Origin of the sequence: Mesorhizobium sp. M0340 (assembly GCF_040321535.1) — a bacterium.
Taxonomy (GTDB): Bacteria; Pseudomonadota; Alphaproteobacteria; order Rhizobiales; family Rhizobiaceae; genus Mesorhizobium.
The window spans coordinates 1-57,671 of sequence record NZ_JAMYRR010000009.1 but is presented as its reverse complement, the minus strand read 5'-3'; the positions used below and the strand labels follow the sequence as shown (position 1 = coordinate 57,671).

Here is a 57,671-nt window from a genome sequence, read left to right as displayed (position 1 = left end):
GACCGCCGTCAGCGATCCCTTGCGGATCGTACCATTGAGGTGGTGGACCGCAGGATGGCTGTTGTAGCCCAGCGTCAGGTCGCGGAAGGTCAGGCACGTTTGGCTCATGTGACGATCCATGGGGCGACGATCGGTGGTGCAGGGGCGGATTCGATATGTGATGTTATTACATTAGTCAACAAGCCAATCGGGCGGAATTGCGGCCGGGCCGTCATGTTGTCTGCTTTGGCTTGGCTCAAGCGGTTCCGCTCGAGCGGCCTTGCCCCCGGCGAACCCGGCCCCTAAACAGGCGCACCGACAAGAGAAAGCCGGACAAAAGAAGGAATATCTAATGAGCATTCGTCGCATCGATGTGGGCCCGCGCATGAGCCAGATCGTCATCCACGGCAACACCGTCTATCTGGCCGGTCAGGTCGGCAAGCCGGGCGGAAACGTCGGTGCCCAGACCAGGGACATTCTGGCGGCGATCGACGAATTGCTGGCCAAGGCCGGCACCGACAAAACCAAGATCCTGCAGGCGATCATCTGGCTGGCCGACATGAGCACCTTTGCCGAGATGAACGCGGAATGGGACAAATGGGTGCCGCAGGGCAACACGCCGGCCCGCGCCACCGGCGAAGCCAAACTTGCCGGACCGGAATATCTGGTCGAGATTATTGTTACCGCGGCGATTTGAGAATGCGGCTCTAACCCTCCCCCTCGAGGGGAGGGTCGGCGAGTAGTCGAAGCGAAGCGGAGACTGCGAGACGGGGTGGGGTCGGCGAGGTTGCTCCGACCCCACCCCGCGTCACAAAATGCCGCCGCGCGGCAATTTGCTCCGCGACCCTCCCCTCAAGGGGGAGGGTTAGGAGCTCACCCCTGCGACGGCGTGAACCGCGCCACCAGCGTGTGGTTCTCTGCCGCATAGGTGAAGCGGACATGGGTGACGGGGTGCTCGGCGCTCCATGTCCGCCGCTCGATCACCAGGCACGGCGCGCCGGTGTCGATGTCGAGCGCCGCCGCGATGTGCTTTTCGGCGGCGACCGCGCGGATGCGATGCTCGGCGGCACTCCACGGCACGCGCCCGATCAGCCACGGACCGGGCGCGGTCTCGAAAAACGCCTCTTCGGCGGCTTCCGGCACGGCAGCCAGGTTGATCAGCCGCTGCTCGTGGGCAAACGGCCGCTTGCCGGCGAAATGCAGGCATTCCAGCGCCAGCACCGGCCCGGCGACGTCGAGTTCCAGCAGGGCTCGGTCGTCGGCGCTGCTGCGCCTTCCGCTTCGCGCCATGCGCTCATAGCGGTAGGGCAGGCCAAGTGCCTCGACCTCGATCCGGATGTCGTGGATTTCGAGAACGGCCGCCTGCGATTGCGGCTGGCGGACAAAGCTGCCCGAACGACGCCGGCGCTCGATCAGCCCGGCCTTGGCCAGTTGCGACAGCGCCTTGTTCACTGTCATGCGTGAACAATTGTATTCGGCCGTCAGTTCATGCTCGAACGGAATGCGGTGGCCGGGCGCCCAGGCACCCGACAGGATCCGTTCGCTGATGTCCGACAGGATGCGCTGGTGCAGCGAAAGAACCTCGCCGCCGTCCGCGCTTCCAGAATCCGCGCTTATTGTCCCGATCATGCTCATGCCGAAAGCGCCGTCATCACTTGGCGGAACCGCTCGGCGATAGCATCGCGCCTGGCATGCATGCCGCCGCTGACCAGTTTCCTGCCATGCACCCAGACGCAGTCGATCTTGGTGCCGTTGGCAAAAATCCAGGCGTCAAGGATTGCATCGCCCGTCTTGCCGGCCAGCGATGGATGCTTGCCGTCGAGCGAGACGAAATCGGCCGGGGCACCTGCTGCGATCTGCGAGGGGCCGGCGCCCAGCGCGGCACTGCCGCCATCGAGCGCTGCGTCGAACAAAGCACGGCCGGTCGAGCCGCCGGCGACGGCCAGCACGTTGCGGGCGCGGTGGGCGAGGCGCTGCGAATATTCGAGCTGCCGCAACTCGTCCGGCAGGCCGATCAGGACGTTTGAATCCGAGCCGATGCCAAAGCGGCCGCCATGCTGCATGAACAAGGACGCGGCAAAGGTGCCGTCGCCGAGATTGGCCTCGGTGATCGGACAAAGGCCGGCAACGGCGCCGCTTTTCGCCATTTGCACCGTCTCTGTGTCGGTCATGTGGGTGGCGTGGATGAGACACCAGCGCCGGTCGACCTTGGCATTGGCAAGCAGCCACTCGACCGGCCGCGCCCCGGACCAGGCAAGGCAGTCCTCGACCTCCTTCATCTGCTCGGCGACGTGGATGTGGATGGGCCCCTCCGGCGCCATCACCGTGATGTTTTCCAGTTCCTCCGGTGTCACGGCACGCAGGCTGTGCGGGGCGACGCCGACAACGCCTTGATTCAAGCTGCGAACGGATTCGCGGCATTTCTCAACAAGCCGCGAGAACTGGTTCACATTGTTGATGAACCGCCGCTGGCCTTCATTTGGCGCAGCGCCGCCGAAAGAGGAATGCGCGTAGAACACCGGCAACAGCGTCAGCCCGATGCCCGTCTCGGACGCTGCGGCAATGATGCGCTCCGCCATCTCGGCGATGTTGGCATAGGGCCGGACGTCGCGGTCGTGGTGTAAATAGTGAAACTCGCCGACGCGCGAGAACCCGGCCTCCAGCATCTCGACATAGAGCTGAGCCGCGACCGCCTCGACCTGGTCCGGCGTCATCGACAGCGCGAAACGGTACATCACCTCGCGCCAGCTCCAGAAACTGTCGGCGGAAGGCCCGCGCAATTCGGCAAGGCCGGCCATGCCGCGCTGGAAGGCGTGGCTGTGCAGGTTCGGCATGCCGGACAAAAGGATGGCATGGCGCTCGTCGCCAGGCAGGAGCGAGGTATTCGCCTCGACCGCGGCGATCCTGCCGTCGGAGATGACGATCCGCACATTGCTGTGCCAGCCGTCGGGCAGAAGTGCCTGTTCCGCGAAGATTGCCGTCACGTTTTTCTCCAAATCCCGGTCTGCCATGCGATGATAGTGCTTGCAGTGCCTTTTGATATGTATATACATAATCGTCACCGATTGAAACGGAAAAGATGATGGCTGCAGAGAGCAAAAGCCGGGCAGGGGAGGTTCGCCTCTGGCGCAATGCGCGCCTCGCGACCATGGTCGAAAACAGCGCCGGGTCAGGCGTCGTCGAGCACGGTGCAATCGCCGTGCGCAATGGCCGGATTGTCTATGCCGGGCCGGAAGCCGACATGCCGGCAGCGCTCCGCGAAAACGCCGAGGCGATCGACTGCGAAGGCCGCTGGATCACGCCTGGCCTGATCGACTGCCACACTCATCTGGTCCACGCAGGCAACCGTGCCAATGAATTCGAGATGCGGCTGGCCGGCGCGACCTATGAAGAGGTTGCCAAGGCCGGCGGCGGCATCGTTTCCTCGGTCAAGGCACTGCGCGCGGCCAGCGAGGACGAGCTGGTCGCCCAGTCGCTGCCGCGCCTCGATGCGCTGATCGCCGAAGGTGTCACCACCGTCGAGATCAAATCCGGCTACGGTCTCGACCTCGAAAACGAGAGGAAGTCGCTGCGCGCCGCCCGACGGCTGGGCGGTGAGCGGCCGGTGACGGTCAGGACCACTTTCCTCGGCGCCCATGCGCTGCCGCCCGAAGCAAAAGGCGACAAGGATGCCTTTATCGATCTTGTCGCCAACGAGATTTTGCCGGCCATCGCTGCCGAGGGCCTGGCCGATGCCGTCGACGGTTTTTGCGAAGGCATTGCATTTTGGCCGGAGCAGATCGCCCGCGTGTTCGATGCTGCGAAGGCGGCGGGCCTGCCGGTCAAGCTCCATGCGGACCAGCTGTCCAATCTGCACGGCGCGGAACTTGCGGCGCGCTATGGTGCGCTGTCGGCCGACCACCTCGAATACACCGACGAGGCCGGTGCGGCGGCGATGGCGAAGGCCGGAACCGTGGCGACCATCCTGCCCGGCGCCTACTACTTCATCCGCGAGACCAAGAAGCCGCCAATCGCCCTGTTTCGCCAGCATGGCGTCAGGATGGCCGTTGCCACCGATAACAATCCCGGCACGTCGCCGCTGACCTCGCTGCTACTGACCATGAACATGGCGGCGACGTTGTTCGGCCTGACGGTCGATGAATGCCTTGCCGGCGTCACGCGCGAGGCTGCCCGCGTGCTCGGGCTGCTTGGACAGACCGGTACGCTGGAGGCCGGAAAATCCGCCGATCTGGCGATCTGGGACGTCGAACGCCCGGCCGAACTCGTCTACCGCATGGGCTTCAACCCGCTGCATGCCCGCATCTGGAGGGGACAATGACCGAACTCAAGCTAAGGCCAGGCAATGCCACGCTGGCCGATTGGCGCGCCATCTATCGCGGCGCCGCACTGAGACTCGACGATGCCTGCCGGCCGAAGATCAAGGCCAGCGCCGAGGCCGTCGCCAGGATCGTTGCCAAAGGCGAGCCGGTCTATGGCATCAACACCGGCTTCGGCAAGCTGGCCAGCGTTCGCATCCCCGCCGCCGACCTGGAAACGCTGCAGCGAAACATCGTACTGTCGCATGCCGCCGGCGTCGGCGAGCCGATGCCCGTCGCAATTTGCCGGCTGATGATGGCGCTGAAGCTGGCCAGCCTGGCACAGGGCGCCTCCGGCGTGCGGCCGCGAACCATCGAACTGCTCGAGGCGATGCTGGCCAACGACGTTATTCCCGTGGTGCCGGCGCAAGGCTCGGTTGGCGCTTCCGGCGACCTTGCGCCGCTGTCGCACATGACCGCGGTGATGATCGGCGTCGGCGAGTGCTTTACCCCGCATGGCCGCTTTCCCGCCAAGGTCGCCTTCGTTTCGCATGGCCTGGAGCCGGTGATGCTGGGCGCCAAGGAAGGCCTGGCGCTGCTCAACGGCACCCAGTTCTCGACCGCGTATGCGCTTGCCGCTTTGTTCGAAGCGGAGGTGCTCTACCAGTCGGCACTGGTCGCCGGCGCGCTGTCCGCCGATGCCGCCAAAGGCTCCGACGCTCCGTTCGATCCACGCATCCATCTGCTCCGGAAACATCGCGGCCAGATCGAGACGGCCGAGGCGTTGCGCAATTTGATGGCCGGCAGCGCCATCCGTGAATCGCACCGCGTCGGCGACGAGCGCGTGCAGGATCCGTACTGCCTGCGCTGCCAGCCGCAGGTGATGGGTGCAGCACTCGACGTGCTCCGCAAGGCTGCGGACACGCTCGCCACCGAGGCCAACGGCGTCACCGACAATCCGCTGATCTTTGCCGAGGACGACTCCGCACTTTCGGGTGGCAATTTCCACGCCGAGCCGGTGGCCTTCGCCGCCGACATGATCGCGCTCGCCGTCTGCGAAATCGGCTCGCTGTCGGAGCGGCGCATCGCCATGCTGGTCGACCCGGCGCTGTCGGGCATGCCGGCCTTTCTCACGCCCAAGCCGGGTTTGAATTCCGGTTTCATGATCCCTCAGGTCACGGCCGCGGCACTGGTTTCTGAAAACAAGCAAAAAGCCTATCCGGCCAGCGTCGATTCGATCCCGACCTCGGCCAACCAGGAAGACCATGTCTCGATGGCGGCGCATGGGGCGCGCCGGCTCATCGGCATGGTCGAGAATGCGACGGCCGTCATCGGCATCGAATTGCTGGCCGCCGCACAGGGCTGCGATTTCCATGCGCCTCTGGCCTCGAGCGCGGCACTGGAGGCGGTGCGCCGGCTGGTCAGGGCAGAGGTGCCGCATCTCGACAACGACCGGCACTTCCACCCGGACATGGAGAAGGCCATCGCCATGGTACGCGGCGGCGCGGCGGTGGAAGCCGCGGGGGCAGTGAAACTGCCGGGCGTGACGTCGTGAAGCCGTCGTCGCTGCGTTACGCCGGCATGGGTCGTGTTCCGTCGCGCCCCCCTCTGTCCTGCCGGACATCTCCCCCTCCACGGGGGAGATTGGCAGGTTCGGGGACTGCGCCCTTTCTGCATCCCACGAGATTGGCGAAAGTAGAGATGATAGCCAATCTCCCCCCAAGAGGGGGAGATGTCCGGCAGGACAGAGGGGGGCGCTGTCCCGCCAACCCCAGCCCGGCAACACCGAAACTTTCAAGGTCAGAAACAAAAAACCCGCCTCGAGGGCGGGTCGTCGGGCCGAATCAGCACCATACGGAAATTAGTAGCATAGCTGCCGGCACAAAGCAAGAACAAAATACGACACGGCCGGCAAAAAGCCAGGTCGGTGCTCAAAGACGGTCGCAGAGTTGCGTTCTGTCACGCGGAGACTTCCGATGACCTCGCCCTCCTGGCTCACCGTCACCCAAGGCACGGCACCCTTGCTGGTTTCGATCCCGCATACCGGCATCGATCTCGCTGGCCTCGACAGCCGGCTAATCTCGCCTTGGCTCGGCCGCCGTGACGCCGACTGGTGGATCGACAAGCTTTATGACTTCGCAGAAGACCTCGGCGCGACCGTTGTGCATACGGCGATTTCGCGCACCGTCATCGACGTCAACCGCGATCCGTCCGGCGCCTCGCTCTATCCCGGCCAGACGACGACTGGGCTCTGTCCGACCGAGACATTTGACGGCGATCCACTCTACCGCAAAGGTGAAGAGCCGGGACCGTCGGAGATCGACGAGCGCCGCGAGAAGTTCTTCGTGCCTTATCATGCCGCGCTGCAGGCCGAGATCGACAGGCTGCACGCTTTGCATGGGAAGATCGTCGTCTATGACTGCCATTCGATCCGTTCGGTGCTGCCGCGCCTATTCGAAGGCAAATTACCGGTCTTCAATCTCGGCACCAACGACGGCAAGAGCGCCGATCCGACGCTGCAGGAGAAAGTCAGGCAGATTCTGGGCGAAACCGGCGAGAGCTTCGTCGTCAATGGCCGCTTCAAGGGCGGCTGGATCACGCGCCATTTCGGCCAGCCGCAAAACGGCGTCCACGCGCTGCAGATGGAGCTGTCCAACCGCGGCTATCTGCGCGAGCCCGAAGGCAAGGGCATGCCCGGCAATTGGCCGGTGCCTTACGATGCCGAATTCGCGGCGCCAATCCGCGTCACGCTGAGAAAGATCCTGGAAACCGCGATCGCCTGGGCCGAGCGCTGACGCGCGGCGCGCTTCATTCGAAAGGGACAATCATGACCGATCCTCGCCACAACATCCGTGAAGTGCGCAGCCCGCGCGGCAGCGAGCTCAACGCCCGCACCTGGCAGACGGAAGCGCCGTTGCGCATGCTGATGAACAATCTCGATCCCGATGTTGCCGAGAACCCCAATGAACTGGTCGTTTATGGCGGCATCGGCCGGGCGGCGCGCACCTGGAACGATTTCGACCGCATCGTTGCCTCGCTGAAGACACTCGGCGACGACGAGACGCTGTTGGTGCAATCGGGCAAGCCGGTCGGCGTGTTCCGCACTCATCCTGACGCCCCGCGCGTGCTGATCGCCAATTCCAACCTGGTGCCGCACTGGGCGACATGGGAGAAATTCAACGAGCTCGATAGAAAGGGCCTGATGATGTACGGCCAGATGACGGCCGGCTCGTGGATCTACATCGGCACGCAAGGCATCGTGCAGGGCACCTATGAGACCTTCGTCGAGGCCGGCCGCCAGCACTATGGCGGCAATCTCAGGGGCAAGTGGATACTGACCGGCGGCCTTGGCGGCATGGGCGGTGCCCAGCCGCTCGCCGCGGTCATGGCCGGCGCCTGCTGCCTGGCCGTCGAATGCGATCCCGACCGCATCGATTTCCGGCTGCGCACCCGCTACGTCGACGAACGCGCCGACACGCTCGACGAGGCTCTGGAAAAGATCGAGCGCTGGACCAAAGCCGGTGAGGCGAAATCGGTCGGCCTCGTCGGCAACACCGCCGACATCCTGCCGGAACTGGTGCGGCGCGGCGTGCGCCCCGACATCGTCACCGACCAGACCTCGGCGCATGACCCGCTCAACGGCTATCTGCCCAAGGGCTGGTCGCTGGCCGAGTGGCGCGAGAAGCGCAGCAGCGACCCGAAGGCCGTCGAAAGAGCTGCCCGCGCGTCGATGCGCGAGCACGTCGAGGCGATGGTGGCGTTCTGGAACGCCGGCGTGCCGACGCTCGATTACGGCAACAACATCCGCCAGGTGGCGAAGGAGGAGGGCTTCGACAATGCTTTTGCCTTCCCAGGTTTCGTGCCGGCCTATATCCGTCCGCTGTTTTGCCGCGGCATCGGCCCGTTCCGCTGGGCAGCGCTTTCCGGCGACCCCGCGGATATCTACAAGACCGACGCCAAAGTGCGCGAACTCACGCCCGGCAACACCCATCTGCACAATTGGCTCGACATGGCGCGCGAGCGCATCGCCTTCCAGGGCCTGCCGGCGCGCATTTGCTGGGTTGGGCTCGGCGATCGCCATCGGCTCGGCCTCGCCTTCAACGAGATGGTCGCCAGGGGCGAACTGAAGGCACCGGTGGTCATCGGCCGCGATCACCTCGATTCCGGCTCGGTTGCCTCGCCGAACCGCGAGACGGAGGCGATGAAGGACGGCTCGGATGCCGTCTCCGACTGGCCGCTGCTCAACGCCCTGCTCAACACCGCGTCCGGCGCCACCTGGGTGTCGCTGCACCATGGCGGCGGCGTCGGCATGGGCTTTTCGCAGCATGCCGGCATGGTCATCGTCGCCGATGGCACGCCCGAGGCGGCCAAGCGCCTGGAGCGGGTTCTGTGGAACGACCCGGCGACCGGCGTCATGCGCCACGCCGATGCCGGCTATGACATCGCGATCGAGTGCGCCAGGGAGAACCAGCTCAACCTGCCCGGCATTTTGGACTGAGCCGCGCCTTGCGCATCCTTCGGGCAGCCGAATACCGGTCGATGCCGTGGAAGAACGGCGGCGGGGTGACGACGGAGATTGTCGTGTCGCCGCCAGGTGCCGGGCTCGACGATTTCGACTGGCGTGTCTCGATGGCGCTGGTCGAGGGCAGCGGCCCGTTCTCCGGCTTCGCTGGCGTCGACCGGACCTTGGCCTTGCTGGAAGGCGAGGGCATGGTCCTCGATATCGCCGGCCGGCCGCCGGTCGAAATCACCAAGGCTTCCGCACCGCTTGCCTTTCCGGGCGACGTGCCGACGCAAGCCACGCTCATCGCCGGTCGGATCACCGACCTCAACGTCATGACCCGCCGCGCCCGGGCGACTCACACGGTCGAGCGCCTGCTGATTTCGGCTCCGACGGAGATCCAGGCCGAAGCCGATGAAACACTTATTCTGTGCGTCGACGGCGAACTCAGCGTGGCCGGCGCGGCGCCCATGCAATTGGGGCCGCTCGATGCGCTGTTGCTCGGGGCGCAAGCGCCGGAACTGCACCTGGACCCCGTCCGGCCGGCCATGCTTTTCGTGATCCGCATCGGCTGCATTGCCGGCAACGATTAACGTCTGTTTCCAAACATGATCGTGACGCCGGCCAAATATCGCGTAAGCTGGTCGCTGCATCACGAAAAAGCCTGAATCTTCCGCCGATCAGAAGCCGAAACGATGCTCATAGTGCTCGCCTGGAAGTTGTCGAGAGACGGCATCTTGTCGTGGTGCGGAAACAAACTTTCGGCCAAGTGTTGCGATGCAACCAATTGCATTTGGACCGGTTTTAGGGACATTGCCGTGGCGGTGACGCCGCACTGCGTCCCCAACACGGAACCTTAGATGAATATCCAGACCAATCTCGCACAGATCGAAAAGACGAGCGCCAGCTTCCCGGCTGTCACCGACGAGCCGATACGCTCCCATTTCCTGCCAGAAGATCGGCTCCGAGCGTTGGGCGCAGCCCTTGCCAATGGCGATGCCAAGGATTTGTTCGGTCTGACGCCTTTCGATTTTCAGGCGCGCATCCGCGACAGCGCCAGGAAGATTCTCGATGTCTACCGTTCCACCAACGCTGCCCAGGCGAGGGGCGAAACGATCACGCCCGCGGCGCAGTGGCTGCTCGACAACAACTACCTGGTCGAGGAGACCATTTTTCAGGTCAAGCGCGACCTGCCGCGCCGCTTCTATCGCCAGTTGCCGACGCTGAAACTGTCGGATGGATCCAGCGTGCCGCGCGCACTGGCGGTCGCGTGGACCTATGTCGCGCATTCCGACAGTTCCGTCTCGTCGGCCATGTTCAAGGCGATCGTCGAAGGCTTCCAGTCCGTCGAGCCGCTGAAGATCGGCGAATTATGGGCGCTGCCGTCGCTGCTGCGCTTCGTCCTGATCGAGAACCTTCGCCGCATCGCGGTCCGCGTCAATCGCACGCGGGAACTGCGCCAGATCGCTAACGAGGTCGCCGACCGTGTGCTGGCGACGGACGACAGCGCCGACCGGCAGTCGATACTTTCCCACTACAGCGCCCACGCGCAGGACACCACCTTCGCCACCCAGTTGCTCTACCGGCTGCGTGACGGCTCGCAAAATGCCGGCAGGGCGCTGGAATGGCTGGAGGGCGAGCTGGAAAGGACCGGCTCCGACGCGGAGGAGATCATCCTCAGCGAGCACCACACGCTGTCCAGCGGCAACGTGACCACCGGCAACATCATCCGCGGCCTGCGCCTGATCAACGACGTCGACTGGACGGTGTGGTTCGAGGGCGTCAGCCGCATCGACACCTTGCTGCGCGAACGCACCGATTTCGCCGCGCTCGATTTCTTTTCGCGCGACCAATACCGGACTGCGATCGAGGAGCTGGCGCGCCGTTCCGATCTCTCCGAATTTCGCGTTGCCGAAAGGGCGATCGAGCTCGCCGGCCATGCTGCCGATGCACCGGGCTCCGAAAGCGGTCCGATCGCTCACACCGACGTCGGCTTCTTTCTGGTCGGCCCGCGCCGGCAGGAGCTCGAGCGGTCGATCGGCTACCGGCCGACCATCGGCAAGACGCTGAACCGGACGTTCCGCAAGACCGGATGGCTGGGCATCGTCGTGCCGGTGTTTGCGCTGACGGTCCTGCTTCTGGTCGTTTCCGGCAATGCGCTTGCCAATCTCGGCCTGTCGGTGCCGTCGATCGTCCTGATGCTGGCCCTGTTCGCGGTGCCGGCCAGCGAAGGCGCGCTCGCATTCTTCAATACCGTCGTCTCGCTGTTTTTGAAACCGACGCGTCTCGTCGGCTATGATTTCAGGCACGGTGTGCCGCCCGAGGCGCGCACGCTGGTGGTGGTGCCGTCGCTGATCGGCTCGCGCGACGATGTCGAGGAGAACATCCGCAACATCGAGGTGCATCACCTCGCCAACACGGCGGGTGAGGTCTATTTCGCGCTGCTTTCCGACTGGCCGGACTCGAAGACCGAGATCGATACGGCGGATGTCGAAATCCTCGAATTCGCACGTGCCGAAATCGCCAGGCTGAACGCCCGCTATCCGTCGGAAGGCGCACCGCGCTTTTATCTGCTGCATCGGCGCCGGCTCTACAACGCGTCGCAAGGCGTCTGGATGGGCTGGGAGCGCAAGCGCGGCAAGCTGCACGAATTGAACCTTCTGCTGCGCGGCGACAGCGACACCACCTTCCTGCCGTTGGAAGTGCCATTGCCGGAGAGCGTCGTCCACGTGATGACGCTGGACGCCGACACCCGCACCACCCGTGACGCCGTCGCCGCGCTGGCCGGCAAGCTTTGCCACCCGCTCAACCGTCCGCATTTCGATGTCGCACGGCGCGAGGTTACTGCAGGTTATTCCATCCTGCAGCCGCGCATCACCGCGTCGCTGACCAGCGGCGACGAGGCATCGTTCTTTCAGCGTGTCTTTTCCGCCAATCGCGGGCTCGATCCATACGTCTTTGCGGTGTCGGACCTCTACCAGGACATCTTCGGCGACGGTTCCTTCACCGGCAAGGGTCTTTACCATGTCGACGCCTTCGAGGCGGCGCTGAAGGGCCGCATCGAGGAAAACACCATCCTCAGCCATGATCTGCTCGAAGGCGCCCTGGCGCGCTCGGCCTTGGTCACCGACGTTGAACTGGTCGAGGACTATCCGACCCGCTATTCGGTCGATGCGTCGCGCCACCATCGCTGGGCACGCGGCGACTGGCAGCTTCTGGGCTTCATCCTCGGCCCGCGTTCAAACGTGCCGGCGCTGTCGCGCTGGAAGATGGTGGACAATCTACGCCGCTCGGTGACGCCGATCTTCTGGGTGATGGCCGCGATCGCCGGCTGGACGCTGCTGCCCTTCACGCAGGCCGCGCAATGGCAGGCGCTGCTGATCCTCACGCTGTTCATGGCGCCCACTTTCGACATCGTCAACGCCATCCTGCCGAAGAGCGGCGATCAGACGCCGCGCGGCCATTTCTCGGCACTGGCACGCGACGTTGCCTTCGGTACCGCCCTGGTGGCTCTGAAGATCGTCCTGATGGCGCACCTTGCGTGGATGATGGGCGACGCAATCATCCGCACGCTTTACCGCCTGTTCGTCAGCCGCCAGAACCTGCTCGAATGGCGCACCGCCTCGCAGGCGCACAAGGGCAGCGACAACGATCTCGGCTCCTACTACAGCATCATGTACGGCGCCGTGATCATCGGCGTCGTCGGCCTCGCCGTCCCGGTGCTGGCCGATTCCACCGGCGCCTTCGTCGCCTTCTTCTTTGCCTTGTTCTGGATCGGCTCGCCCGCCATCGCCTGCTGGATCAGCCGTTCGGCCGAAACCGAGGACCGCCTGCGCATATCGGCCGCCGACATCCACGCGCTGCGCACCGTGGCGCGGCGTACATGGCACTATTTCGAGACCTTCGTGACGGCCGAGCATCACCATCTGCCGCCGGATAATTTCCAGGAAAGCCCGGCCCCCGTGGTGGCGCCCCGCACCTCGCCGACCAACATCGGCGTCTACCTGCTGTCGGTGATTTCGGCACGCGACTTCGGCTGGATCAGCCTCTCCGACGCCGTCAACCGCATCGACGCGACCATGTCGACCATCGAGAGCATGCCGCGCGATCGCGGTCATCTCTTCAACTGGTACGACACCACGACGTTGAAGCCGCTCTATCCGCTTTACATTTCTGCAGTCGACAGCGGCAATCTCGCCGGCCATCTGGTGGCTGTGGCCGCAGCCTGCGCCGAATGGGCCGAAGCGCCGTCGGTGCATGTGCAGGGCGACTTCGAAGGCATCCTCGATACTGTCACCATCCTCGACGAAAGCCTTGAGGAACTGCCCGACGACCGGCGTCAATTGCGGCCCTTGCGCCAGCGGCTCGCCGACCGTCTCGATGGCATGCGGCGGGCGGTCGAATTGATCAAGGCGCAGCCGGAGATGGCGTCGATCCGTACCATCAACCTGGCCGTCCTGGCCGGCGAGATACGCAAGCTCGCGACAGCCATCCACACCGAGGCCGCGTCGACCCAGAGTGACACCATCGCCGATTGGGCGGCCAGGCTCGAAGCCACCTGCGAGGCGCATGTGCACGACGCACACAGCGACGAAAACGCCGTCGCGGCATTGCGGGCCAAGCTTCTGACGTTGCGCGAGCGCACGCGCCGTTTCGCCTTCGAGATGGATTTCTCGTTCCTGATGCGGCCCGAACGCAAGCTCCTGTCGATCGGTTACCGGGTCGAGGAGCATCAGCTCGACGAAAGCTGCTACGATCTTTTGGCCTCTGAGGCGCGGCTGACCAGCCTGTTCGCCATCGCCAAGGGCGATTTGCCGACCGAGCACTGGTTCCGGCTCGGCCGGCCGATCGTCGAGATCGGCTTCCAGGGCGCACTGATGTCCTGGTCCGGCTCGATGTTCGAATATCTGATGCCGCCCCTGGTGATGAAGGAGCCGCAAGGCAGCATTCTCAACCAGACCAGCAAGCTCATCATCAAGCGCCAGATCCAGTATGGCCGTTCGAAGAACGTTCCCTGGGGGATTTCGGAAGCGGCCTACAACGCCCGCGACCGTGAACTGACCTATCAGTACACCAATTTCGGCGTGCCCGGGCTCGGCCTGAAGCGCGGCCTTGGCCAAAATACGGTAATCGCGCCTTACGCGACCGTGCTGGCAGCGCAGTTTACGCCGCATGAATCCGTGCAGAACCTGGCCAGGCTGAGGCGGCTGGGCGCGCTGGGCCGGCACGGCTTTTACGACGCGGTGGATTTCACGCCGCAACGCGTCCCCGAGGGCACCGACCACGCCGTCGTGCTCAACTACATGGCCCACCACTCCGGCATGTCGATTGCCGCAGTTGCCGATGCGATCTTCGAAGGGCGCCTGCGCGACCGCTTCCACAGCGATCCGGTGATCGAGTCGGCCGAATTGCTGCTGCAGGAAAGGGCGCCGCGCGACATCCCGACTGCGACCGTAAGAACCGAGGCCGACGAGCGCTCGAAGGACGAGACCGAGCTGGAAAGCCCGGACACCCGCATCGTGCTCGATCCGCTCAGGGCGCTGCGCTCGACCAGTGTCATGTCCAATGGCCGCTACTCGGTCATGGTCACCGCCACCGGCTCCGGCTACAGCCGCTGGGGCGACCTTGCCGTCACGCGCTGGCAGCCGGATCCGACCGAGGACCGCCTTGGTTCCTATATTTTCCTGCGCGACGCCAGCAACGGCGACTGGTGGTCGGCCACCGCCGAGCCGAAGCGCGCCGCCGGCGAGCGGGCGCAGACGCTGTTTTCTGACGACAAGGCGAGCTTCGTCAAATCGGTTGGATCGCTGCGTTCGGAAGTCGAGTGCATCGTCATCTCGGAAGGCAATGGTGAGGGCCGACGGGTGACGCTCCACAATGATGGCCCCGCCGACCGGCATATCGAAGTAACCTCGTTTGCCGAACTGGTGCTGGGCTCCGAGCCCTCCGATAATGCCCATCCGGCTTTTTCGAAGATGTTCGTGGAAACCGAGATCGCGCCGAACAACGGCGCGATCTTCGCCACCAGGCGCAAGCGCGAAAAGGATGAACCCGACGTCACCATGGTGCACTTCGTCACCGACCCGTCTGGATCGGCGCGCGACGCCGAGGCGGAAACCGACAGGCGCGCCTTCATCGGCCGTGGCCGCACTATCACCGAGGCGGCTGCCTTTGATCCCGGCGCCAAGCTTGGCGGCCATTCCGGCTTCACCCTGGATCCGATCGCATCGCTTCGCCGGCAGGTGCGCGTGCCGGCCAACAAAAAGATTTCGCTGACCTTCTGGACCGTCGTCGGTACCCATCGCGCCGAATTGGATGCCGCCATCGCCCGGCTCGACCATCCCGAAAGCTTCGCCCGCCAGGCGATGCTCGCCTGGACGCGCTCGCAGGTGCAGACCCGGCACCTTGGCCTCAGTCTGTCGGACGCCGCCAATGTGCAGAAGCTGGCGCGCTATCTGATCTATCCCGACCCGTTCCTGCGCCTTCCCGGCGAATCCATCGTCTCCGGGCTCGGCAGGCAGTCCAGCCTGTGGCCGACCAGCATATCTGGCGATTTTCCGATTTTCCTGGTCAGGATCGCCGATGTCGCCGATCTGGAGATCGTCGCCCAGGCGCTTCGCTTCCAGGAATACATGCGCGCCCGCGGCATGATGATCGATTTTGTCGTCGTCAACGAGCAGGCGTCATCCTACGTGCAGGACCTGCAGCGTGCGGTGGAGACGCTGTGCGAAAACAGCCGGTTGCGCGGCAAGGAGCTCGGACCCCGCCAGCACATCTTCGCAGTGCGCCGCGATCTGATGGAGGAAACGACCTACAGGACCTTGCTCGCCGTCGCTCGGGTGGTGCTGCATACGCGCAACGGCACCATCTTCGACCAGATCGAGCGCGCCGAGGCCGCGGCACTGCAGGCGCGGGACGCCGCCCTCCAGCCGGCAGACCTTGCAGCGCTTCGCGAGCCGTCCTTGCCGGTGCCGACGTCGCAAGCATCTGCCGCCCAGGCACTGATCGAGGGCCGCGTCGACGGCAGCGGGCTCGACCAATGGAACGGTTTCGGCGGCTTCGACGGCGACGGACGCCACTACGTCGTGCGTCTTGCCGGCCGGCGCACGACGCCGCAGCCGTGGATCAACGTCATCTCCAACCCATCGTTCGGGTTCCACATTTCGGCTGAAGGCGCTGCCTTCACCTGGAGCCGCAACAGCCGCGACTATCAGTTGACGCCATGGTCGAACGATCCGGTCACCAACCGGCCGGGCGAGGGCATCTATATCTACGATCATGCCAGTGGCAGGGCGTTCTCGCCAATGGCTGCCGTGGTGCGTGATCCGACAATGACCTACGAAACCTGGCACGGGCAGGGTTTTTCGACGTTCCGCTCACAACGCGGGCCGCTGTCGATGGACCTGACCCATGTCGTCGATCCCGTCGATCCGGTGAAGATATCGCGGCTGCGCATCCAGAATTCGGGTTCGGTGCCGATGCGGCTGCGCGTCTACGCCTATGCGGAATGGGTTCTTGGCGGCCATCGCTCGCGCACCGCTGCAAGCATCGTTCCGTCGAGGGATGCCGCAACCGGCGCATTGCTGGCGCAAAATCCCTATGGACTCGATTTCGGCGAGCGAATCGCCTTTCTGGCCGCCGACGGTGCGGTGCATTCCGTCACCGCCGACCGCGGCGAATTCATCGGCAGGCAAGGCACGAGCGAGTTTCCGCATGCGGTGCTGAGCGGCGCCGACCTGTCGGGCCGCGTAGAGGCCGGCGACGATCCCTGCGCGGCCATCGCACGCGACATCGACATCGCTGCCGGTGGCGACGTCACGCTGCTCTGGCTGCTCGGCGACGCGGCCTCGCCCGACGAGGCCAGCGCGCTGGTGCAGACCCATCGTTCCAGGGATTTCGATCAGCGGCTGGCCGACAACGAGCGCACATGGCGCGGCTTTCTGGACACCATCCAGGTCGAGACGCCGGATAAGGCCCTCGACGCCATGGTCAATCACTGGCTGCCCTATCAGAGCCTGGCCTGCCGCATCCGTGCCCGCTCTGCGTTCTATCAGGCGAGCGGTGCCTTCGGCTTCCGCGATCAGTTGCAGGACACCCTGGCCTTGCTGGCGCATGACCCCAAGCTGGCGCGCGATCAGATCCTCAACGCGGCGCGGCGGCAATTTCCCGAAGGCGACGTGCAGCATTGGTGGCTGCCGCGCACCGAGGCCGGCGTCCGCACCATGATCTCTGACGACGTGGTCTGGCTGGCCCACGCTACCGCGCGCTACCTGCTGGTGACCGGTGACACCGCGATCCTGAAGGAGCAACTGCCCTTCATCGAAGGGCAGGCGCTGGGCGAAGGCGAGCACGATGCGTTCTTTATCCCGGAAATCTCGAAGAAGACAGCCTCGCTCTACGACCACTGCGCGCGGGCGCTCGATCTTGCCGTCAAGCGGAGCAGCCCGGCCGGGCTGCCGCTGATCCTCGGCGGCGACTGGAACGACGGCATGAACCGCGTCGGCGAGCACGGCAAGGGCGAGAGCGTATGGCTGGGCTGGTTCCTGCTGAAGACGCTGGGCGAATTTGCCGATGTCGCCAAGGCGGAGCGCGATGTAAAGCGCGTGCAAGCCTGGACGAAGCACGCCGAGGTGCTGAAGCGGGCGCTGGAAAGCACCGCCTGGGATGGCGAGTGGTATCGGCGCGGCAGCTTCGACGACGGCACGCCGCTCGGCTCGCGCAAGTCGGACGAGTGCAAGATCGACTCGATCGCCCAGTCCTGGAGCGTGCTTTCGGGCGAGGGCGACCCGGCGCGGTCGACCACGGCAATGGGGCAGGCGATGAAAGCGCTCGTCGACGACGAGCTCAAGATCGTCAAACTGTTCACTCCGCCCTTCTCGAAGACGGAAAAGGACCCGGGCTACATCAAGAGCTATCCGCCGGGGGTCCGTGAAAACGGCGGCCAATACACGCACGCCGCGACATGGTTCGTTATTGCGCTCGCCGAGATGGGTCGCACCGACGATGCCTACCGCTGCCTTTCGATGCTAAATCCGGTCAACCATGCGCTCGATGAAGCCGCGGCAGAGCGCTACCGCGTGGAACCTTATGTCGTCGCGGCCGATGTTTATTCCGGGCAAGACAAGGGCGGCCGAGGCGGCTGGACCTGGTATACCGGGTCGGCGGGCTGGCTTTATCGCGCTGCGGTCGAGAGCATTCTCGGCATAGAGCGCCGCGGACAGCGCCTCCAGTTCACGCCGAGACTCCCCAGCCATTGGGATGGCTATTCGGCAACCCTGAAGATGCTGGGCGCCGAGATCAAGGTACGCGTCGTCCGCGACAAAAAGGCCCGGGCCATCTCACTTGAAGTGAATGGCACGAAGACCAAATCTTCGTCCTTCGAGCCAAAAGCCGGCGACAATGCCGAGGTGGTCGTTAGAATACCGACCTAGATTCAAGGACTTGGAGCGTCGCTCAGGGTTGCCCAGGGCACGCGCGGGCGCTCCAAGTGCCTCTACCGGTTATATTTGCGTTTGACCTTGCTGAATGCCTGCACACGACTTTAGACGTCGTGCCTGGGGTCTTGCTGATTAAAAATGTGGCAGTGCTTTCCAGCTGCCATGATTTTGCCGCAACGCTGACATTTCACCTTTTATCTCAAACTGTTAGACGATCACGGCAAATTTCGAAGCGTCGTCATCTTTTGTTCGCGGAATGGGAACGGAAGAGGTAGACGAGCATTGTTTTGCGACGCGTCAACCGATACGAGTCAAAAAATGACGCACTGCACCATAAATAATTGGCGGAGTAGCTGAAGTGTCACTTCTGCAAATCTACTGGCGAGCCCTTGGTTATCTCGCTGCCGACAGGAAACGCGTTGCGTTTATCTGCGGGGCGAATGTCGCGCTTGCCATTATCGCCATTCTCGAGCCGATTATGTTCGGCCGGGTGATCGATGCCATTTCGGACCGCGGCTCGGTATTCGCGACACTCGCAATGTGGGCCGGCCTCGGCGCGTTCAATATCATCGCCTTCGTTCTGGTAGCGCGCGGCGCCGACCGCTTTGCCCACCAGCGGCGCAGCGAGGTTCTCTGCCAGTCGTTCGAGCGCGTGATCACCATGCCGCTTGCCTGGCATCATCAGCGCGGCACCTCCAATTCCCTGCACACGCTCCTGCGCGCGGTCGAGACCCTGTTCAGCCTCTGGCTCGAATTCATGCGGCAGCATCTGTCGACCGCGGTTGCGCTGGTTCTGCTGGTGCCCACCGCGCTCAGCATGGATATCCGCATGTCGATGGTGCTGCTGGCGCTTGGCGCGCTCTATGTCGGCATCGGACGGCTGGTGATGCGGCGCACCAAGGAAGGCCAGGCGGCCGTAGAGCGGCACTACCACAAGGTGTTTGCGCATGTGACGGACTCGGTCAGCAACGTCGCCGTCCTGCAGAGCTACAACCGCATCGGCCATGAGACCGAGGCGCTGAAGCGCTACGTCAAGAACCTGCTCGACGCACAGAATCCGGTGCTCGACTGGTGGGCGATGGCCAACGCGCTGCACCGCCTGTCGTCGACGATTTCGATGATGGTGGTGCTCTTGATTGGCGCCTATCTGGTGACGCACGGCCAGTTGCGCATCGGCGACGTCATCGCCTTTACCGGCTTTGCCACACTGCTGATTGCCCGGCTCGACCAGATGTCGGCGTTCGCCAACCAGATTTCCGAGGCGCGCGCCAAGCTCGAGGAATTCTATCATCTCGAGGACTCTGCATCCGACGCCGCCGAGCCCGATGGGCTGCGCGAGCTCGTCAACGTCACGGGGCACGTGCGTTTCGAGAATGTCTGCTTCGAGTTCGGCAACTCGGGGCAGGGCGTCGACGACGCGTCGTTCGAGGTCCAGGCCGGCCAGACGGTCGCCATCGTCGGCCCCACGGGCGCCGGCAAGACGACGCTCATCAACCTTCTGCAGCGCGTCTTTACCCCGTCCAGCGGCCGTATCCTGATCGACGGCATCGACACCCGCACGGTGACCCGCAAGTCGCTGCGCCATTCGATCGCCACCGTGTTCCAGGATGCCGGCTTGCTCAACCGCTCGATCGAGGACAACATCCGCGTCGGCCGTGCGGAGGCGACCTATGACGAGGTCCATGCCGCGGCCAATGCCGCCGCCGCGCAGGATTTCATCCTGTCGAAGAGCGAGGGCTACGACACGGTCGTCGGCGAACGCGGCGGACAGCTGTCCGGTGGCGAGCGCCAGCGCATCGCGATCGCCCGCGCCGTGCTGAAGGACGCGCCCATCCTGGTTCTCGACGAGGCGACCAGCGCGCTCGACGTCGAGACGGAAGACCGTGTCAAGGACGCCATCGACGAGTTGCGGCGCGGCCGCACCACCTTCATCATCGCCCACCGCCTGACCACCGTTCGCGATGCCGATCTGGTCGTGTTCATGGACAAGGGCCGGGTGGTCGAGATGGGCGGGTTCACCGAACTGTCGCTGCGCAACGGTCGCTTCGCCAGCCTGCTGCGCGCCGGCGGCCTGCTCAACGACGAGGAGGTTCGCCGCCTCAGCCGCCCGGTGAACGAAGCCGCCTGAGCAGCGCGCTTGCCTTCTCCCCTTGCGGGAGAAGGTGGCCTCGCGAAGCGAGGTCGGATGAGGGTGCTCCGACTTGGCTCAAATCTTCATCCAAAATCCAGACTTCGGCGCACGGCGATCATTGGCGCTCACTCCGTCCAGCACCCCTCGTCCGGCTCGACGCTACGCGCCGATCCGCCTTCTTGCAAGGAGAGAAGAGAGGACGTACCGCCGCTGTGGTTGCCGCAACTCCGCCGGCGGTCTATGTAAGGCCGCATGAGCGACACGACTTCACGCCCCTCCGGCTGGATGGATATTGCCAACCCGACGCGGTTCGTCGGGCTTGCCCACAAGATCGTGCCGTGGCTAGCGAGCGTCGCCGCCGTCGTCCTCGCTGTCGGTCTCTATATGAGCTTCACGGCGCCTGAGGACTTCCAGCAGGGCATCACCGTTCGCATCATGTATATCCACGTGCCTTTCGCCTGGCTTGCCATGATGTGCTACACGCTGATGGCGGTCTCGGCACTGGGCACGCTGGTCTGGCGCCACCCGCTGGCCGACGTGGCGCTGAAATCGGCGGCACCCATCGGCGCCGTCTTCACCGCCCTTGCGCTGATCACCGGTTCGATCTGGGGCAAGCCGATGTGGGGCACCTGGTGGGTGTGGGACGCGCGGCTGACCTCCGTCTTCATCCTGTTCCTGATGTATCTCGGCATCATCGCGCTGACCCGCGCGCTAGACGATGCCGGGCGCGCCGCCTGGGCAGCGGCCATCATAACCCTGGTAGGCTTCATCAACATCCCGATCATCAAATTCTCGGTCGATTGGTGGAACACGCTGCATCAGCCGGCGTCGGTGTTCCGGCTCGGCGGCCCGACCATCGACCCCAGTTTGTTGTGGCCGTTGCTGGTGATGGCGCTCGGCTTCACAGTATTGTTCTTCGCCCTGCATCTGATGGCGATGCGCACCGAGATCCGGCGCCGCCGGGTCATTTCGATGCGCCGGGTTGCCGCGAGGCAGGCTGAACGGTAGCCAACCGATAGGATCACGCCATACGCCCGCGTGCTGCCACCGGCAGCGTCTCGATCACCTTGTCGCCTTCGATCAGATGCACCTCGTCGAACAGATTGGTGACGACGCAGCAATGGTCGGGTACGACGCGCACGCGCTCGCCGATGCGAAGCTCGGCGCCGCCCGAAAGCGTGACGTTGCCGTGCTCTTCGCTGAGGCTGGTCACTCTTGCGCCTGAAATGCCCAGCAGCTCGCCGAAATCGGCGAGCCCCAGCGTGTCGCTGGAGAGCGCCTTGCTGCCGGCGTCGAGGATGGCGCGTGTCGGCGTTGGACGGCTGACCACCGTCGACAGTACGGTCAGCGCACAATCGTCGAGGCTGCCGACGCCTTTGGCGACCTGGTAGCGGTCGAGATAGATGTAGGTGCCGGGCCGGTATTCGGTAACGACGCTATGCTCGCCGGAACGCCACATATCGGGTGTGCCGCCGCTGGAGATGCGCTCGCAAGCAAGGCCGGCTGCGGCAAGTGCTTGCTGCGCATCGGCGAGCCACGCCTCGGTTTCGGCGGCGCGGCCCGCCCCCGGGTAGGTCATCAGGCCGCCGAAGACGAGCCCCCGGACCTTGTCGATCTCGCTCGCCAGCGCGACTGCCTCGCCGGCCGACTGCACACCGCAGCGGCCCATGCCGGTGTCGCATTCGACCAGCACCGGCAGGCGGTGGCCGGGATCGGTAAAGGTGGCGGCAAGCCCCATCAGCGTGTCCATGCTGTCCGTTGTCACCGACAGCGTTACGCGGCCGTGCAGCGCCTTGAGGCGTTCCAGCTTGGCCCGCCCGAGGATATTGTAGGGCAGAAAGATGTCGGTCAGTCCGGCATCGGCCATGATTTCGGCCTCGCCGATCTTCTGGCAGGTGATGCCGATGGCCCCGGCCGCGACCTGCTTTTTCGCCCAGTAGGGCAGCTTATGGGTCTTGATGTGCGGCCGGAGCTTCAGGCCGTGCCGGTCGGCATGGGCCTGCGCCCGCGCGATGTTGGCTTCTGCGCGGCGGGCGTCGATCAGGATCGCCGGCGTATCGAGGTCGTCTATGCTGCGCATGGAATGTCACCTTTGGGAATTTGTCAGGACTTATGGCCCTGATCGTCGCCGATGTCATGAGGCCAGAATGCGGTTTACGTCGACACCGGATCGGTGTTCGGTTATGCGCTGTAGGCGCCGCCTGAAGAAGGGATCATGATCATGAAACGCTCCGCCATCAACGACATCATCCGCGACGCCGACGCCTTCATCCGTTCGTTCGGCTACATCATGCCGCCCTTCGCCTACTGGACCCCGGAAGAGCTGAAGGCGCACCGGCAGGATTCGGCGGCCATCTTCTCGTCGCGGCTCGGCTGGGACATCACCGATTACGGCCAGGGCAAGTTCGACGAGCTCGGCCTGTTCCTGTTCACCGTTCGCAACGGCCGCTACGAGGACATGAAGAAGGGCATGGGCATGCTCTATGCCGAAAAGATCATGATCTCGCGCAAGGATCAGCTGTCGCCGATGCACCGCCACAACATCAAGGCCGAGGACATCATCAACCGTGGCGGCGGCAAGCTGGTGCTGGAGCTGTTCATGCATGATCGCGATGGCGGCATCGATCAGAAGGCCGAAGTATCGGTGCCTGTCGACGGAACCATGCACAGGCTGCCCGCGGGTGGGCTGCTGAAGCTCGACCCAGGCCAGAGCGTGACGCTGCTGCCGGGCGTCTGGCACGCCTTCTGGGCCGAGGGCAAGGACGTGCTGATCGGCGAGGTCTCTACCGTCAATGACGATCTCACCGACAACGTTTTTCACGAGCCGATCGGCCGCTTCGCGGACATCGACGAGGACACAGCACCGCTGCACCTCTTGGTGTCCGATTACGAGAAGTGGGTGGGCTAGGGCAGGAGGTGGCGCTGGTCGGAAATGCCGAAACCGATAGCTAGGAGTCCCAATTCAGCTGCTGCAAAAATGTCCGAAAACCGATTGTGCTGTCACTGAATTCGCTCGTGCTATGCAGTGAACAAACGATATCCACCGTGGGCGGCGCTTCTATTCTCACTATTATTAAACGCACTCCGTCATCCAGGATCTCAACGCCCGTTTCTCGTTTCCAATTTCCGCCCACTTGCTGAAGTCTGGGGGAGGAATCGTCGAATTGCTCTCGCATCGATTCGTCGTTTGGAAAGGGAGTGTCGGTGAGGCTGCTGAATTCTTCCCAGGACCCAGAGACCGCCGCCTGAATTGCGCGATCTATCCTGGATTCCTCAATCGCGCTAATTTTGACCTGCATCTCGTCCCTCCTCCGGTCTAACGCTGATGCTTGTCGGCCCTGCGGTTGCCCAGCAGGAGCTTGCGTTCGAGATGCGCCCGCAACTCCCCATAATACGCCGTCAGGAATGCGCGTGCGTCATGGGCTTGTGGTGCCGCGCCGATCTTGCGTCCGATCGTTTCGGCCACCGTCCGCAGGGCGAAATAGTCGTCGCGGCGCAGCACCTCCTCCAGCTTGTGGAGTTCGGCAATCCCGTAGGCATCGAGCTGGGTGTGGCTGAACCGGAACGCGCCGGCCGCCGGATCCTGTCGTGCCGACAGGTCTTCAAGCAAGGCGCGCTTCGGCGCCTCGACCACCCAGGTCCCTGCCAACAGGTCGCCAATCCGCATGCGGTCTCGATTGAACAGCGGGAACAAGGCAAACAGCAGCGTCCACACTAGTCCGAAGATTGTCGTCAGTGCGTCTGCAAGGTCGGTCCCGCTGCGTCCGGCGATGATCGACAGCGGCAGGAACACCTCGATCTCGCGCATCAGGTTGCGGGCAATGACCTGGTCGATCGACAGGCCGTCGCCACTGCGCGACGCGACCCGGATGCCGACGATCCGCTTGCCGGGCGTAGACGCGCGCCGGCCTGCTTCGAAGGCGATGAAGTAGGCGTTGCGCAGAAAGAAGATCAGGATGATCCAGACGACGAAGAGCGGCTGAAATCCCTCGCTGCCAAGGCCTCCCACCCCGAACAGCGCGACGATCGTGATCACGATTGCAGCCACGGCGATGAACACGACGTCGAGAAGGAAGGCGGAGGCCCGCGTGCCGGCGTCGGCCAGCCTTATCCGGAGATCGACGCCTTCGGGCGTGATCAGCGGCCGTACGGCCGCGAAGACGGCGCGCCTACCGAGCGCCATGCCGCACCGCCCGGAACAGGTAGAAATAGCCGAGCCACAGCGCCAGCATGCCACCGCCAATGGCGTAGCGCGTGACGTCGCTGGTGATGGTCTGCCTGCCAATGCCCTCGAGCAGCCCGGCAAACAGCAGCATGACCGAGACCCCGACCATGGCGTTCGCGGCAATGCGTCCGGCACGAGCCGCTGCCGCCATGCGTGTCAATTCGCCGGGAAAGGCGATGCTGGTGCCGATGCGCATGCCGGCCGCGCCGGCCAAAGCGATCGCGAACAATTCGGTGGTGCCGTGGATGGCCAGCCAACCGCCGAGCTCCATGCCAAGTCCCTTGGACCAGTAGACTTGGAACAACGCCCCGATCATGCAGCCGTTGAACAGCATCAGCAGCACTGTCGGCACCGCGAAGGCGAAGCCAAGGGCGAAGGCCAGGATTGAGACCTGGACGTTGTGCGTGAACAGATAGGCGGCAAAGCCTGAGAGAAAGCCATTGTCGCCATCATAAAGCATGTTGCGCAGCAGTTCGGCCGACGTGTCGGGGCCGCGGCCTCCTGCCAGTCCGGGCGGGATGATCGCGTCGAACCAGCTCTTGTCGGATGCCACCAGCCAGGCGCCTGCACCAATGCCGATCACCATCAGCGCGACCGACGCCAATGTCTCGCGCCACAGGTCGCGAATGGCCTCGGGCCAGTCGTGCAGGAAGAAATCGGCGAGGCGCTGCCGCAGCCCGCGACGCGCGCCGTAGAGATAGAAATAACCGCGCAGCGACAGCGCTTCGAGATAGCCGACCAGCGCATTGTCGAGCGAGGTTGCGCGCGCCACTGACAGGGAAGACAACGCCGATCGATAGAGCAGGGGCAGCGACAGCAGCTCCTCTTCGGAAAGCGTCCGCGGCGCACGCTTCTCGACACGCGCCAGCAGCGCCTCGAATCCCTTCCAGTCGGCCTCGCGCTCGCGGCGGAAGCTGGCCAGCGACTGGCGTACCGCGTCGCCACGTGCAGCATTGTCGACGACTGGCGCCGTCACAGCAAGTCCTCCTGCTTGAACTGCAGATAGCGCTCGACCAGCGCGGGACCCAGCCGATTGTGGTCGGCTTCAATCACATGCGCCCCGAGCAGGCGCAGCCGGCCGATGACGACCTGCCTTTCGCGCAAAAGCCCTCCGGCGACGACCGCGCGGGCAACGTCCTCGCCAGAGCGTGGCGGCATATCGGCCAGGCCCTCCAGCTCGGTGTCCTTCATCAGCATGAACAGCACGAGATGCCGTTCGGTGAGCCGGCCCACGGTGCGCAGCATCAATTCCGCGCTGATCGGATCGACAAAATCGGTGAAGATGATGACGAGCGAGCGGCGGTCGAGCCGCGCCGCGAGCGTCGTCAGCGCCAGCGTGAAATTGGTCTCCTCGCTGGAATAGTCGATCTCCGCCGCTCGTTTCTGGATCATCGCAAAGTTGGCGGGGCCGCGTACCGCGCCGCTCGAAACGCGCGGCCTTGCATCGAAGCCAAACAGGCTGACCATATCGCCGCCCTTCAGCGCGATGAACGCCGACAGCAAGGCGGCCGTCACGGCGCGGTCCACCTTAGGCACACCGTCGACCGGCTCGCACATCAGGCGTCCGCTATCGATGGCCAGCACGATGTTGTTGTTCTCCTCGATGCGGAACTCGCGCGCCAACAGCTTGCCGTGGCGGGCGCTGCGCTTCCAGTCGATCATCCGCCGGCCCATGCCCGGCTGGTAATCCTTGAGCGCGTCGAACTCGCGGCCTTGACCGGCGCGGCGCTGCGCATGGCCTTCGGCAAGCGCCGCATGTTGCAGAAGCGTGATCGCTTCGCCGCGAGCGCTGCTGACGTTGGGCAGCACCGCAATCTTGCTTTCCACCGGCAGCACGACCTGGTTCCAGACCAGCCCAAACGGCCCGCGCCAGCGCACCCAGAGACGGTCGAAGCTGGCGATGCCGCGCCGCAGCGCCTGGAAGCGGAGGTTGAGCGACCCGCCTCTGGCGGTCGGCTGCAAGGCCCCGCCGCTGCCGCTCACCGGCGCCAGACGCGCATCGTGGCCGACGCGAGCCTCGGCGGCGCGCGGCCCCGAGTGACGAGCGGTGATTTGCACGCCGAATTCCCCACCGACACCGACCTGCTGCGGCGCATCGATGCTGGCATTCAGCGATGCCCGTCCGCGTCCCGCCGCGGCATCCACCGCCAGGAAGGCAAGCAGCAGGCAACTCCACAGCAATCCCAGATACCAGAAGGACGGCAATGCCAGCGCGACCAGGAAGGCCGGCACCGCGCCGGCAGCAGCTGCCCACACCGCTCGGCCGCTGGGATAGATCAACGTGGTGCTTCCGTCCGGTCGACCAGGTCGGAGACGATCTGCTCGACCAGGCGGCCGTCGATCTGGGCGGCAGGCGAAAGGATGACGCGATGGCGCAGTGCCGGCACCGCCAGCGCCTTGACGTCGTCGGGGATCACATAGGCGCGTCCGTCCAGCGCCGCCCGGGCACGCGCCGCCCGCGCCAGCATGGCGCCGGCGCGCGGGCTGGCTCCGACTTCCAGATCGGCATTTTCGCGCGTAGCCCGAACCAGCGCCGCTATGTAGCCGACGACATCGTCGACAAGGGTGACGGAGCCGACGACTTCAAGGGCCTCCTGCAGCGTCTCGCGGTCTGTCTGCGCCTTGATGCCGTATTGCGCGATCTCGTGCGAGGCGGAGCCGCCGCCGTGATGGACGATGATGGCCCGTTCTTCTTCGGGGCCGGGATAGCTGACGCGGTGCTTGAACAGGAAGCGGTCGAGCTGCGCCTCCGGCAGCGGATAGACACCCTGGTGCTCGATTGGATTCTGGGTCGCGACGACCATGAAGTTGCGGCCGAGCGAATGCGTGGTGCCGTCGAAGGTGACCGCATGTTCCTGCATCGCCTCGAGCAGTGCGGCCTGCGTCTTGGGCGGCGTGCGGTTGATTTCGTCGGCAAGCAGGAGATCGCAGAAGATCGGGCCGCGCGTCAGCGTGAACTGCCCGGTCTGGAAGTTGTAGATGTTCGACCCGACGATATCGCCCGGCATCAGGTCCGGCGTGAACTGGATCCGCCCGTAGGCGATCCCAAGCGCCTGGGCGAAGCAGCGCGCCGTCATGGTCTTGGCCGTGCCCGGAGGACCTTCGAGCAGGATATGCCCGCCCGCAAACAAGGCGGTCAGCATCAGGTCGACTGTATCGTGCTGCCCGGTAATCGCCTTGGCAACTTCTTCCCTGATCCGTGTCGCCAGGGCCTTCACATCATCGACGTTCACCGAGCCTCCTTGCCGTCCAGTCGTGCAGCCGTCCTGCTGCCTGTTGCATCTGCGCCAGGTTCTTGGCCTCGCCGGCGGCTTGCGAACGCGTCGTGAAGGCGCCAGCTTGCTCCTTATCGCGAGAGTCGAGCCAGCGGTCGAGCGCTTTGCCTTGCAGTCCGTGCGGTGCCCCGAGCAGCGCGCCGGCGCGCACCCGCATCAAGGCCGCATAGCGGCCTCCCAGCTCATCCAGCCGGCCGGCACGCCGCATGAGCATCGCCGTCGTATCGACCAGCGCACGCTTGCCGAAGGCGATCGCGCGCTGGTCGATACTCGGCGGGCCGAACCGGCCAAGGCCATGCAGGAACGCCAGGGCTGCCGCGATCAGGATCGTCAGTGTCAGCGCCAGGAACGGCGGCTCGACCAGAAGCTTGGCCAGATCATACTTCCGCCCCGCGCCGTGCAGCGTCAGATCGAACATCACGGGGCCGTCGTCGGGCTGGAGCAAGGCAATCAGCCCGAGCGCGGCTGCTGCCTTCTCGGGGTCCTTGAGGGCGGCGTTGTTGATCAGGTCGGGGTCGGTCAGGATATAGAACGGCTTGTCGTCCAGTTCGGTAAGCACAGCCTTGTCATTGCCGGCTGCGATGAGAGGGTACTTGTCGGCCACCCACTGCAATTCTTCGGGTGCGGCAACCATGTTGCCTTCGATGTCGAGTTGCTTTGCCGTGCTCTGGCCGGCACCGATCTTCGCATCGGCGATGCGGCCAAGCCATTCGCTCACCACCGAACCGGGCAATCGCCCGAATTTCATGTTCCAGCCTTCATGCCCCTGCAGCGGCAGGATCTGCCATTTGGGCAACACGAAGAGCGTGTTCTGGTCCTGGCGAAGCTCAAGAATGCGGTCAAGCGCCTCCTGGTCGCTGTCGGGCGAGATGGTGACGATCAGCAGTGTGTCGGTGCCGAGATCGTCCTCCGTCCGCGCCATGGCCGGCGCCTCGCCGGTGAGCCGCAGCCATTCCACCAGACCGGCGTAGCCGACGCCGCTCTTCGACAGCGGCGTGGCGCCGCCATTGCCGGGTTGCCGGAAATCGGGAGCATAGGTGGACAGCAGGAAGAAACCGGCCGCCGCAAGCAGGCTGGCGAAAATCCCCCAAAACAGTGTCTTTCGATTGAACGGCTCCTGCGCCTCGACCGCTGGTGCGCTCACGTCCAGGCTTCCCGGAAGGCGAAACGTTCATAGGCGCCGCGTGCTTGCCGCCAGCCCTCCGCGCCAACCGGCCGGCGCGCGAAGAGCGCCGCCTCGACGATGCGGGCGATCTCGGTGAACGCATGGCGTGCCCTTCCCGGCAGGGAAGGGGCATTGGCGATGTCGCGCGCGGTGAGCGACGGGCGCAGGAAGTCCGGCAGCCGGCCGGCAATGTCGGCGACGCTGCGCCGAAGCAAAAGGTGAACCGCCTCGTCATAGTCGCCGCGTGCGGCCAACGCATCCGCTTGCGACAACAGGATCTGCGCGGCGCCGGCGTCTGGGCGCCAAGCTTCTTCGTCTTCGACTTCGGGCCGCGCGCGCTGCCACGGCAGCCGCCAGGCGATGCCTTTCACCTCGACGAAGACCAAAAGCAGGATGATTGCGACGCCCGATATCACCGCCCCCCAGAACAGATAGATCATGTAGGGGCCGAGCCACGACAAAAAATCCTGCAGCGGCTTCAGCCACTCGGGCGGCTTTGGCGGCATATAGGCCGGCAGGTCGAACTGGATCGACTCATCGGCGATCAACTGCTTGTGCAGATTGGTCAGCCGTTCGGCTTCCGCTGTGCCTGGCTGTGCCACCGCCACCCGCTCCCCTGCAACCTGTGGTTCCGAGCCGACACTGACAATGCAGCGGAACAATTGCAAGTGGGCTGGACGGCGACGGTTAATCTTGGCAGAATTACTGTTAGGGGCGCCGTGATACTGTTACGGTGAAACACGGGGGGAAATCATGGCTTCAACGACACTGGAACGGCCTGAGAAATTCGAGATCGGCAGGGTGTTCAACAACAGCTTCGCCGTAATCGGCCGCAACATCGGCTTGTGCGTTGGGCTCGCGCTGCTGTTTTCAGGCTTGCCGGCGATTATTCTTCGGCTGTGGAGCCAACCACAAATAGATGCGGTTCTGCAGGGCGACCCCGGCGCCGCGGCCGATCCGTCTATGATGTTTCAGAATTCATGGATTACGGTTATTACGGGATTGCTATCGTTCGTTTTCGCGCTGCTGCTCCAGTCGGCGCTGGTGCGGGCGACGATCGAGGACTTGAACGGCAAGCGGCCGACGTTTGGCGACTGCATTCAGATAGCCATCCGCAATTTGCTGCCGACCCTTGGTATTGGCCTGCTCGTCGGCCTGGGTGTGGGCCTGGCGTCGATAGCCTTGCTGGTTCCCGGCATCATCTTATGGCTCGGATGGTGTGTGGCGGTGCCGGTCCTGATCCAGGAGCGGCTTGGCGTGTTCGGTTCGATGTCGCGCAGCCGTGTGCTGACCAAGGGCAACCGCTGGCCGCTATTTGGCCTCTTCCTGATCCTGATGGTCATCGCGATGGTCATCCAGTGGGTGATGCTGGCAGTCATCGTCATGTTTGGCGGGATCATTGCCGATGTGGCGGGAGCCTTGGTGTCGACCGTACTGTCGATGGTGCTGTCGGTGGCCACGGCGGTCAGCTATGTCGAACTGCGTCAGGTCAAGGAAGGCACCAGCGTCGAAGAACTGTCGCAAATCTTCTCCTGAGGACGGTGGAGGCTTTTCACCGACATCTCGGCTCTCGCGTTGCGCTCGAGCAGCCGAGCTTGTTCACAAAGCGTTTGTCTGCGCCGGTAACGCTGCGGCCAGGCGCTTCGCCCATTCCTCGATGCCGGAGCGGCCCGCCAGCAGGTCCTGCCTGATCTCGATGAGGACGGCAGGAATGCCGCGATCGTCGCCGTGGACCGGTATGGCGTAGTCGCCGTCGCGGCTGATCACGTAGGGCTCGTTCGCCGCGACATTGAGCGCAATGTCGGCGCGCAGGCCGGCAAGCACTGCCTGGCCGAAATCGATTGCCCGATCGTAAAGCACGCCCGCGTGCCCGGGCCTGCGGACACCGAGGAAGACCGGCGTGAAGGAGTGGATTGTCGCGATCCGCGTCGCTCTGCCCTGCTTTGCCCGGTTGTCGAGATGGGCGGCCACGCGGTCATGAAACGGCGCGAACATGATTTCGGCACGCCGGCTTCGTTCCTCCGGATCGAGGCCGACATCGCCGGGGATGTCCGTGTCCTCCGACAGCGCCGGAATGCTGCCGCTGGAGCCAAGCGGCCGTCTTCGGTCAGGCTCTGGATGATGGTGTGGATCACCTCGACGCCATTGGCCCGCGCCGCCGCCAGCAGGCGCTCCTGGTTGGGGATCGTTTGCGACGCGGTCTGCCGGTAGAAGTAGTGGTCGGGACCGCGCTCCGGATGCGCCGGATCAGCACCCGGCTCGAGCCGGACGCGCTGCATGTCGACCAAGAGCAGCGCGGTCTCGCCGCCCCGGAACGGCTCGTTTCGTTTCGGCAGTGATGGCGTCATGCTTGGGGTCCTGTGTTGCCGATCACAATCCGGCTGATTTAGCTGATTTTGGTCCGCGCGTCCTGCGTGGCGGACACACTTATTGGGAGTATTCGAAGTCGCTAATTTGAGTTAAGCTTTGTTCTCGGGCGTGGAGACGGGGGTCTCTGTCATGATCGATTCAGACGTGTTCGACTTTGTCGAACGCTGCAGGAAACACACAGCCACCGGGCCGCTGCTGAGCGACCTTCTTGATACCGTGAGGAATCTGGGCTTCGAGCACCTTATCCTGAGCGGTGTGCCGCTCAGTGGCCAGAAACTTGCGCCGATGGTTGAACTGAATGGCTGGCCGGCGGGCTGGTTCGAACGCTATGTCGAGGCCGAGCATGCCGCGGTTGATGGTGTTTGCATCTACTCGGCAAAGACCCTGAAGCCGTTCCTTTGGTCCGAAGTCCCGGCAAAGTGGTCGGATACGGAAGGTTCACGACGCGTTGCCGGCGAGGCGACGGAGTTCGGCATCTGGAGCGGCTTCGCCGTGCCGATGCTCAGCATTCACCATTGGCAATCCGTGCTGTCGTTTGCCTCGTCCGCGAAGTCCTGCACCCTGTCGCCGCGCCATCAAGTGCAACTGGTGACCATGGCGGTCTACGCCGGCATGTCGATTCAGGCGTTGTCGAATGACGGTGACGACGCCGAAGGCCTGCTGACCGACCGCGAAAAAGAGGTGCTCTTGTGGGCTGCGGCCGGCAAGACCTCGTCGGAGACATCCCAAATCCTTGGTCTGACCGAGCGAACGGTCAAATGGCACTCCACCCGGGCCCGGGAAGCGTTTGGCGTCGCCACGACCACGCAAGCGGTCGTCGAGGCGGTGCGCCGGCGCCTGATCCACCCCTAGAGCATGATCCCGAAAAGTTGCAGACTTTTCGGATAAGATCATGCGAAGAAACAAAGAACTAGAGCAGGACGACCGTCCTGCTACCAGCCGCGTCAACTGTCCCATCGGACAGGTGACGTATATTAGCGCGACTGCGAGTATCCCTGCGAGAACGATCGGGGGATCGCGCCATGATAACGGCCCACGTAGTCAATGCGCATAACAAGCATCTTTACGAAAACGAATTCGACGAGTTTCTGCGCCGGCGGCACGACTTCTTCGTGCACCAGAAACATTGGCGCCCTCCGAGCCCGGACGGTCGCGAGCTAGACCAATTCGATACCGACGCGGCGACTTACCTGCTTGGTATCGAAGATGGTCGCGTGGTGACCTCGGCTCGATTGATCCCAACGAGCGAGCCGCACATGGTCTCGGAGGTCTTTTCTCACATGTGCGAAAAATCGGGCGTCCCAAGGCGCCCCGATTGGGCCGAATGGACCCGCACATTCGTCGTTCCCGATAAGCGAACTGCTGGACTGAGGGGCACGCTGACGCAGCTGTGCTGCGCAGTGATGGAATACGCTCTCGACGAGGGCCTCAGCGCCGTCGGCGGCATCCAGGAAACCTACTTCATGCCCCACCATGGCGCGCTGAAGTGGCGCGCCGAGCCGATGGGCATGGCCAGGGAAGAAAACGGCGAATGGTACATCGTCGCGTATATCGAGGTGAATGAGGCGGCGCTGGCGAGTGCGCGTAAGATACTTGGGATCGAGCATTCGTTGCTGGTTCGGCGGGGGATGCAGATGCCGTTTATGGAAGTTCCACGGATTAGGGCGGAGTGCGACGTTTCGGAGAGTTTCTGAAAACCCAAGTTGGTTGAGCTGAGTATCACCGGCGCAAGGATAATTGTCACTGGCCAAGGATATATCAGGTACAGAGCTCTTTCGAATTTAGGATTGCGAACTACTTAACTCTATTGGGAGGGACAAATGACTGTGACACGGCCGTGCGCTTCGGCGCATTGTAGCGGAGCTGCTCCGCAAATAAATACGATCTGTAAGGCGCTTAAGTGGCCTGTTAGTCATCCAGTTGAAACGAACGACGCAAACGGCCCGTGCGTATGTTCTTGCTCATGTCTTGCGTTTGGAACCCCGGTTCAGGTCGCAGAAGATGAGTACAGGGCAATCGAAGCGTTCAGAGTCGGAGATTCCGTGCTTGCTACCGGCAAGGATTTGAAGTGGCGTCATTCGAAAGTAACGTTTAGTCAGGGAACTACGGGGGCCTCGCGTCAAAAGTACGCGGTTGTTGTTGTCTATAGGGGGACAGGGTTAGTAGTAACCAGCGATCATGTGTTCCTGATGTCTGATGGTAGTTTGAAAACCGCTGACAGACTGGCGCCAACCGATGAACTAGTAAGCCCAACCGGACAACCGGTTGAGATCGAGTCGGTTCACATTGGGGACTACGTGTCCGGGTTTCACCACATTGCAACAGTAAAGAAAGAGCCAAACAAAAACCTTGATCAGCACCTCTTAAATACGAATGGGGTTGTGAGCGGAGATTATAGTCTTCAATTGTTCTACAAATCCGGAGAAGGTCATCATTTGATGGCGGACGGACATGAGGATCTCCCTATCGTCGGTTCGGCCGAGTACAGGAGGTTATACGGTGAATCTTCGCTTTCCGCCCCAAGATTGCGGGGCAAGGATATGATCTTGCTAGAGAAGAATATTCCGGACCCGTTTTCGGGACAGTTCATCTCTGCGGAGGCGATGAAGCTTTCTATTCCCGAAGACGCCGCTAGCTTTATTTCGGAGGAGGAGGCTGAGGCCCGCCGCGACGATCCAAAGCGCGAATTTAATGATCCAGCAGCTCGGGAATGGACCGAGGCATTAATAAATTTCTATCAATCGTTTTTCCCGCAGATCTCGTTCCAATTTAATTGGGCCGACAATACCGTGAATGCATATGCTTGGGTACAGAATGGGGTACGCTACGTCGCAATCCTTGGCGGCTTGGTCAGAACTCCCGCCATCGAGCTGGAGGGCATTTCCCTAGTCCTTGCGCATGAGCTGGCCCACCACTACGGCGGGAATCCGACGTTTCCTGGTGGACTGTCATGCGAAGGACAGTCTGACTACTACGGCATGCTGGTCAACATGCGTAAGGTATGGTTTGGTGATCAGTACATCGCGGTGGCCGGCAAAGCGATTGCTCAGATGGCCGATTTTTTCGGGGTTCCGAATTCACCAAACATACCAGGCGGCCACGCTGGGTGCAATCATCCTGAAGGAAGCTGTCGAATTGCTACTTACTATGCTGCAGTGAACCTGCAGCCGAAGCCGGGCTGTGCATCCTGAATTCAAGAGTGACGTTGTGCGATTATTTCATAGTTGCCGGACCTTTGTGACCCGCCGCAGGGTTGCGAAAGCGCTTGGCATTCCTGCTGGGTATGTCAACAATTTCGTCTTTTCGAAGTTGTCTGATGAATCGTTTGTGGAGCATGTCCGTGTTTGCAGTTCTGATGACTTGCTACTTCGAACGCTTACACGTAACCATAACCGAACGGAAAATTGCAACAAAATCCCTACCTGGTCGGGGAAATTGTCTGCCTTATCTGATCAGAAAGGCTTTGTAGATGAAATCGAGCAAAAACTTAGGTTAGAGATTTGCGCGCAATGTAGTAATCGAAAATCCTGGGGCCCACGTGGGCTCTCAGTAGATGTGTGTGGGCTCTGCGGGTGCGTTTTGAAATTTAAGTCGAAACTTGCGTTTGAACGCTGCCCAGACGTTGCGGCAGGAATATGGGGTCGATGGCCGCCAACACGTTCATAGTAAGACATAACGGCAGGCGGTGCTTTGTTCCGCCCTGCGACGAATGGGACGTGCTTACAGAAGGCGGGGTACTGGTGGCGTGCGTTTCAAAGATTGAGGGGATCGATCCGGTCAAAGAAGTTGGCATCGAAACAATGGTGACAGGTGTAGTATTGCCTTATCATGCCGAAGGCCCCGCTGGCGAAACTGTCTTGTCCCTAAAGCTGGTTGCTGGGCATGAGGGCCAAGGGTCGTCTGGAAGCTCTGTCGTTTAGCGGCAGCGTGTTCACGCGGGGCGGCGCGAGAGATTCCTGGGTTGGAAGCTAGCAAGCTCTATTGCCGATAGTGTCAGCTCTCCACCAAAGCCCACGTAAGTGCGAGACATCGCCTGCCAGGGCCGCCTTCGGATGGCGTCAGTCGTATCATTACAATCTACCAGGACGGCCCGAATAGCTAAAATCAGCGGTATTGTCTTGAAACACATCTTGGCAAATTCCGCTCACCACCCCGACCGCTTTTCCAGTTTGGCTGAGCAACGGAGCACCGGCGCTCCCATTTGCTTGGGCCGAAGAAGTGGACGCCATCATCTCCAACGCGTACGCGAATTCCCGGCCGCTTCTTGCCAGACACGGAGGTGGCGCGGCGATCGTGGGACCGGCATCGGGATCAGCCGGGGCATATCGAAGCAGAATCGTGGCGAGCAAAGGTCGCAGATCAGAATGATGCAGAGTAGCTCGCAGTAACTCGGCTGGATCCGACGAGCTCTCCAAAGCAAGCGGCTGCCTACCTAGAATGGGGGAGGTTGGCCGCAAAATTGCTATGTCGTTCCCTGTGTCAAGCCCGACAAGTTCTGGCAAGTTGGCGCTCGGAAGATCCGAGATCCTAGACAGTTCCCACCTTAGTGGGGCTGATGGGCTGCAGCTAGTATTTACGTAGTCCCAATAGATCTTGGCATCGAAGGGTCGCGAAGCCGATATCCCTCGGCCAAAGCTACCATTGACACAGAGAGCAGAGGTTGCCACTGCGGTATCCGTGCCAGAGATCGTCAAAAAGCCGGTGCAGAAGTTGACTGCAAAATTGTTTGTTATAGATGACCATCTGATCGCTCGAATTAACCCAATGCTGGCGGCTGACGTCGCGAGTTCCGGGCTAAATTGGGAATAGAACGGGTCGTTGACGACACACGGGAGGTCCACGAAATCTTTCGGTATGTCATACTTCATATGAATTGGTGGAGCTGGTGCCGTGCCTGACGGTACAGAAGTCCCATGCAATATGGAATCTGTATCGGGCAACAATGCGGTTGGGTCACCTGGCCACGCCACGTTCAGGATGCGCACTATCTCGAAACTATCCGGGATGAGCTCCGCAGGTATGCCGTCCAAGATGATATATACATGCGGCCCTCGAAGAGCGTCAGTGAAAGCGAACTCAGTATGGTCAGGCGACTGCTGCCTAAGGCGGGACTCTCGACCATCTTCATCAACTATGCGGGCGAATGGAATCCAGCTCGACCGACCATTGAAACAGATGATCGCATAGTCGCTAATTTGAGTGTTTATCTTTGTGCCAAAGACGACCTTTCTAGCGTCATCGAGAAAATAAGAACCACCTCTGTTGCTTTTGATCATTTTCTGAGAGGGCGCTTCTGCAGTAATTGGCAGCCAAATAGTCCTGTTGCTTGTAGCGACGCCTACAACGCTAACGCCTCCTGTTGCGACCGCGCGCTCTCGCTCTAGGTTAATCTCCACTGTTTTTTTGTCAAACGAAAGCCGCCAGTTCGAATCTGTTCCTTTAAGACGGTTTAGAAGGTCCGACACTGAGGGTGTCGCAGAAAGCGCCCCTGACGCTTCAGCCGCTACTGCCGACAGCGCAAAGATGACAACAAACAGAAATCGTCGCATTGCAGTTCCCCTTTTTAAATGGAACTATGATCTGATAAATGGAGATACGCCCTTTCCCTTAGGCGATGAATCGAAGAATTGCTCCAGCCCATTCACCTATCACAAATTGGTCTACAAGCAGTATGCCAGTTGACAACTATATCTGCCAGTGTTTTCTTATCGTGCATAGAACCTCGGTGCACTTCTGCCTGTGGCCGCTGGGAGCATGATAATGACTCGAACGTTACTGCGAATCGCAGCGATTGTGTTTTTGGCTGGGCAACTTTCGTTTTCCTTCTTGGACCCGTTGTTTGGTTCAGATCTGTGTGAATGGGTCAAGACCGACCCGAGTAGCACAGATTTCGGCTGCAAATCGGGTTACAAATTGTCTGGAGTACAGTATATTTTTGGAGGGCCGGCAGAAATCAGCGTGTATTGCTGCTCGACGAGCTCGCTTGAAAAATGTACTCCTAACGACACCTGCCATGTAGTGAATCCCGAGGTGAATAAAATCTGCCTCGTTGAGGGGCGTAGCGGCCAATATATCTCTGTGACTCCCAAGGGTGGGGGCGACGTTTGCCTTTGCAAATGTGGATAGTTGACGAAAATTCTGCCCCCAAAACATGCCCTGCTCAGAGGCTGCGGTGACGAGCACGGCAAACAACCTGACCGGCCGCGATCATCCGCGCCGCGTTACGCCAATTTCGCACAATGTCCCTCCGACCGGCGAGCTCCGCATGTTCGCCTGTTGCTCGCCGAGTTCATTACTAGCGTTTGATTTTGTGTTCCTGATATGTTCTAATGAGTGCGCAAAAGCGGACCCGCGAATTCATGGGCCGGCGGTTTGGCAAAAGAGAATTCTGGCTGGGGAACCTGGATTCGAACCAGGACTAACGGAGTCAGAGTCCGTGGGTCTACCGTTAACCTATTCCCCAGCAGGCGCTTGTCGCGCAGGGTGGGCCGCCAGGCAGCCGCGCGGCCCTTGTAGCCGCCGCCGGAAAATAGTCAACCCTGTGTCTAGGTTCAATCGTCGTCTTCCCGCGCCTTCAATTCTCGCTGCGGCTGTATTGCGAGTGCTCGAAAAACAGCACCACACCGAGCGCGATCAGCAGCGGGATGATCAGGTAAAACAGCCGGAACACCAGCAGCGCCGCCAGCACGCCGACCTGGTCCATGTGCGACAAACCGGCGAGGAACACCACCTCGAAGACGCCGAGCCCGCCTGGCGCATGCGAGATCTGCGCGATCGAGAACGACACCAGGAAAACGCCGAGCACGACGAAATAGCCGGGATTGCCGGTGGCGGGCAGGGCGAAGAAGATGATCGCCGCCGCCGCCAGCAGCTCGATCGGGCCGACCAGCAATTGCCGCGCCACGATCGGCAGCGCCGGGTAGTGCAGCTGAAAGCTGCCGATCCTGAGTGGTCTCAGATGCAACCAGCTGCCGAAGACATAGGCCGCCACCACGAGCAGCATGGCAAGGCCGGCCGCCTGCGCCAGCCGGTGATGCGGCGTGCCGGAAAACCGGTCGATCACCTCGGGCTCGAGCAGCAGGACGATGCTTGAGACGAACAGTGTCGACAGCACGAAGGTGATCCAGCAGATCGCCACCAGAACGCCGACATCCTGGCCGGTCAGGCCCTTGGTACCGTAGGCGCGGTAGCGGACCACCGCGCCGGAAAATACCGATCCGCCGATATTGTGCGACAGCGCGTAGGTGGTGAACGAGCAGAAGGTGACGAACAGCCACGACACTTTTTTGCCGATGTGCAGCAGCGCGATGTGGTCGTAGCCCGCGAGCGAGGCATAGGCGACAACCGAGCTCAGCGCCGCGAGCACCCAGCCGCGCGCCGGGATGGCGACTATGCCGTCCCAGACATCGTCGAGCGAGATGCCGCGCAATTCGTGCAGCAACAGCCACAGCGAGAACACCACCGCGGCGACGCCGATGACGGGCCAGAAATAGCGGCTCCAGTTCATTGCCTGACGATCATGCGTTGCAGCCCGTACCCGGTATCCGGTTCGCAGCAGGAAAACCGCCCGCGGTCCCGAATGGTTCATTTCAGAAATGCCTCATTGAAGCCGGCTATTCAACCGGGAAGGCGCGTTGCGGCGCTGGCGTCTTTCCTTCTCCCACAAGAAGGGGAGAAGGGATCCCCAACGTCGTCGCCTTCATGCCGTCGGCAAAATTCGGCCCTTGCACTCTTGGTGATCCGGCCCGGCGCTGATAGTCTGGCCGCAACTTGAACATGTAAAAGCGCCTGCTGCGTCCGGTCTCCGGTTCGCGCGGCGCCGGAAGGAACGACAGTGGAAGACCACGAAGCCGGCGCTGGTGCGCCGGAAGTGGGCGTGTCCAGGGGTTCGCCGCCGCCATCCGGTCAGGCAAACCCAGCCGCCGGACGCTACGGCCGTCAGGTGCAGCCCCGGTCCGGCAATGGACAGGCTGGCGACACGTCCCACGATCACAAGGGTCAGAACGGCCCGCATCAGAACGGCAAACCCAAGAAGCGGCGCAAGCGGCGGCGCGGGCGCAAGGTTTTCGTACGCGACGAAGCTCGTCCGGTGATGACAGGCACTTCGGTGCCCGCCGCCGGCGGGGCCCCGGCCGCTCGCCAGCCCCAGCCGGCGGCTTCGATCGCGCCGCAGTCCTCGATCGCGCAATCGGCTTTAATCGCGCAATTGCCTCCAGCCTTGCCAAGGCCGGGGCAGGGTGCCCGCACGCCGCCACCGCTGCAGGAATTGCCGGTGTTTGCCGCGCTCGATCTCGGCACCAACAATTGCCGCCTGCTGGTCGCGGTGCCGACGCGCCATGGCCAGTTCCGCGTCATCGATGCCTTCTCGCGCATCGTCAGGCTGGGCGAGGGCCTTACCGCCAATGGCCGGCTTGGCGAGGCTGCAATGGACCGCGCGGTCGAGGCGCTGAAGATCTGCGGCGACAAATTGCGCAACCGCAAGGTCAGGAAAGCCAGGCTGATCGCCACCGAGGCCTGCCGCACCGCCGCCAACGGCGTCGAGTTCCTCGAACGCGTCGAGCGCGAGGCCGGCCTGAAGCTCGAAATCATCGACCGCCAGACCGAGGCGCGGCTGGCGGTGTCGGGCTGCGGCTCGCTGGTCGAGCGCGACACGCAAGGCGTCGTGCTGTTCGACATCGGCGGCGGCTCGTCCGAAATCGCGCTGATCGACCTTACCGGCCAGCGCTCGCCAAGGCTCGCCAACCATATCGTCTCGTGGACGTCGCTGCCGGTCGGCGTCGTCTCGCTGGCCGAGCGTTTTGGCGGCCGCACGGTGACGCGCGAGATCTTTGGCGCCATGGTCGACGATGTCGCAATGCGGCTGCGCGCCTTCGACGGGCGCGACCGGCTGAGCCACCTCCTGTCCAGCCCGAAATTCCATCTGCTCGGCACCTCGGGCACGGTGACGACGCTGGCCGGCGTCCACCTCGATCTCGAACGTTACGACCGCCGCCGCGTCGACGGGTTGTGGATGGATCGCGACAGCGTCGACCGCATGGTCGAAAAGCTGGTCGGCTGGGATTTCCAGCAGCGCGTCGCCAATCCCTGCATCGGCGCCGACCGCGCTGACCTGGTTCTGGCCGGCTGCGCCATATTGGAGGCGATCCGTGCCGTCTGGCCGTCCGAACGGCTGCGTGTCGCCGACCGCGGCTTGCGCGAGGGCATACTGAGCGAGTTGATGGCCGATGACGGCGTCTGGCGCAACAGCGGGCGGGGCAGAGCATGATCCCGAAAAGTGACTACCGGTTTTCGGACAAGATCATGCTCAAACAAGTAATCAAGCAATGACCAAGAAACCGGAAAGACCGAGCTCCGCCGGCATTCGCGTGCTGAAGACGAAGATCAAGAAGAAAAGCGGCCTCAAGGAATCGTCGCGCCGCTGGCTGCAGCGCCATATCAACGATCCCTATGTTCAGCGTTCGAAGGCCGACGGCTATCGTTCGCGCGCCGCCTACAAGCTGATCGAGATCGACGACAAGCACCATCTGCTCAAGCCCGGCATGAAGGTGATCGACCTTGGTGCGGCACCCGGCGGCTGGTGCCAGGTCGCCGCCGCACGTACCAAATCTAACGCGGAACACCCGAACGTCGTCGGCATCGATTACCTGGAGATGGACGCGGTGCCGGGCGCGCCGGTGCTGCTGATGGATTTCCTCGATCCGCAGGCGCCTGAGAAGCTGGCCGAGACGCTGGGCGGTCAGCCGGACATCGTGCTCTCCGACATGGCCGCACCCACCACCGGCCACAAGCGGACTGACCACATCCGCACCATGCATCTGTGCGAGGTGGCGGCCGATTTCGCGCTGTCGGTATTGAAGCCGGGCGGACATTTCCTCGCCAAGACGTTTCAGGGCGGCGCCGAGAACGAATTGCTGGCGAGACTCAAGCGGAATTTCCGCTCGGTCCATCACGTCAAGCCGCCGGCCTCGCGCGACGAATCGGTGGAGCTCTATCTCTTGGCGAAAGATTTTAAAGGCGGAAACGGCACGGCGTGAAAATCGCTCTGTAGCTGTCCTGCCGGACATCTCCCCCACGAGGGGGGAGATTGGCAGCTTCGGCGCGCCGCCTAATCCTGCAACGCTGGAGATTGGTGAAAACCGACATCACGTCCATCTCCCCCCTCGTGGGGGAGATGGCCGGCAGGCCAGAGGGGGGCGCTGTCCCTCCGGCGTCCGTAAGCACGAGGAAAGGTCAACTCCCCGGCGGGCTCACCGGCTCCAGGGTCTTTGGCGGTGTCAGCCGGCCATGTCCAGACACGGCATTGCCGGCGTCCGGCGCCAGCCGCATGAACGACAGCGAGGCCGCCGCCGACACCGCCGCCACGATGAAGAAGGCGGTGTGAAAGTCGGCCAGCGTCAACGGGCCGCCATGGATCGTGGTCGACACTTCCAGGATGCCGCCGGCCAGCGCCACACCGAGCGCGATCGCCAACTGCTGGAACACCGCCGTGATCGGCGTCGCCTTGCTGGTGTCGGCGGCCGAAATCTCGGCGTAGGCAAGCGCGTTGATGCCGGTGAAGAACATCGAGCGGATGAAGCCCCCGGCGAGCAGCATGGCGAGTATCAGCCCATAGGGCGTGTCGGGTGTGAACAGGCCGTTGATGGCGATTGACGCGGCAGCGATGATCGAGCCTGAAATCAGCACCCGGCGGAAGCCGGCGACCCTAAAGATCAAGGCGGTGACGAATTTCATGCCTATGGCGCCGATTGCCGAGACGAAGGTGATCATGCCGGACTGGAACGGCGTCAGCCCGAAACCGATCTGGAACATCAGCGGCAAAAGAAAAGGTACGGCACCAATGCCGATGCGGAACAGTCCGCCGCCGAGCACCGACGAGCGGAACACCCGATTGCGAAACAGCTCGAGCGCCAGCAGCGGATTCTTGGCGCGGCGCGCGTGCAGCAGATAGAGCACCGCCGACGCCAGACCGACGGCCACGGTGACAAAGCCGGCAGCGGGCGGAAGAGCCGGCAGGCTGACCACCGACAGGCCGAACACGATGCCCGATGCCGCCAACCCGCTCAGCACGAAACCGGTGAAATCGAGCGGCGGCGTCTGCGCGGCGTCGGTCTTTGGCAGGAAACGCGTGGCCAGCCAGATCCCGATCAGCCCGACCGGCACGTTGATCAGAAAAATCCAGTGCCAGGAAAAATAGGTCGTGATGAAGCCGCCTACCGGCGGGCCGACCAGCGGGCCGACCAGAGCCGGGACGGTCAGCCACGACATGGCGGCAACGAGTTCGCTTTTCGGCGTCGCGCGTACCAGCACCAGACGCCCAACCGGCGTCATCATGGCGCCGCCAATGCCTTGCAGGAAGCGTGAGACCACGAAAGCCGGCAGCGAGTTGGAAATGGCGCACGCGACCGAGCCGACGATGAACACGGCGATCGCGCCACGGAAGACATTCTTGGCGCCGAAGCGGTCGGCCATCCAGCCGCTGATCGGAATGAAGATCGCCAGCGATACCAGATAGGCGGTCAGCGCCAGCTTGAGCGCGATCGGGCTGCTGTGGATGTCGATGGCGATCGCCGGCAATGATGTCGCAATGACGGTCGAATCCATGTTTTCCATGAAGAGAGCGACCGCCAGGATAAGCGGAATGGTGCGGTTCACGATGGATCCGGCCTTGAAATGTGCGTCGCGATTGCTTGCCGGCCTTGGGGGCCAAACCGACAGATAGGGCGGTTATCATGGCTTGGCCCGGATGTCGCATTAATTTGCCGTCACGTTTGTGCGACCGCAGGTCGTGCAGCACCTGCGGCAAATGCAGCTTTGCCACTACACAACCATCGGCTTTTCAACGGCGACGGGACGTGTTACGAGCCAGCGCCAATCCTGAAAGGGAAGAAGACGAGTCGGCGCTGTCCATCAGGGCGAGCGCCTTTCCTGCATTCCGAGGGCTGGCCATGGCAAAAATCATCGAGACGTCCACCGGCGCATTGGCGCTGACCTTTGACGACGTGCTGCTGCAGCCGGGTCATTCCGAGGTCATGCCCGGAGAGACCGACATCCGCACCCGCATCGCCGGCGACATCGACCTCAACGTGCCGATCCTGTCGGCCGCCATGGACACGGTTACCGAGGCGCGGCTCGCCATCGCCATGGCCCAGGCCGGCGGCATCGGTGTCATCCACCGCAATTTCTCCCCGGCCGAACAGGCCGAGCAGGTGCGGCAGGTGAAGAAATTCGAATCCGGCATGGTGGTCAACCCGGTCACCATCGGTCCCGAGGCGACGCTTGCCGATGCGCTGGGCCTGATGCGCACCTACAGCATTTCGGGCATTCCGGTGGTCGAGAACGGGGGCGCCGGCGGCCACACGGTCGGCCGGCTCGTCGGCATCCTGACCAACCGCGACGTCCGCTTCGCGTCCGATCCAGCGCAAAAGGTCTATGAGCTGATGACCCGCGAGAACCTGATCACGGTCAAGGAGAACGTCGATCAGGACGAGGCCAAGCGGCTGCTCCATCAGCACCGCATCGAGAAGCTGGTTGTGGTCGATCGGGACGGCAATTGCGTCGGGCTGATCACGGTCAAGGACATCGAGAAGTCGCAGCTCAACCCGCACGCCACCAAGGATGCGCAGGGGCGCTTGCGCGCCGCCGCCGCCACCAGTGTCGGCGATGACGGTTTCGAACGGGCCGAGCGCCTCATCGACGCCGGCGTCGACCTTCTGGTGATCGACACCGCGCACGGTCATTCGCAGCGCGTTCTGGATGCCGTGACGCGGGCCAAGAAGCTGTCCAACTCGGTTCGCATCCTGGCCGGCAACGTCGCCACCGCGGAAGGCACCTTGGCGCTGATCGATGCCGGCGCCGACGCGGTCAAGGTCGGCATCGGACCAGGCTCCATCTGCACCACCCGCATCGTCGCCGGCGTCGGCGTGCCGCAGCTCTCGGCAATCATGTCGGCAGTCGAGACGGCACAGAAATCGGGCGTTTCGGTTATTGCCGATGGCGGCATCAAATATTCGGGCGATCTCGCCAAGGCGCTGGCCGCCGGGGCCAGCGCGGCGATGATTGGCTCGCTGCTGGCCGGCACCGACGAGAGCCCGGGCGAGGTCTATCTGCATCAGGGCCGCTCCTTCAAAGCCTATCGCGGCATGGGTTCGGTCGGCGCGATGGCGCGCGGCTCCGCCGATCGGTATTTCCAGGCCGAGGTGCGCGACACGCTGAAACTGGTCCCCGAAGGCATCGAAGGGCAGGTGCCGTACAAAGGACCTGTGTCTGGCGTGCTGCACCAGCTTGCAGGCGGCCTGAAAGCCGCTATGGGTTATGTCGGTGGCCGCGACCTTGCCGATTTCCGCGAGCGCGCCACTTTTGTGCGGATATCCAATGCCGGACTTCGTGAAAGCCACGCCCATGACGTCACGATTACCCGCGAAAGCCCGAATTATCCTGGCGGAGCCTGATCGCCATGCGTCTTGGCGCAATCTGGCGGCAATGATCCTGCGGCTGTCGCGCCACGCGGCCGCACTCTGTGTCGCCACAGTGGCGGTTTTCATCATCATGACGGCGATGGAGTTCCTCTATTTTCGCCGATTGAGCGGCGGTCTGCCGTCGCTCGACATGCGCTATGCCGGTTTCACTCCGGATGAGGGCATGGCCTGGCTAACGGCTCTCGGCCGGCGCGGCAGCGAGATTATCCTCGTCTGGCATTACCTGACCTTCGACCTGCTGTTTCCGGCGCTGCTGTCGCTGACGATGGTCAGCCTGATCCTGGCCACGGGCCGGCGGCTGAAGAATTTCCATGCACTGCCTGCGCAAACGCAGGCGACATTCGCAGCTGTGCTGGTGCTGCCCTACACGCTCGCCGACTATGCCCAGAACATCGCCGTGGCTCGTCTTTTGTCCGATTTTCTGTCGGCCAATCCGGATTCGCTATCCTTCGCCTCGGCGCTGATCGTCACCAAATTCGCCCTGCTGGCGATACCAGTGACCGTCATTGCGGCCTTCATTCTGATGGCTCAGAAACGGCCTTGAAGGCTGGGTGACAACGACAGGGGGCGTCTTGAACCAGACCGCGATCTTCTGGCCGACGCTGGCGCAGGTGCTGCTGGTCTATATCGTCTATGTCGTAATGGGCCGGCGCCGCCATGGCGCGGTCAGATCGGGCGAAGCCAAGACCGGCCAGTTCAAGACGCGCCCGACGGAGCCTGGGTCCAGTATCACCGTCGCCAACAATCTGAGCAACCAGTTCGAACTGCCGGTGCTTTTCTACGTCTTATGCTTGACGCTGCACGTGACCAATGGCGTCAATTATCTGACTTTGGCACTGATGTGGATCTTTGTCGTCTCCCGCTATCTTCACGCATCGGTCCACTTGACCAGCAATCGGCTAATCCTGCGAAGCAGGGCATTCTACCTGGGCGCGGTCGTTCTCGCACTTGGCTGGATATGGCTGGCGCTGCATCTGCTCGGCTTAGTCTGAGCAAGCTCAAGGCTACAAATCGAACACCGCGATCTTGCGCTTGTCGAACCTGATGGCGAGTTCGCCGCGCACCAGCTTGAGCGCGGCCTCGCCGAAGACGGCACGCCGCCAGCCTTGCAATGCCGGCACGTCGGCTTCCTCGCCCTCGGCAGCGATGCGGTCGATGTCGTCACTGGAGGCGAGTACCTTCGAGGCGACGCCTTCCCTTTCGGCAACGATCCGCAGCAGCACCTTCAGCAACTCCGCCGCGGCGCTCGACCCCTCCGGCGGCTGGAAGCTCTTCGGCAGCTTCGGCATCTCTTCCCTGGGCATGGCAAGGGCAGCGTTGACTGCGCCAAGCAATGCCGTCGCCGTCGATGAGCGTTCCCAGCCCTTCGGCGTGGTGCGCAGCTTGCTCAGCGCCGCAGCGTCGCGCGGCGCCTGCTGCGCCACTTCGTAGATCGCATCGTCCTTGAGGACCCGGCCGCGCGGCACGTCGCGCTCGCGCGCTTCGCGTTCGCGCCAGGCCGCCACCGCCTGCACGATCGCCAGTTCCTGCGGCTTGCGCAGCCGCATTTTGAGCCGCTTCCAGGCATCCTCGGGATGCGGATCGTAGGTCTCGCGCGAGGTCAGCACGTCCATCTCCTCGTTCAGCCAGTGGGCGCGGTTTTCCCGCACCAGTTCGGCGCTGAGATGCTTGTACACCTCGATCAGGTGGGTGACGTCGGCGAGCGCGTAGTCGAGCTGCTTTTCGGACAGCGGACGGTGGCGCCAGTCGGTGAAGCGCGAGGACTTGTCGAGCCGCGCGCCGGTGATGCGCTGCACCAACTGGTCGTAGGAAACGCTGTCGCCGAAGCCGCAGACCATTGCCGCGACCTGGGTGTCGAACACCGGATGCGGCACCAGATCGCCGAGATGCACAATGATTTCGATGTCCTGCCGCGCCGCATGGAAGACTTTGACGATCGCCTCGTTGGCCATCAGCCTGAAGAACGGTTTCAGGTCGATGTCGGGTGACAGCGGATCAATCAGCGCCGTCACCCCGGGCGCTGCCATCTGGATCAGGCACAGGATCGGCCAGAAGGTCGTTTCGCGAATGAATTCGGTATCGACGGTGACGAATTCCGCCTTTTCGAAAGCGGCAATAACGGTCTCGAGTTCTTTCTGAGTGGTGATGACGTGCATCAAATCGCTTTTGGCAAGGGATAGGGTCTCTTTCAATTTCAGCCGCGCGCGCTTTCGTCAAGCGCAAGCACCTCTATCCAGGCTTTGCGGGTTCATCGGGATCGGCATTCCGCTTCGCCAACCGGGCAAAAACCGTAGACGTGCGCAACAGCGCCGTAAAACGGCTGCGATGGGTGGCCGGCACGGCGGAGCGCGCCTGCATCCGGTAAAGGATGACGGCCACGAAGATCGCATAGACGGTGGCGCTGAACACGAACAGCGCGCTCGGCCCGAAAAATTGCATCACCGTCGAGGCTGCGAACGGCCCGCCGATGGCGCCGAAGGAATAAAACAGCATCAAGGCAGCGTTGATCAGCACGAACTCGCCCTTGTCGGCGCGGTCGTTGGAATGCGCCGCCGACAGCGAATAGAGCGGCATGGCGAAGCAGCCGAAGATGAAGACGAGCAGGAAGTTGAGGAACGGGCTGCCGCCTGCCACGAATGCCAGGGCCAGTGCCGCCACCATCGCACAGCACGTCGTCATCAGCAGCACCGAGCGCCGGTCCCAGCGGTCGGAGAGATAGCCGAGCGGGTATTGGATGATGGCGCCGCCGAAAATGCCGACGCTGACGAAGGTGACGACGTCGGCGACAGACATGCCGATCTGCTCGGCATAGACCGGCGACAGGGTACGGAAGGCGCTGTTCGTGACGCCGACGGCGATACAGCCGAAGCAGCCGAGCGGCGAGATCCGCCAGACGCGCGCCAAATCGAGCTTGACCTCTTCGGGCGGGGCAGGATTGGAACGGTCGCCGAGCGACACCGGCACCAGCGAGAGCGTGATCATGATCGACATGATGGCGAAGATGGCAAAGCCGCCGGCGCCGAAGATCGGGATCAGGAACTGGGCGCCCGTCACCGAGCCGATGTCGACCATCCGGTAGATGGCAAGCACCCGCGCCCGGTCGGTGTTGGTGACGCCGGAATTCAGCCAGGCTTCCATGATTGTGAACAAGCCGGCGAAGCAGAACCCGCCGGCAAAGCGCACGGCGCACCACATCACCGGATCGATGACCAGCACCAGAAGCAGCGTCCCCGCCGAGGCGATCGCCGCCAGTGCCGAAAAGGCGCGCACATGGCCGACGGACTTCATGATGCGGGTAACGGCAAGGCAGCCAAGCAAAAAGCCGGCGAAATAGAACGTGCCCATCAGGCCGATCGACGAAGCGGGAAAACCTTCCTGCGCACCACGCAACGCAATCAACGTGCTCTGCAGGCCGTTGCCGCCGAGCAGGATGCCGGCGGCGATCAGGAGCGGGATCAGCGGGCGGATGGAAGACATGAAGGAAAGCCTGTCGTTGATCCCTTCTTGAACCATCGCCTTCGCCAATACCAGCGGCAATTCCCGGCGGCGTTGGGGCCAGCCGGGGGCTGCCCGCGTGGCGCCGGACCCTCCGTGTTGGAACCAAGGCGTATCTTTGTAGTTCAGTGCTGGTGGGCGAATACGCGTCTTGTGAGCTGCCGGTGTGCGGAGACGGTGTTGGGCATCGATGTGGTTTCTGCTGCCCGGCCTGAAGCTCCAAAGGGAGGTCCGCCATCATGAAATTTCATTCCGCATTTGCGGCATTTGCCGTGGCCGCAGTTCTGGCGGCCGGGCCGGCGCGGGCTGTCGACCTCGCCATGGTGTCCGGCGATACCGGCAACGGCCAGAGAATCCTTCGCGAGATCCTCGATCAATACGAGAAGAAGACCGGCAACAAGGTTAGCGTCGTTCCGCTGCCTCCGTCGGCGACGGACCAGTTTGGCCAATACCGGCTCTGGCTCGCCGCCGGAAGCAGCGACGTCGATGTCTATCAAACGGACATCATCTGGGCCCCCCAGCTTGCAAGGCAGTTCATCGACCTGACCGAAGCGACCAAGGATGTCGTTGGCGCCCAGTTCCCATCGATCATCAAATCGCAGACCGTGGACGGTAAGCTCGTCGCCTTGCCGATATTCACCGACGCTCCGGCGCTCTACTACCGCAAGGATCTTCTCGACAAATACGGCGCCAGGGTCCCGGCCAGCTGGGCCGAGCTTGCCGACACCGCCAAGCTTGTCATGGACAAGGAGCGCGACGCCGGCAACAAGGACATGTGGGGCTTCGTTTTCCAGGGCAACGCCTATGAGGGGCTGACCTGCGATGCACTCGAATGGGTGAAGTCGAACGGCGGCGGCCAGATTATCGAGCCGGATGGCACGATCTCCATCAACAATCCGCAAGCAGTTGCGGCGCTGGAAATGGCGAGGAGTTGGGTGGGAACCATCTCGCCGCCCGGCGTTCTGGCCTATCAGGAAGAAGAGTCGCGCGGAGTCTGGCAGACCGGCAACGCCGTCTTCATGCGCAACTGGCCCTACGCCTACGCGCTTGGCAACAGCGAAAGCTCCCCCATAAAAGGCAAGTTCGAGGTGACCACGCTGCCGCCGGGGTCGGGCGAGGGCGCCCGCCCGGCGGCAACGCTTGGCGGCTGGAATCTCGCGGTTTCCAAATATTCGAAGAACCCGGATGCAGCGATCGGGCTGGTCAAATGGATCGCCTCGCCTCAGATGCAGAAGTACCGCGCCTTGAAGGGGGCATATCTGCCGACCATCCAGGCACTCTATGACGATGCCGACATCGCCAGCGCCCAGCCGGTGATTCCGCGCTGGAAGGAAGTCGTCCTCAACGCGGTGCCGCGTCCCTCGGCCCAAGCCAAGAGCAGGTACAATGAGGCATCGAGTGAGTTCTGGACCGCCGTCCACAACACCATTTCCGCCGAGGGCACAGCCGCCGACAACCTTGCCGATCTGGAGTTCTCCTTGACCAGGCTCAAAGGCACCGCCTGGTGACGTCGCCGCGCTCAGGCTCGCTGCTGGCGCGTCAGCGTGTGCGATCGGCATGGCTGCTGCTTGCCCCGATGCTCATCGTGCTCGCCGCCGTTGCCGGCTGGCCGTTGATGCGCACGATCTATTTCGGCTTCACCGATGCCTCGCTCGCCGACCTCGAAGCCCGCCGCTGGGTTGGCTTCGCCAACTATTTCTCCGTCGTGCAAATGCCGAGCGGCCGCGTCATCTACGACGGGCTGCTCGCCGATCCGGTCTGGTGGCGCGCTGTCTGGAACACCGTGCGCTTCGCGGTGATTTCGGTGACCTGCGAGACGGTGCTCGGCATGATCGTTGCGCTGGTGCTCAACACCAGGTTTCGCGGCCGCGGCATCGTGCGCGCCGCGATTCTAATCCCTTGGGCCATCCCGACGATCGTCTCGGCGAAAATGTGGCAGTGGATGCTCAACGATCAGTTCGGCATCATCAACGACGTCCTGCTCAAGCTCGGCCTGATCAGCACAAAAATCGCCTGGACGGCAAGCGCCGACACGGCGATGGTCGCCGTCCTCGTTGTCGACATCTGGAAAGCGACCCCGTTCATGGCGCTTCTCATTCTCGCCGGCCTCCAGATGCTTCCACAAGAAATCTACGAGGTCGCCAAGCTCGACGGCGTCGGCGCGTGGAGAGTTTTCTGGAAGATCACCTTGCCGCTCATCCGACCGGCGTTGATGGTGGCCATGATCTTTCGCGGTCTCGATGCCCTGCGCATCTTCGATCTGATCTACGTGCTCACGCCAAACAACATACACACCAAGTCTATGTCGGTGTTTGCCCGCGAGAGCCTGTTTGAGTTCGACAAGTTTGCCTACGGTTCCGCCGCCTCGACGTTGCTCTTCCTTATCCTCGCTCTGCTGACCATGCTCGTTCTTTGGCTCGGCCGGATAAGACTGGACAAGGACTATTGATCATGTGGGACCACTGACCATGTGGATCGTCAAGCGCACGGCTTTCTACCTCCTCGTCGCCGTTATCGTCGTCGTCGCGGTGTTCCCGTTCTACTACGCCATCATCACCAGCCTGAAATCGGGGACCGCGCTCTTCCAGGTCGACTATTGGCCGACGACGATTACCTTCAGCAACTACAGGACCGTGTTCACCGAGGGGACCTTTTTGCGCAATCTCGTGAACTCGCTGTTCATCTCGAGCGCCGTCGTCTTCATTTCGCTGTTCCTCGGCATCACCGCTGCCTATGCGCTGGCGCGCATCCGCTTCAGAGGCCGTTCGGCGCTGCTCCTCATCATCCTGTCCGTCTCGATGTTCCCGCAATTGGCGGTGCTTGCCGGGCTTTTCGAGCTAATCCGCATCTTCGGCCTCTACAATTCGCCGTTCGCGCTGATCTTGTCCTACATGATCTTCACGTTGCCGTTCACCGTCTGGGTGCTCACCGCCTTCGTTCGCGACCTGCCGATCGAACTGGAGGAAGCGGCGATCCTCGATGGCGCCACGCCCTGGATCATCATCAGCCGCGTCTTCCTGCCGCTGATGTGGCCGGCGCTGGCGACCACCGGGCTCCTCGCCTTCATCGGCGCTTGGAACGAGTTCCTGTTCGCCCTGACGTTTACCTCCAGCAACGAGCAGCGAACCGTGCCGGTGGCGATAGCGCTGCTCTCCGGCAGCTCGCAGTTCGAGATCCCGTGGGGCAACATCATGGCCGCATCGGTGATCGTCACCGTGCCGCTCGTCATCCTTGTCCTGATCTTCCAGCGCAAGATCATCTCCGGCCTCACGGCGGGCGGGGTGAAGGGGTGAGTGCATAGTTGAACTGCCGGCACAGAGCAGCGAACTCAGATTGACGCCTCTGGCATAAATTGATGCCGGTGGGATAGGGGCGGGAAGAACGCGAACTCGACCCAGCCGCCGCTTGCCTTGACAAATGCACCCTCTCATGTGCTTTTCGCGCAAATTTTCAGGCTGGGCCATCATGCCTCGGCCGCAACCCAACATCCGGACTTTAAGAATGACAATGCATCGTTACCGCAGCCATACCTGTGCCCAGTTGAGGAAGGTCGATGTCGGCTCGACCGTTCGCCTGTCGGGTTGGGTGCATCGCGTGCGCGACCATGGCGGACTGCTGTTCATCGATTTGCGCGACCATTACGGTCTGACCCAGATCGTTGCCGATCCGGATTCGCCTGCCTTCAAAATCGCCGAGACCTTGCGCGGCGAATGGGTCGTCCGCGTCGACGGCGAGGTCAAGGCGCGCCTCGCCGACACCGTCAACCCCAATTTGCCAACCGGCGAGATCGAGGTTTTCGCGCGCGAGATCGAAGTGCTGTCGGCCGCCAAGGAATTGCCGCTGCCGGTCTTCGGCGAGCCGGACTATCCGGAGGACATCCGCCTCAAATACCGCTTCCTCGACCTGCGCCGCGACACGCTGCACAAGAACATCGTGGCGCGGACGAAAATCATCGCCGAGATGCGCAAGCTGATGGGCGAGGTCGGCTTCACCGAATTCTCGACGCCGATCCTCACCGCCTCGTCGCCGGAAGGGGCGCGCGACTTCCTGGTGCCGTCGCGCATCCACCCCGGCACTTTCTATGCGCTGCCGCAGGCGCCGCAGCAGTACAAGCAGCTGATCATGGTCTCCGGCTTCGACCGTTACTTCCAGATTGCGCCGTGCTTCCGTGACGAGGACCCGCGCGCCGACCGTCTGCCGGGTGAATTCTACCAGCTCGACGTGGAGATGAGCTTCGTCGAGCAGGAGGATGTTTTTACCACCATGGAGCCGGTGATGCGGGGCGTGTTCGAGACCTTTGCCGCCGGCAAGCCGGTGACGAAGAAGTTTCCGCGCATCGCCTATGATGTCGCCATGCGCAAATACGGCACCGACAAGCCGGACCTGCGCAACCCGATCGAGATGCAGGCCGTCTCCGATCATTTTCGCGACTCCGGCTTCAAGGTATTTGCCAACATCCTTGCCAACGATCCGAAGGCCGAGGTCTGGGCCATTCCGGCCAAGACCGGCGGGTCTCGCGCCTTTTGCGACCGCATGAACTCATGGGCGCAGGGCGAGGGCCAGCCCGGCCTCGGCTACATCTTCTGGCGCAAGGAGGGCGAGAAGCTCGAAGGGGCCGGGCCGCTGGCCAAGAACATCGGCGAGGAGCGCACCGAAGCGATCCGCCTGCAACTCGGCCTTGCCGATGGCGATGCCGCCTTCTTCGTCGCCGGCGATCCGAAGAAGTTCGTCTCCTTCGCGGGTGCGGCGCGCAGCCGCGCCGGCGAGGAGCTCAATCTTGTCGACCGTGATCGCTTCGAACTGTGCTGGATCGTCGACTTCCCGTTCTTCGAATGGAACGAGGAAGAGAAGAAGATCGACTTCGCGCACAATCCGTTCTCGATGCCCCAAGGTGGCATCGATGCGCTTAACGGCGAGGATCTGCTCGGAATCAAGGCGTTCCAGTACGACATGGTCTGCAATGGTTTCGAGATCGCCTCAGGCGGCATCCGCAACCATCTGCCCGAAACCATGGTCAAGGCGTTCGAGACGGTCGGGCTGGACCGCGAGACGGTCGAGGAGCGCTTCGGTGGCCTCTACCGCGCCTTCCAGTATGGCGCGCCGCCGCATGGCGGCATGGCGGCAGGCATCGACCGCGTCGTCATGCTTCTGGTCGGCGCGAGGAACCTGCGCGAAGTGACGATGTTCCCGATGAACCAGCAGGCCTATGACCTGTTGATGAACGCGCCGTCGGAGGCCAGCCCGCAGCAGCTTCGCGAATTGTCGCTGCGCGTCGTGGCGACGAAGAAAGAGGTTTAGGAAACGCTCCCGAACCGATGCTGTTGATCCATAAAAAAGCCCGGCATCGCTGCCGGGCTTTTGCTTTGGGATCTCGGTCAGTCTTCGTTTGCCGTAACCGTCACGCCAAGCGTTTTCGGCAGGTCGAGCGGGTTGGACATGGCGCCCGCCATGATCAGCGCGAACGGCACCGCCGCCGGCGGCTCGGCCGAGACCTCGATGCTTTGCGGATCGTCGAGGAACTTGTTGACCGCGGCCGAAACCTGCGCCGTCAGTTCCGGATTGTTGAGCTGCGCCATGCCGAAGGGCACGATCGCCTTGGCCTGGTTGGCAATGTCCTTGCCGGACATGCCTTGCTGCTTGCCGGCATAATCGAGCACCTTTTTGGTCAGCGAATCGTCGTCGAAGCGGATCGAGGCGCTGTTGAACGAAAGCTGCTGCAGCAGCCCGAGCATGGCCATGCCTTGCGCCGAATTGTCGGCGCCTTCGGGCTGCGCCGCCATCTTCTTCTGCATCTCCTGCAGTGATTTGATGACGTCCAGCGTGTAGCCGCCGAGATCGAAGGTCATGCCGAGCGTGCCGGCATTGTCGACCGATATTTCGTATTTCGACAAGTCCATCCTGCCGTCGGTAGGCTGCCAGGTGCCTTCCATCTCCAGATTGCCTGTTATGTTCTGGTAGCCGAGCGCGTTGATGACTTCCTTGGACTTCGGATCTTCGACCAGCGTCAGGTCTGCAGTGAATTTTTCCGTGGTGCCGGAAAACGCCAAGGCCTTGCCGTCGGCCGGCGGCGTGATTGCGATGGCAAGCCCGTCCATCGAGAAAGCGGTCTTGTCGGCCACCTTGACGGTCATGTTGTCGAGCTCGGCCGATTTGTAAATCATCAGCGAGCCCAGCGGGCCGCTTGCGCCTTCGGCCGGAACCGTCATGTCGTGGATGACGAAGGGGCTGAGATTGAGCGTGACGCCATCCTCGCTATGTTCGAACGGCGACGTCGACACGGTCGCGATTTGATAGCCACCATTGGCTTCGGTCACCCCTTCGAGCTTGACGTCGCCGATCTTGAGCGCCTCCTTTTCGGCCGCCGGTTTGACCGCCACGCCTTGCAGAACCATGCTGGAGGTGTCGCCGGTTACTCCGGTCCAGGAGAGGTCGACACCCTGGGCGGCGAGGGCAGCCTTCAGCCGGTCGGCGACCGCGGTATCCTGCGCGAATGCCGCATTCAGCGGCAGCGTCAGCAAAAAGGTCGAAAAAGCCAGTCTTTTAATAAGTGTCGAGTGCCTGATCATCATCGAGAGCTCCCCTGAGAGTGTCCTGAAATTCTTTTCAAATCGTCGCGTCGTCACCATTCGGCGACGAACTGGACCGGAAAAAGGCGGGCCTCGGCACAATGATGGAAAATCGCGGCCAAAGGCAAACCCGATCCATCAGGCTTGCGATAGAAGCAGGATGTAACGGGTTGATGTTGGCCGGCGTCGCGACGCTTCCAATTCCTGTTGCATAATGGACGTCGCGCAAAGTGTGCTGCGGTTTTGCGATGACGACATGCATCAAAACAAGGACCTAAAGCGTCGCATGAGGCCGGTCGAACGCGACGCACTTTAGGAGGCGGCATACCGGTGCCTCTTGCCGCGAATCACCCGCTCGGCTAGTGCCACCCCATGGGAAAAAGGCTTTTGCCGCCCGAGAGTGGCGGCGGCGACAATATCGAGCCGGTCGATCTGAAGAAGGCGCTGGAAGAGCGCTATCTCGCCTACGCGCTGTCGACCATCATGCATCGGGCGCTGCCAGACGTGCGCGACGGATTGAAGCCGGTGCATCGTCGCATCATGCATGCCATGCGCTTGTTGCGGCTCAACCCCGACCAGGGTTTTGCCAAATGCGCCCGCATCGTCGGCGAGGTGATGGGCAAATTCCATCCACATGGCGACCAGTCGATCTACGACGCGTTGGTGCGGTTGGCGCAGGATTTTTCGATGCGCTACCCGCTGGTCGACGGGCAGGGTAATTTTGGCAATATCGACGGCGATAACGCCGCCGCCATGCGCTACACCGAAGCGCGCATGACCGAAGTGTCGACGCTGCTTTTGGAAGGCATCACCGAGGACGCGGTCGATTTCCGCCCGACCTACAACGAGGAAGACGAGGAGCCGGCGGTGCTGCCCGGCGCCTTCCCGAATCTGCTCGCCAACGGCTCGTCCGGCATCGCCGTCGGCATGGCGACCTCGATCCCGCCACACAATGCGGCCGAGCTTTGCGACGCCGCGCTTCACCTGATCGATCATCCGGATGCGCCCGTCACCAAGCTGATGGACTTCGTCCAGGGGCCGGATTTCCCGACCGGCGGCATCATCGTCGACAGCCGAGCCTCGATCCTCGAAGCCTACGAAACGGGTCGCGGCGGCTTTCGCGTCAGGGCGAAATGGAGCCAGGAGGATCAGGGCAGGGGCACCTGGAACATTGTCGTCACCGAAATCCCCTATGGCGTCCAGAAGGCCAGACTGATCGAAAAGATCGCCGAGTTCTTGATGGCACGCAAGCTGCCGCTGCTCGAGGATATCCGCGACGAGAGCGCCGAGGACATCCGCGTCGTGCTGGTGCCGAAGAGCCGCTCGGTCGATCCCGGCATCATGATGGAATCGCTGTTCAAGCTGACCGAGCTCGAAAGCCGCTTTCCGCTCAACATGAACGTGTTGTCGCGCGGCAAGGTGCCGAACGTGCTGTCGCTGAAAGGTGTGCTCAAGGAATGGCTGGAGCACCGCCGCGACGTCTTGATCCGCCGCTCCAAGCACCGCCTCGGCGAGATCGAGCGGCGGCTGGAGATCCTCGCCGGCTATTTGATTGCCTACCTCAACATCGACGAGGTGATCAGGATCATCCGCGAGGAGGACGAGCCCAAGCAAGTGATGATGGCGCGCTGGTCACTCACCGACACCCAGGCAGAAGCCATCCTCAACATGCGGCTGAGGGCGCTGCGCAAGCTCGAGGAATTCGAAATCCGCGAGGAATTCAATGGCCTGACCGGCGAGAAGAAGCAGATCGAGGCACTGCTTGCGTCCGACGCCAAGCAGTGGGCGACGATCAAGTGGGAAGTCGCCAATGTTCGCCAGAAATACGGGCCCGAGACCGACATCGGCAAACGCCGCACCGAGTTCGCCGACGCACCCGAGCATGACCTGACCGATATCGCCCACGCCATGATCGAGCGCGAGCCGGTCACCGTGGTCGTTTCGGAAAAGGGCTGGCTGAGGGCCATGAAAGGCCATCTGACCGACCACTCGGCCCTGACCTTCAAGGAAGGCGACAGCCTCAAGCTCGCCTTCCACGCCCAGACCACCGACAAGGTGCTGGTCTTCACCACTGGCGGCAAGTTCTACACGATCGGCGCCGACCGGCTGCCCGGCGGGCGTGGGCATGGCGAGCCGATCCGCATCATCGTCGACATGGACAACGACCAGGATATCGTCACCGCCTTCGTCCACGATCCCAAGCGCAAGCTGCTGCTGGTGTCGCATGACGGCAACGGTTTCATCGTGCCGGAAGAAGAGGTCGTCGCCAACACCCGCAAGGGCAAGCAGGTGATGAACGTCAAGGCGCCCGACGAGGCCCAGCGCTGCGTGAGCGTCGCCGGCGACCATCTCGCCATTGTCGGCGAGAACCGCAAGATGCTGGTGTTCCCGCTGGCCGAGATCCCGGAGATGGGGCGCGGCAAGGGCGTGCGCCTGCAGAAGTACAAGGATGGCGGCGTCCTCGACCTCAAGACCTTCACGCTCGCAAGCGGCCTGTCCTGGCAGGATTCGGCAGACCGCACCTTCACCAAATCGCGTGACGAGCTTGCCGAATGGATTGGCGCCCGCGCCTCGGCCGGCCGCATGGTGCCGAAGGGGTTCCCGCGCACGGGGAAGTTTGGGTGAAGCGGTATCTCCCCCCTTGAGGGGGCCTGTGCGTAATTCGCTGATTGTGATTCTCTGAGACGAAGCTCGGAGGGAATCGCGATGGCAGTGAAGCAGATGGGCCAGTTGAGCTTGGCGGAGGCTTTTCTGGGC

The 57,671-nt window shown here is 62.7% G+C and carries 42 protein-coding genes, 1 tRNA gene and 1 pseudogene (1 of these 44 running past the window's edge); 25 read left to right on the top strand and 19 right to left on the bottom strand.

Features of this window, described 5'->3' with window-relative positions:
- Positions 1-108, bottom strand: the 5' end (the start) of a protein-coding gene (gene aztA / locus NKI79_RS15235) for a zinc ABC transporter ATP-binding protein AztA (RefSeq protein ID WP_352802435.1). 699 nt of this gene lie to the left of the window's left edge; 108 of the gene's 807 nt are visible here — the first part of the coding sequence; it begins with the start codon at positions 106-108; its stop codon lies off the left edge, out of view.
- Between the two features lie 223 nt (positions 109-331).
- Here aztA and NKI79_RS15230 point away from each other — a divergent pair, with 223 nt between their 5' ends.
- The gene (locus tag NKI79_RS15230) at positions 332-676 is read left to right on the top strand and encodes a RidA family protein (protein ID WP_023674415.1); all 345 of its coding nucleotides are present in this window, start codon (positions 332-334) and stop codon (positions 674-676) included.
- 176 nt (positions 677-852) lie between these two features.
- On the opposite strand, the gene hutC is transcribed toward NKI79_RS15230, so the two are convergent.
- Positions 853-1,614, bottom strand: a complete 762-nt coding sequence (gene hutC / locus NKI79_RS15225) for a histidine utilization transcriptional repressor HutC (RefSeq protein ID WP_352802433.1) — start codon at positions 1,612-1,614, stop codon at positions 853-855.
- Positions 1,611-2,963: a formimidoylglutamate deiminase gene (locus NKI79_RS15220; protein ID WP_352802431.1), complete on the bottom strand. Its 1,353-nt coding sequence runs from the start codon at positions 2,961-2,963 to the stop codon at positions 1,611-1,613. The genes hutC and NKI79_RS15220 overlap by 4 nt, the downstream gene beginning before the upstream one ends.
- A gap of 98 nt (positions 2,964-3,061) precedes the next feature.
- On the opposite strand from NKI79_RS15220, the gene hutI reads away from it, so the two are divergent.
- The 8 genes from hutI to NKI79_RS15180 all read left to right on the top strand — a co-directional run bounded on the left by hutI (position 3,062) and on the right by NKI79_RS15180 (position 21,351).
- Entirely contained in the window at positions 3,062-4,297 is a 1,236-nt protein-coding gene (hutI, locus tag NKI79_RS15215; protein ID WP_352802430.1) for an imidazolonepropionase, read from the top strand.
- Positions 4,294-5,829, top strand: coding sequence for a histidine ammonia-lyase (hutH, locus tag NKI79_RS15210; RefSeq protein WP_352802428.1), 1,536 nt, complete (start codon positions 4,294-4,296; stop codon positions 5,827-5,829). Before hutI ends, hutH begins: the two co-directional genes overlap by 4 nt.
- 421 nt (positions 5,830-6,250) lie before the next feature.
- Positions 6,251-7,069: an N-formylglutamate deformylase gene (gene hutG / locus NKI79_RS15205; RefSeq protein ID WP_352802426.1), complete on the top strand. Its 819-nt coding sequence runs from the start codon at positions 6,251-6,253 to the stop codon at positions 7,067-7,069.
- Positions 7,070-7,101: 32 nt separating this feature from the next.
- Complete coding sequence (gene hutU, locus NKI79_RS15200) at positions 7,102-8,772, top strand: urocanate hydratase (RefSeq protein WP_352802425.1); 1,671 nt, start codon at positions 7,102-7,104, stop codon at positions 8,770-8,772.
- A gap of 8 nt (positions 8,773-8,780) precedes the next feature.
- On the top strand, positions 8,781-9,368 hold the full coding sequence (locus NKI79_RS15195; RefSeq protein WP_352802424.1) for a HutD/Ves family protein: 588 nt from the start codon (positions 8,781-8,783) through the stop codon (positions 9,366-9,368).
- Between the two features lie 267 nt (positions 9,369-9,635).
- Complete coding sequence (locus NKI79_RS15190) at positions 9,636-18,206, top strand: glycoside hydrolase family 94 protein (RefSeq protein WP_352802422.1); 8,571 nt, start codon at positions 9,636-9,638, stop codon at positions 18,204-18,206.
- A 364-nt stretch (positions 18,207-18,570) separates the two neighbouring features.
- A complete protein-coding gene (locus NKI79_RS15185) occupies positions 18,571-20,340 on the top strand; it encodes a glucan ABC transporter ATP-binding protein/ permease (RefSeq protein ID WP_254817502.1) in 1,770 nt (589 codons plus the stop codon).
- Positions 20,341-20,595: 255 nt separating this feature from the next.
- A complete protein-coding gene (locus NKI79_RS15180; RefSeq protein ID WP_352802420.1) occupies positions 20,596-21,351 on the top strand; it encodes a heme ABC transporter permease in 756 nt (251 codons plus the stop codon).
- 13 nt (positions 21,352-21,364) lie between these two features.
- Here NKI79_RS15180 and NKI79_RS15175 read toward each other — a convergent pair whose 3' ends face one another.
- Positions 21,365-22,423 (bottom strand): D-TA family PLP-dependent enzyme, encoded by a 1,059-nt coding sequence (locus NKI79_RS15175; protein ID WP_352802418.1) that lies wholly within the window; start codon positions 22,421-22,423, stop codon positions 21,365-21,367.
- 141 nt (positions 22,424-22,564) lie between these two features.
- Between NKI79_RS15175 and NKI79_RS15170 the strand changes: the two genes are divergently transcribed.
- Positions 22,565-23,251 (top strand): D-lyxose/D-mannose family sugar isomerase, encoded by a 687-nt coding sequence (locus NKI79_RS15170; RefSeq protein WP_352802416.1) that lies wholly within the window; start codon positions 22,565-22,567, stop codon positions 23,249-23,251.
- 40 nt (positions 23,252-23,291) lie between these two features.
- Here NKI79_RS15170 and NKI79_RS15165 read toward each other — a convergent pair whose 3' ends face one another.
- From NKI79_RS15165 to NKI79_RS15135, 7 genes are read right to left on the bottom strand one after another with little or no spacing between them, the layout of a single operon-like run.
- Positions 23,292-23,642 (bottom strand): hypothetical protein, encoded by a 351-nt coding sequence (locus NKI79_RS15165; protein WP_352802414.1) that lies wholly within the window; start codon positions 23,640-23,642, stop codon positions 23,292-23,294.
- A gap of 17 nt (positions 23,643-23,659) precedes the next feature.
- Positions 23,660-24,526, bottom strand: a complete 867-nt coding sequence (locus NKI79_RS15160; protein ID WP_352480601.1) for an RDD family protein — start codon at positions 24,524-24,526, stop codon at positions 23,660-23,662.
- Positions 24,513-25,544 (bottom strand): stage II sporulation protein M, encoded by a 1,032-nt coding sequence (locus NKI79_RS15155; protein WP_352802412.1) that lies wholly within the window; start codon positions 25,542-25,544, stop codon positions 24,513-24,515. Before NKI79_RS15155 ends, NKI79_RS15160 begins: the two co-directional genes overlap by 14 nt.
- Complete coding sequence (locus tag NKI79_RS15150; RefSeq protein ID WP_352802411.1) at positions 25,541-26,848, bottom strand: DUF58 domain-containing protein; 1,308 nt, start codon at positions 26,846-26,848, stop codon at positions 25,541-25,543. Before NKI79_RS15150 ends, NKI79_RS15155 begins: the two co-directional genes overlap by 4 nt.
- Positions 26,845-27,801 carry an AAA family ATPase gene (locus NKI79_RS15145; protein ID WP_352802410.1) on the bottom strand — a complete coding sequence of 319 codons (957 nt, stop codon included), beginning with the start codon at positions 27,799-27,801 and terminating at the stop codon, positions 26,845-26,847. The genes NKI79_RS15150 and NKI79_RS15145 overlap by 4 nt, the downstream gene beginning before the upstream one ends.
- Positions 27,788-28,987: a DUF4350 domain-containing protein gene (locus NKI79_RS15140; protein WP_352802409.1), complete on the bottom strand. Its 1,200-nt coding sequence runs from the start codon at positions 28,985-28,987 to the stop codon at positions 27,788-27,790. The genes NKI79_RS15145 and NKI79_RS15140 overlap by 14 nt, the downstream gene beginning before the upstream one ends.
- A complete protein-coding gene (locus tag NKI79_RS15135; RefSeq protein ID WP_352802407.1) occupies positions 28,984-29,610 on the bottom strand; it encodes a DUF4129 domain-containing protein in 627 nt (208 codons plus the stop codon). Before NKI79_RS15135 ends, NKI79_RS15140 begins: the two co-directional genes overlap by 4 nt.
- Before the next feature lie 199 nt (positions 29,611-29,809).
- Here NKI79_RS15135 and NKI79_RS15130 point away from each other — a divergent pair, with 199 nt between their 5' ends.
- Positions 29,810-30,544: a hypothetical protein gene (locus tag NKI79_RS15130; RefSeq protein ID WP_352802406.1), complete on the top strand. Its 735-nt coding sequence runs from the start codon at positions 29,810-29,812 to the stop codon at positions 30,542-30,544.
- A 63-nt stretch (positions 30,545-30,607) separates the two neighbouring features.
- Here the strand turns inward: NKI79_RS15130 and NKI79_RS15125 are convergent, their stop codons facing one another.
- Both NKI79_RS15125 and NKI79_RS15120 read right to left on the bottom strand, forming a co-directional pair.
- On the bottom strand, positions 30,608-31,057 hold the full coding sequence (locus tag NKI79_RS15125) for an N-formylglutamate amidohydrolase (RefSeq protein WP_352802660.1): 450 nt from the start codon (positions 31,055-31,057) through the stop codon (positions 30,608-30,610).
- A 44-nt stretch (positions 31,058-31,101) separates the two neighbouring features.
- Positions 31,102-31,356 (bottom strand): annotated as a pseudogene (locus NKI79_RS15120) (cysteine hydrolase); the annotation flags it as partial.
- A 151-nt stretch (positions 31,357-31,507) separates the two neighbouring features.
- Between NKI79_RS15120 and NKI79_RS15115 the strand changes: the two are divergent.
- The 4 genes from NKI79_RS15115 to NKI79_RS15100 all read left to right on the top strand — a co-directional run bounded on the left by NKI79_RS15115 (position 31,508) and on the right by NKI79_RS15100 (position 36,762).
- The gene (locus NKI79_RS15115; RefSeq protein WP_352802404.1) at positions 31,508-32,230 is read left to right on the top strand and encodes a helix-turn-helix transcriptional regulator; all 723 of its coding nucleotides are present in this window, start codon (positions 31,508-31,510) and stop codon (positions 32,228-32,230) included.
- 170 nt (positions 32,231-32,400) lie between these two features.
- Complete coding sequence (locus tag NKI79_RS15110; RefSeq protein ID WP_352802403.1) at positions 32,401-33,072, top strand: acyl-homoserine-lactone synthase; 672 nt, start codon at positions 32,401-32,403, stop codon at positions 33,070-33,072.
- Between the two features lie 348 nt (positions 33,073-33,420).
- Complete coding sequence (locus NKI79_RS15105; protein WP_352802401.1) at positions 33,421-34,569, top strand: hypothetical protein; 1,149 nt, start codon at positions 33,421-33,423, stop codon at positions 34,567-34,569.
- A gap of 1,722 nt (positions 34,570-36,291) precedes the next feature.
- Positions 36,292-36,762 carry a hypothetical protein gene (locus NKI79_RS15100; protein WP_352802399.1) on the top strand — a complete coding sequence of 157 codons (471 nt, stop codon included), beginning with the start codon at positions 36,292-36,294 and terminating at the stop codon, positions 36,760-36,762.
- A 1,005-nt stretch (positions 36,763-37,767) separates the two neighbouring features.
- On the opposite strand, the gene NKI79_RS15095 is transcribed toward NKI79_RS15100, so the two are convergent.
- Positions 37,768-37,841: transfer RNA gene (locus NKI79_RS15095), tRNA-Gln, on the bottom strand.
- Positions 37,842-37,952: 111 nt separating this feature from the next.
- Positions 37,953-38,885, bottom strand: coding sequence for a lysylphosphatidylglycerol synthase domain-containing protein (locus NKI79_RS15090; protein ID WP_352802659.1), 933 nt, complete (start codon positions 38,883-38,885; stop codon positions 37,953-37,955).
- A gap of 327 nt (positions 38,886-39,212) precedes the next feature.
- Here NKI79_RS15090 and NKI79_RS15085 point away from each other — a divergent pair, with 327 nt between their 5' ends.
- Positions 39,213-40,643 carry a Ppx/GppA phosphatase family protein gene (locus NKI79_RS15085; RefSeq protein WP_352802397.1) on the top strand — a complete coding sequence of 477 codons (1,431 nt, stop codon included), beginning with the start codon at positions 39,213-39,215 and terminating at the stop codon, positions 40,641-40,643.
- Positions 40,644-40,701: 58 nt separating this feature from the next.
- Positions 40,702-41,412, top strand: coding sequence for an RlmE family RNA methyltransferase (locus NKI79_RS15080; protein ID WP_352802395.1), 711 nt, complete (start codon positions 40,702-40,704; stop codon positions 41,410-41,412).
- Between the two features lie 196 nt (positions 41,413-41,608).
- Here the strand turns inward: NKI79_RS15080 and NKI79_RS15075 are convergent, their stop codons facing one another.
- On the bottom strand, positions 41,609-43,030 hold the full coding sequence (locus NKI79_RS15075; protein WP_352802393.1) for an MFS transporter: 1,422 nt from the start codon (positions 43,028-43,030) through the stop codon (positions 41,609-41,611).
- Positions 43,031-43,323: 293 nt separating this feature from the next.
- Here NKI79_RS15075 and guaB point away from each other — a divergent pair, with 293 nt between their 5' ends.
- Genes guaB through NKI79_RS15060 form a run of 3 tightly spaced genes read left to right on the top strand, consistent with a single transcriptional unit; the run spans position 43,324 to position 45,845 of the window.
- The gene (gene guaB, locus NKI79_RS15070) at positions 43,324-44,826 is read left to right on the top strand and encodes an IMP dehydrogenase (RefSeq protein ID WP_254817518.1); all 1,503 of its coding nucleotides are present in this window, start codon (positions 43,324-43,326) and stop codon (positions 44,824-44,826) included.
- Positions 44,827-44,857: 31 nt separating this feature from the next.
- On the top strand, positions 44,858-45,397 hold the full coding sequence (locus tag NKI79_RS15065) for a hypothetical protein (RefSeq protein WP_352802656.1): 540 nt from the start codon (positions 44,858-44,860) through the stop codon (positions 45,395-45,397).
- A gap of 28 nt (positions 45,398-45,425) precedes the next feature.
- Positions 45,426-45,845, top strand: a complete 420-nt coding sequence (locus tag NKI79_RS15060) for an MAPEG family protein (RefSeq protein WP_352802390.1) — start codon at positions 45,426-45,428, stop codon at positions 45,843-45,845.
- 12 nt (positions 45,846-45,857) lie between these two features.
- On the opposite strand, the gene rnd is transcribed toward NKI79_RS15060, so the two are convergent.
- Both rnd and NKI79_RS15050 read right to left on the bottom strand, forming a co-directional pair.
- Positions 45,858-47,009 carry a ribonuclease D gene (gene rnd, locus NKI79_RS15055; RefSeq protein ID WP_352802388.1) on the bottom strand — a complete coding sequence of 384 codons (1,152 nt, stop codon included), beginning with the start codon at positions 47,007-47,009 and terminating at the stop codon, positions 45,858-45,860.
- 73 nt (positions 47,010-47,082) lie between these two features.
- Positions 47,083-48,330 (bottom strand): MFS transporter, encoded by a 1,248-nt coding sequence (locus NKI79_RS15050; protein WP_352649937.1) that lies wholly within the window; start codon positions 48,328-48,330, stop codon positions 47,083-47,085.
- Positions 48,331-48,587: 257 nt separating this feature from the next.
- On the opposite strand from NKI79_RS15050, the gene NKI79_RS15045 reads away from it, so the two are divergent.
- The 4 genes from NKI79_RS15045 to aspS all read left to right on the top strand — a co-directional run bounded on the left by NKI79_RS15045 (position 48,588) and on the right by aspS (position 53,646).
- Complete coding sequence (locus NKI79_RS15045; RefSeq protein ID WP_352802386.1) at positions 48,588-49,856, top strand: ABC transporter substrate-binding protein; 1,269 nt, start codon at positions 48,588-48,590, stop codon at positions 49,854-49,856.
- 68 nt (positions 49,857-49,924) lie between these two features.
- The gene (locus NKI79_RS15040) at positions 49,925-50,797 is read left to right on the top strand and encodes a carbohydrate ABC transporter permease (protein ID WP_352802653.1); all 873 of its coding nucleotides are present in this window, start codon (positions 49,925-49,927) and stop codon (positions 50,795-50,797) included.
- Positions 50,798-50,816: 19 nt separating this feature from the next.
- On the top strand, positions 50,817-51,641 hold the full coding sequence (locus NKI79_RS15035; protein ID WP_352802385.1) for a carbohydrate ABC transporter permease: 825 nt from the start codon (positions 50,817-50,819) through the stop codon (positions 51,639-51,641).
- A gap of 214 nt (positions 51,642-51,855) precedes the next feature.
- Entirely contained in the window at positions 51,856-53,646 is a 1,791-nt protein-coding gene (aspS, locus tag NKI79_RS15030; protein ID WP_352802650.1) for an aspartate--tRNA ligase, read from the top strand.
- Between the two features lie 77 nt (positions 53,647-53,723).
- On the opposite strand, the gene NKI79_RS15025 is transcribed toward aspS, so the two are convergent.
- Positions 53,724-54,917, bottom strand: a complete 1,194-nt coding sequence (locus NKI79_RS15025) for an aq_1923 C-terminal domain (RefSeq protein WP_352802383.1) — start codon at positions 54,915-54,917, stop codon at positions 53,724-53,726.
- A gap of 369 nt (positions 54,918-55,286) precedes the next feature.
- Between NKI79_RS15025 and parC the strand changes: the two genes are divergently transcribed.
- Positions 55,287-57,539, top strand: coding sequence for a DNA topoisomerase IV subunit A (gene parC / locus NKI79_RS15020; protein WP_352802382.1), 2,253 nt, complete (start codon positions 55,287-55,289; stop codon positions 57,537-57,539).
- Positions 57,540-57,671: the final 132 nt, after the last annotated feature.

Excerpts from the sequence above, each read along its gene's own strand:
- hutG (WP_352802426.1), top strand. The coding sequence starts at position 6,251 with ATGACCTCGCCCTCCTGGCTCACCGTCACCCAAGGCACGGCACCCTTG.
- guaB (WP_254817518.1), top strand. The coding sequence starts at position 43,324 with ATGGCAAAAATCATCGAGACGTCCACCGGCGCATTGGCGCTGACCTTT.
- NKI79_RS15110 (WP_352802403.1), top strand. The coding sequence starts at position 32,401 with ATGATAACGGCCCACGTAGTCAATGCGCATAACAAGCATCTTTACGAA.
- NKI79_RS15165 (WP_352802414.1), bottom strand. The coding sequence starts at position 23,642 with ATGCAGGTCAAAATTAGCGCGATTGAGGAATCCAGGATAGATCGCGCA.
- NKI79_RS15160 (WP_352480601.1), bottom strand. The coding sequence starts at position 24,526 with ATGGCGCTCGGTAGGCGCGCCGTCTTCGCGGCCGTACGGCCGCTGATC.
- NKI79_RS15025 (WP_352802383.1), bottom strand. The coding sequence starts at position 54,917 with ATGATGATCAGGCACTCGACACTTATTAAAAGACTGGCTTTTTCGACC.
- NKI79_RS15180 (WP_352802420.1), top strand. The coding sequence starts at position 20,596 with ATGAGCGACACGACTTCACGCCCCTCCGGCTGGATGGATATTGCCAAC.
- NKI79_RS15045 (WP_352802386.1), top strand. The coding sequence starts at position 48,588 with ATGAAATTTCATTCCGCATTTGCGGCATTTGCCGTGGCCGCAGTTCTG.
- rnd (WP_352802388.1), bottom strand. The coding sequence starts at position 47,009 with ATGCACGTCATCACCACTCAGAAAGAACTCGAGACCGTTATTGCCGCT.
- hutU (WP_352802425.1), top strand. The coding sequence starts at position 7,102 with ATGACCGATCCTCGCCACAACATCCGTGAAGTGCGCAGCCCGCGCGGC.
- NKI79_RS15035 (WP_352802385.1), top strand. The coding sequence starts at position 50,817 with ATGTGGATCGTCAAGCGCACGGCTTTCTACCTCCTCGTCGCCGTTATC.
- NKI79_RS15190 (WP_352802422.1), top strand. The coding sequence starts at position 9,636 with ATGAATATCCAGACCAATCTCGCACAGATCGAAAAGACGAGCGCCAGC.
- aspS (WP_352802650.1), top strand. The coding sequence starts at position 51,856 with ATGCATCGTTACCGCAGCCATACCTGTGCCCAGTTGAGGAAGGTCGAT.
- NKI79_RS15175 (WP_352802418.1), bottom strand. The coding sequence starts at position 22,423 with ATGCGCAGCATAGACGACCTCGATACGCCGGCGATCCTGATCGACGCC.
- NKI79_RS15040 (WP_352802653.1), top strand. The coding sequence starts at position 49,925 with ATGCTCATCGTGCTCGCCGCCGTTGCCGGCTGGCCGTTGATGCGCACG.
- hutH (WP_352802428.1), top strand. The coding sequence starts at position 4,294 with ATGACCGAACTCAAGCTAAGGCCAGGCAATGCCACGCTGGCCGATTGG.
- hutC (WP_352802433.1), bottom strand. The coding sequence starts at position 1,614 with ATGAGCATGATCGGGACAATAAGCGCGGATTCTGGAAGCGCGGACGGC.
- NKI79_RS15080 (WP_352802395.1), top strand. The coding sequence starts at position 40,702 with ATGACCAAGAAACCGGAAAGACCGAGCTCCGCCGGCATTCGCGTGCTG.
- NKI79_RS15100 (WP_352802399.1), top strand. The coding sequence starts at position 36,292 with ATGCAATATGGAATCTGTATCGGGCAACAATGCGGTTGGGTCACCTGG.
- NKI79_RS15090 (WP_352802659.1), bottom strand. The coding sequence starts at position 38,885 with ATGAACTGGAGCCGCTATTTCTGGCCCGTCATCGGCGTCGCCGCGGTG.
- NKI79_RS15170 (WP_352802416.1), top strand. The coding sequence starts at position 22,565 with ATGAAACGCTCCGCCATCAACGACATCATCCGCGACGCCGACGCCTTC.
- NKI79_RS15065 (WP_352802656.1), top strand. The coding sequence starts at position 44,858 with ATGATCCTGCGGCTGTCGCGCCACGCGGCCGCACTCTGTGTCGCCACA.
- NKI79_RS15050 (WP_352649937.1), bottom strand. The coding sequence starts at position 48,330 with ATGTCTTCCATCCGCCCGCTGATCCCGCTCCTGATCGCCGCCGGCATC.
- NKI79_RS15115 (WP_352802404.1), top strand. The coding sequence starts at position 31,508 with ATGATCGATTCAGACGTGTTCGACTTTGTCGAACGCTGCAGGAAACAC.
- NKI79_RS15230 (WP_023674415.1), top strand. The coding sequence starts at position 332 with ATGAGCATTCGTCGCATCGATGTGGGCCCGCGCATGAGCCAGATCGTC.
- hutI (WP_352802430.1), top strand. The coding sequence starts at position 3,062 with ATGGCTGCAGAGAGCAAAAGCCGGGCAGGGGAGGTTCGCCTCTGGCGC.
- parC (WP_352802382.1), top strand. The coding sequence starts at position 55,287 with ATGGGAAAAAGGCTTTTGCCGCCCGAGAGTGGCGGCGGCGACAATATC.